This window comes from Arthrobacter sp. C152, from assembly GCF_054890965.1.
In genome coordinates this window covers 1-57,671 of sequence record NZ_JBTZSU010000006.1, presented here as the reverse complement: position 1 = coordinate 57,671, position 57,671 = coordinate 1, and the positions used below count along the sequence as shown (strand labels likewise).

The 57,671-nt window shown below is 63.7% G+C and carries 55 protein-coding genes (1 of these 55 running past the window's edge); 22 read left to right on the top strand and 33 right to left on the bottom strand.

Annotated features, from left to right (window positions below; all coding sequences use genetic code 11):
• Positions 1-690, top strand: partial view of a type I methionyl aminopeptidase gene (gene map, locus ACYSM9_RS06020; protein ID WP_461856094.1) — the 3' portion only. The gene continues 138 nt to the left of window position 1, outside the view; 690 of the gene's 828 nt are visible here — the last part of the coding sequence; the start codon falls outside the window, past its left edge; it ends in the stop codon at positions 688-690.
• Between the two features lie 64 nt (positions 691-754).
• Here map and ACYSM9_RS06015 read toward each other — a convergent pair whose 3' ends face one another.
• The 3 genes from ACYSM9_RS06015 to ACYSM9_RS06005 are packed head-to-tail and all read right to left on the bottom strand — an operon-like array spanning position 755 to position 4,036.
• Positions 755-2,104, bottom strand: coding sequence for an ABC transporter substrate-binding protein (locus ACYSM9_RS06015; protein ID WP_461856093.1), 1,350 nt, complete (start codon positions 2,102-2,104; stop codon positions 755-757).
• Between the two features lie 55 nt (positions 2,105-2,159).
• The gene (locus tag ACYSM9_RS06010; protein ID WP_461856092.1) at positions 2,160-3,080 is read right to left on the bottom strand and encodes a carbohydrate ABC transporter permease; all 921 of its coding nucleotides are present in this window, start codon (positions 3,078-3,080) and stop codon (positions 2,160-2,162) included.
• Positions 3,077-4,036, bottom strand: coding sequence for a carbohydrate ABC transporter permease (locus tag ACYSM9_RS06005; RefSeq protein ID WP_461856091.1), 960 nt, complete (start codon positions 4,034-4,036; stop codon positions 3,077-3,079). Before ACYSM9_RS06005 ends, ACYSM9_RS06010 begins: the two co-directional genes overlap by 4 nt.
• Before the next feature lie 216 nt (positions 4,037-4,252).
• On the opposite strand from ACYSM9_RS06005, the gene ACYSM9_RS06000 reads away from it, so the two are divergent.
• From ACYSM9_RS06000 to ACYSM9_RS05965, 8 genes are all read left to right on the top strand, one after another.
• Positions 4,253-5,257 carry a P1 family peptidase gene (locus ACYSM9_RS06000; protein WP_461856090.1) on the top strand — a complete coding sequence of 335 codons (1,005 nt, stop codon included), beginning with the start codon at positions 4,253-4,255 and terminating at the stop codon, positions 5,255-5,257.
• 169 nt (positions 5,258-5,426) lie between these two features.
• Complete coding sequence (gene infA, locus ACYSM9_RS05995; RefSeq protein ID WP_009358723.1) at positions 5,427-5,648, top strand: translation initiation factor IF-1; 222 nt, start codon at positions 5,427-5,429, stop codon at positions 5,646-5,648.
• A gap of 70 nt (positions 5,649-5,718) precedes the next feature.
• Entirely contained in the window at positions 5,719-5,832 is a 114-nt protein-coding gene (gene rpmJ, locus ACYSM9_RS05990; protein WP_009358722.1) for a 50S ribosomal protein L36, read from the top strand.
• Between the two features lie 185 nt (positions 5,833-6,017).
• Positions 6,018-6,392 (top strand): 30S ribosomal protein S13, encoded by a 375-nt coding sequence (rpsM, locus tag ACYSM9_RS05985; protein ID WP_003803743.1) that lies wholly within the window; start codon positions 6,018-6,020, stop codon positions 6,390-6,392.
• 54 nt (positions 6,393-6,446) lie between these two features.
• On the top strand, positions 6,447-6,848 hold the full coding sequence (gene rpsK, locus ACYSM9_RS05980; RefSeq protein WP_009358720.1) for a 30S ribosomal protein S11: 402 nt from the start codon (positions 6,447-6,449) through the stop codon (positions 6,846-6,848).
• Positions 6,849-6,978: 130 nt separating this feature from the next.
• A complete protein-coding gene (locus ACYSM9_RS05975) occupies positions 6,979-7,989 on the top strand; it encodes a DNA-directed RNA polymerase subunit alpha (protein ID WP_009358719.1) in 1,011 nt (336 codons plus the stop codon).
• A 68-nt stretch (positions 7,990-8,057) separates the two neighbouring features.
• Positions 8,058-8,642, top strand: a complete 585-nt coding sequence (rplQ, locus tag ACYSM9_RS05970; RefSeq protein WP_461856089.1) for a 50S ribosomal protein L17 — start codon at positions 8,058-8,060, stop codon at positions 8,640-8,642.
• Between the two features lie 32 nt (positions 8,643-8,674).
• Complete coding sequence (locus ACYSM9_RS05965) at positions 8,675-9,568, top strand: tRNA pseudouridine synthase A (protein WP_461856088.1); 894 nt, start codon at positions 8,675-8,677, stop codon at positions 9,566-9,568.
• 67 nt (positions 9,569-9,635) lie between these two features.
• Here ACYSM9_RS05965 and ACYSM9_RS05960 read toward each other — a convergent pair whose 3' ends face one another.
• A complete protein-coding gene (locus ACYSM9_RS05960; protein ID WP_461856087.1) occupies positions 9,636-11,303 on the bottom strand; it encodes a sensor histidine kinase in 1,668 nt (555 codons plus the stop codon).
• A gap of 250 nt (positions 11,304-11,553) precedes the next feature.
• Between ACYSM9_RS05960 and ACYSM9_RS05955 the strand changes: the two genes are divergently transcribed.
• Positions 11,554-12,339, top strand: coding sequence for a response regulator transcription factor (locus ACYSM9_RS05955; RefSeq protein WP_461856086.1), 786 nt, complete (start codon positions 11,554-11,556; stop codon positions 12,337-12,339).
• A gap of 7 nt (positions 12,340-12,346) precedes the next feature.
• On the opposite strand, the gene ACYSM9_RS05950 is transcribed toward ACYSM9_RS05955, so the two are convergent.
• The 20 genes from ACYSM9_RS05950 to ACYSM9_RS05855 form a co-directional block, all read right to left on the bottom strand.
• Positions 12,347-12,700 carry an Hpt domain-containing protein gene (locus ACYSM9_RS05950; RefSeq protein WP_461856085.1) on the bottom strand — a complete coding sequence of 118 codons (354 nt, stop codon included), beginning with the start codon at positions 12,698-12,700 and terminating at the stop codon, positions 12,347-12,349.
• 222 nt (positions 12,701-12,922) lie between these two features.
• Positions 12,923-13,807 carry a type II secretion system F family protein gene (locus ACYSM9_RS05945; protein ID WP_461856084.1) on the bottom strand — a complete coding sequence of 295 codons (885 nt, stop codon included), beginning with the start codon at positions 13,805-13,807 and terminating at the stop codon, positions 12,923-12,925.
• 7 nt (positions 13,808-13,814) lie between these two features.
• Positions 13,815-14,747, bottom strand: coding sequence for a type II secretion system F family protein (locus tag ACYSM9_RS05940; RefSeq protein WP_461856083.1), 933 nt, complete (start codon positions 14,745-14,747; stop codon positions 13,815-13,817).
• A 10-nt stretch (positions 14,748-14,757) separates the two neighbouring features.
• Complete coding sequence (locus ACYSM9_RS05935) at positions 14,758-16,242, bottom strand: CpaF family protein (protein ID WP_461856082.1); 1,485 nt, start codon at positions 16,240-16,242, stop codon at positions 14,758-14,760.
• The gene (locus ACYSM9_RS05930; RefSeq protein WP_461856081.1) at positions 16,242-17,438 is read right to left on the bottom strand and encodes an AAA family ATPase; all 1,197 of its coding nucleotides are present in this window, start codon (positions 17,436-17,438) and stop codon (positions 16,242-16,244) included. The genes ACYSM9_RS05935 and ACYSM9_RS05930 overlap by 1 nt, the downstream gene beginning before the upstream one ends.
• Positions 17,435-18,196, bottom strand: coding sequence for a Flp pilus assembly protein CpaB (gene cpaB / locus ACYSM9_RS05925; RefSeq protein WP_461856080.1), 762 nt, complete (start codon positions 18,194-18,196; stop codon positions 17,435-17,437). The genes ACYSM9_RS05930 and cpaB (ACYSM9_RS05925) overlap by 4 nt, the downstream gene beginning before the upstream one ends.
• Positions 18,197-18,234: 38 nt before the next feature.
• On the bottom strand, positions 18,235-19,260 hold the full coding sequence (locus ACYSM9_RS05920) for a pilus assembly protein TadG-related protein (RefSeq protein WP_461856079.1): 1,026 nt from the start codon (positions 19,258-19,260) through the stop codon (positions 18,235-18,237).
• On the bottom strand, positions 19,248-19,637 hold the full coding sequence (locus tag ACYSM9_RS05915; RefSeq protein WP_461856078.1) for a TadE/TadG family type IV pilus assembly protein: 390 nt from the start codon (positions 19,635-19,637) through the stop codon (positions 19,248-19,250). Before ACYSM9_RS05915 ends, ACYSM9_RS05920 begins: the two co-directional genes overlap by 13 nt.
• Before the next feature lie 90 nt (positions 19,638-19,727).
• Entirely contained in the window at positions 19,728-19,970 is a 243-nt protein-coding gene (locus tag ACYSM9_RS05910) for a Flp family type IVb pilin (protein WP_461856077.1), read from the bottom strand.
• A gap of 263 nt (positions 19,971-20,233) precedes the next feature.
• A complete protein-coding gene (locus ACYSM9_RS05905) occupies positions 20,234-20,449 on the bottom strand; it encodes a Flp family type IVb pilin (RefSeq protein ID WP_461856076.1) in 216 nt (71 codons plus the stop codon).
• An 8-nt stretch (positions 20,450-20,457) separates the two neighbouring features.
• Complete coding sequence (locus ACYSM9_RS05900) at positions 20,458-21,333, bottom strand: type II secretion system F family protein (RefSeq protein ID WP_461856075.1); 876 nt, start codon at positions 21,331-21,333, stop codon at positions 20,458-20,460.
• Positions 21,334-21,341: 8 nt separating this feature from the next.
• Positions 21,342-22,292, bottom strand: coding sequence for a type II secretion system F family protein (locus tag ACYSM9_RS05895; protein WP_461856220.1), 951 nt, complete (start codon positions 22,290-22,292; stop codon positions 21,342-21,344).
• Between the two features lie 2 nt (positions 22,293-22,294).
• The gene (locus ACYSM9_RS05890; RefSeq protein WP_461856074.1) at positions 22,295-23,776 is read right to left on the bottom strand and encodes a CpaF family protein; all 1,482 of its coding nucleotides are present in this window, start codon (positions 23,774-23,776) and stop codon (positions 22,295-22,297) included.
• Entirely contained in the window at positions 23,773-24,978 is a 1,206-nt protein-coding gene (locus ACYSM9_RS05885; RefSeq protein ID WP_461856073.1) for an AAA family ATPase, read from the bottom strand. The genes ACYSM9_RS05890 and ACYSM9_RS05885 overlap by 4 nt, the downstream gene beginning before the upstream one ends.
• Complete coding sequence (gene cpaB / locus ACYSM9_RS05880; RefSeq protein WP_461856072.1) at positions 24,975-25,760, bottom strand: Flp pilus assembly protein CpaB; 786 nt, start codon at positions 25,758-25,760, stop codon at positions 24,975-24,977. Before cpaB (ACYSM9_RS05880) ends, ACYSM9_RS05885 begins: the two co-directional genes overlap by 4 nt.
• 20 nt (positions 25,761-25,780) lie before the next feature.
• Positions 25,781-26,788, bottom strand: coding sequence for a pilus assembly protein TadG-related protein (locus tag ACYSM9_RS05875; protein WP_461856071.1), 1,008 nt, complete (start codon positions 26,786-26,788; stop codon positions 25,781-25,783).
• On the bottom strand, positions 26,773-27,168 hold the full coding sequence (locus tag ACYSM9_RS05870; protein ID WP_461856070.1) for a TadE/TadG family type IV pilus assembly protein: 396 nt from the start codon (positions 27,166-27,168) through the stop codon (positions 26,773-26,775). Before ACYSM9_RS05870 ends, ACYSM9_RS05875 begins: the two co-directional genes overlap by 16 nt.
• Positions 27,169-27,243: 75 nt before the next feature.
• The gene (locus ACYSM9_RS05865) at positions 27,244-27,444 is read right to left on the bottom strand and encodes a Flp family type IVb pilin (protein WP_461856069.1); all 201 of its coding nucleotides are present in this window, start codon (positions 27,442-27,444) and stop codon (positions 27,244-27,246) included.
• Between the two features lie 155 nt (positions 27,445-27,599).
• Entirely contained in the window at positions 27,600-27,800 is a 201-nt protein-coding gene (locus ACYSM9_RS05860) for a Flp family type IVb pilin (RefSeq protein WP_461856068.1), read from the bottom strand.
• A 278-nt stretch (positions 27,801-28,078) separates the two neighbouring features.
• Positions 28,079-28,699, bottom strand: a complete 621-nt coding sequence (locus ACYSM9_RS05855) for a prepilin peptidase (RefSeq protein WP_461856067.1) — start codon at positions 28,697-28,699, stop codon at positions 28,079-28,081.
• A gap of 340 nt (positions 28,700-29,039) precedes the next feature.
• Here ACYSM9_RS05855 and rplM point away from each other — a divergent pair, with 340 nt between their 5' ends.
• The 3 genes from rplM (at position 29,040) to ltrA (ending at position 31,951) form a co-directional block, all read left to right on the top strand.
• Positions 29,040-29,483: a 50S ribosomal protein L13 gene (gene rplM / locus ACYSM9_RS05850; protein WP_009358699.1), complete on the top strand. Its 444-nt coding sequence runs from the start codon at positions 29,040-29,042 to the stop codon at positions 29,481-29,483.
• A 39-nt stretch (positions 29,484-29,522) separates the two neighbouring features.
• Entirely contained in the window at positions 29,523-30,029 is a 507-nt protein-coding gene (rpsI, locus tag ACYSM9_RS05845; RefSeq protein WP_141942595.1) for a 30S ribosomal protein S9, read from the top strand.
• Positions 30,030-30,574: 545 nt separating this feature from the next.
• Positions 30,575-31,951: a group II intron reverse transcriptase/maturase gene (gene ltrA / locus ACYSM9_RS05840; protein WP_461856066.1), complete on the top strand. Its 1,377-nt coding sequence runs from the start codon at positions 30,575-30,577 to the stop codon at positions 31,949-31,951.
• Between the two features lie 65 nt (positions 31,952-32,016).
• Here the strand turns inward: ltrA and ACYSM9_RS05835 are convergent, their stop codons facing one another.
• The 4 genes from ACYSM9_RS05835 to ACYSM9_RS05820 all read right to left on the bottom strand — a co-directional run bounded on the left by ACYSM9_RS05835 (position 32,017) and on the right by ACYSM9_RS05820 (position 38,191).
• Positions 32,017-33,819 (bottom strand): ArnT family glycosyltransferase, encoded by a 1,803-nt coding sequence (locus tag ACYSM9_RS05835; RefSeq protein WP_461856065.1) that lies wholly within the window; start codon positions 33,817-33,819, stop codon positions 32,017-32,019.
• A 64-nt stretch (positions 33,820-33,883) separates the two neighbouring features.
• Entirely contained in the window at positions 33,884-35,764 is a 1,881-nt protein-coding gene (locus ACYSM9_RS05830; protein WP_461856064.1) for an ArnT family glycosyltransferase, read from the bottom strand.
• On the bottom strand, positions 35,761-37,002 hold the full coding sequence (locus ACYSM9_RS05825; protein WP_461856063.1) for a bifunctional glycosyltransferase family 2/GtrA family protein: 1,242 nt from the start codon (positions 37,000-37,002) through the stop codon (positions 35,761-35,763). The genes ACYSM9_RS05830 and ACYSM9_RS05825 overlap by 4 nt, the downstream gene beginning before the upstream one ends.
• A 112-nt stretch (positions 37,003-37,114) precedes the next feature.
• Positions 37,115-38,191, bottom strand: a complete 1,077-nt coding sequence (locus tag ACYSM9_RS05820) for an acyltransferase family protein (RefSeq protein WP_461856062.1) — start codon at positions 38,189-38,191, stop codon at positions 37,115-37,117.
• Positions 38,192-38,353: 162 nt separating this feature from the next.
• On the opposite strand from ACYSM9_RS05820, the gene glmM reads away from it, so the two are divergent.
• Positions 38,354-39,715, top strand: a complete 1,362-nt coding sequence (gene glmM, locus ACYSM9_RS05815; RefSeq protein ID WP_461856061.1) for a phosphoglucosamine mutase — start codon at positions 38,354-38,356, stop codon at positions 39,713-39,715.
• Positions 39,716-39,774: 59 nt separating this feature from the next.
• Here glmM and mscL read toward each other — a convergent pair whose 3' ends face one another.
• The 4 genes from mscL to coaA form a co-directional block, all read right to left on the bottom strand.
• Complete coding sequence (mscL, locus tag ACYSM9_RS05810) at positions 39,775-40,179, bottom strand: large conductance mechanosensitive channel protein MscL (RefSeq protein ID WP_461856060.1); 405 nt, start codon at positions 40,177-40,179, stop codon at positions 39,775-39,777.
• 5 nt (positions 40,180-40,184) lie between these two features.
• On the bottom strand, positions 40,185-41,606 hold the full coding sequence (locus tag ACYSM9_RS05805) for a glycosyltransferase family 87 protein (RefSeq protein WP_461856219.1): 1,422 nt from the start codon (positions 41,604-41,606) through the stop codon (positions 40,185-40,187).
• Between the two features lie 109 nt (positions 41,607-41,715).
• On the bottom strand, positions 41,716-42,579 hold the full coding sequence (locus ACYSM9_RS05800; RefSeq protein WP_461856059.1) for a M15 family metallopeptidase: 864 nt from the start codon (positions 42,577-42,579) through the stop codon (positions 41,716-41,718).
• Between the two features lie 5 nt (positions 42,580-42,584).
• Positions 42,585-43,580, bottom strand: a complete 996-nt coding sequence (gene coaA, locus ACYSM9_RS05795) for a type I pantothenate kinase (RefSeq protein ID WP_461856218.1) — start codon at positions 43,578-43,580, stop codon at positions 42,585-42,587.
• Between the two features lie 128 nt (positions 43,581-43,708).
• On the opposite strand from coaA, the gene glmS reads away from it, so the two are divergent.
• The 8 genes from glmS to ACYSM9_RS05755 all read left to right on the top strand — a co-directional run bounded on the left by glmS (position 43,709) and on the right by ACYSM9_RS05755 (position 56,426).
• On the top strand, positions 43,709-45,601 hold the full coding sequence (glmS, locus tag ACYSM9_RS05790; RefSeq protein WP_461856217.1) for a glutamine--fructose-6-phosphate transaminase (isomerizing): 1,893 nt from the start codon (positions 43,709-43,711) through the stop codon (positions 45,599-45,601).
• Positions 45,602-45,741: 140 nt separating this feature from the next.
• On the top strand, positions 45,742-46,089 hold the full coding sequence (locus ACYSM9_RS05785; RefSeq protein WP_018760400.1) for a holo-ACP synthase: 348 nt from the start codon (positions 45,742-45,744) through the stop codon (positions 46,087-46,089).
• Between the two features lie 16 nt (positions 46,090-46,105).
• On the top strand, positions 46,106-47,689 hold the full coding sequence (locus ACYSM9_RS05780) for an NAD(P)H-hydrate dehydratase (RefSeq protein WP_461856058.1): 1,584 nt from the start codon (positions 46,106-46,108) through the stop codon (positions 47,687-47,689).
• Positions 47,690-47,757: 68 nt separating this feature from the next.
• A complete protein-coding gene (glgX, locus tag ACYSM9_RS05775) occupies positions 47,758-50,022 on the top strand; it encodes a glycogen debranching protein GlgX (RefSeq protein WP_461856057.1) in 2,265 nt (754 codons plus the stop codon).
• Positions 50,019-52,346 carry a malto-oligosyltrehalose synthase gene (gene treY / locus ACYSM9_RS05770; RefSeq protein WP_461856056.1) on the top strand — a complete coding sequence of 776 codons (2,328 nt, stop codon included), beginning with the start codon at positions 50,019-50,021 and terminating at the stop codon, positions 52,344-52,346. The genes glgX and treY overlap by 4 nt, the downstream gene beginning before the upstream one ends.
• Positions 52,343-54,124, top strand: coding sequence for a malto-oligosyltrehalose trehalohydrolase (gene treZ, locus ACYSM9_RS05765; protein WP_461856055.1), 1,782 nt, complete (start codon positions 52,343-52,345; stop codon positions 54,122-54,124). Before treY ends, treZ begins: the two co-directional genes overlap by 4 nt.
• A gap of 4 nt (positions 54,125-54,128) precedes the next feature.
• Entirely contained in the window at positions 54,129-55,169 is a 1,041-nt protein-coding gene (mgrA, locus tag ACYSM9_RS05760) for an L-glyceraldehyde 3-phosphate reductase (RefSeq protein WP_461856054.1), read from the top strand.
• Positions 55,170-55,340: 171 nt separating this feature from the next.
• A complete protein-coding gene (locus ACYSM9_RS05755; protein WP_461856053.1) occupies positions 55,341-56,426 on the top strand; it encodes an inositol-3-phosphate synthase in 1,086 nt (361 codons plus the stop codon).
• Between the two features lie 198 nt (positions 56,427-56,624).
• Here ACYSM9_RS05755 and ACYSM9_RS05750 read toward each other — a convergent pair whose 3' ends face one another.
• The gene (locus ACYSM9_RS05750) at positions 56,625-57,158 is read right to left on the bottom strand and encodes an endonuclease domain-containing protein (RefSeq protein ID WP_461856052.1); all 534 of its coding nucleotides are present in this window, start codon (positions 57,156-57,158) and stop codon (positions 56,625-56,627) included.
• Between the last annotated feature and the right edge of the window lie 513 nt (positions 57,159-57,671).

The window sequence follows — 57,671 nt, the reverse complement described above, 5'->3', positions numbered from 1 at the left end:
GACGACGTCTTCGCCGCAGTCCTGAACGAGGCCGGGGCCAAGTCCAACTTCCTCGGCTACCACGGTTTCCCGGCCACCATCTGCACCTCCGTCAACGAGGAGGTGGTCCACGGCATCCCCGGCAGCCGCGTGCTGCAGGACGGCGACATCATTTCCATCGACGGCGGGGCCATCGTCAACGGCTGGCACTCCGACTCCGCCCGCACCGTGATCGTGGGAACGGCGGACCCAGAGGACCAGCGGCTCTCCGACGTCACCCAGGCTGCCATGTGGCGCGGGATCGCTGCGCTGGCCAAGGGCAGCCACGTTGGTGACATCGGCGCCGCCATCGACGACTACGTCTCCTCGGTTCCCGGGAAGCCGCTGGGCATCCTGGAGGACTATGTCGGACACGGCATCGGCTCCGAGATGCACATGGCACCGGACGTGCTGAACTACCGCACCAACCACCGGGGACCGAAGATCAAGCCGGGCCTCTGCCTGGCCATCGAGCCCATGCTGGTCCGCGGCGGCATCGACACCGCCGTCCTCGAGGATGACTGGACCGTGGTGACCACGGACGGCAAGCGCTCCTGCCAGTGGGAGCACTCCGTAGCGGTCCACGAGAAAGGCATCTGGGTGCTGTCAGCGCCCGACGGCGGAGCGGAGCACCTTGTGCCGCTCGGCGTCACCCCTGTGCCGATTCCCTAGTCCTTGGTGATTGAGCCTGCCGAAATCCACCTCGGGGTTTCGACAGGCTCAACCACCGGAGGCACTATGCCTTCAGCTTCGGCTTCACGTCCCGGTCGTAGATGCCCTGCAGGGTGCTCTTCAGGTCCGTCATGGTGGACTTGACGTCGCCCTGCTGGGTGAGGATCTTGGCGGCCGCCTTGGCCATTTCCTGGTCGGCCCCGGGAAGGAACACGCGGGCGTTGTCCTGGACCTTGGTGACCGCGAGCTGGTCCATGGCAGTCTTGATCTGGGGCGTCTTGGCCAGCACCGCCGTCATGTCCGCCGACTTGCGGGTGGGCATGTAGCCTGTGGCGGCAGAGAACTCTGCGGTGCTCTCGGGCTGCGTGACGAAGTCCAGGAACATCCCGGCGGCCATCTGCTCCTCCTTGGTGATGCCGCTGGGAATGCCGAGCCCTGCGCCGCCGGTGGGGCAGACGTTGGTGGCCGCCTTCGGGCCGCCCGGCAGGAACCCGACTCCCACATTGAACTTGGCGGACTTCAGGATTCCCAGCAGGGAGCCGGTGGACGAGATGGTGGTAGAGGTCAGGCCGGCCGAGAAGTCGTCCGCTGCTTCCTTGGACGACACGCCGGCCCAGCCATTCTTATAGATGGAGTCCTGCGCCCACTGCAGTGCCGCGACGGATTCGGCGGAGTCGCAGGTGATGTCCCAGTCCTTGGACCAGCCGCCGCCCCAGCCCCACAGCATGTTCTGCAGCGTCCAGCCAGCGTATCCGGCAAGCGCGGGGTAGATGTAGGCGTACTGTGCGCCGGAGGCCGCCTTGAGCTTGGGCGCCCACGCAGCGAATTCGTCCCAGGTCTTGGGAGCGCGGTCCGGCAGCCCTGCCGCGGCGAAGTGGTCCTTGTTGTAGTAGAACAGCGGCGTGGACCGGCCATAGGGCAGCGCCCACTGCTTGCCGTCGTACTTGTAGTCGTTGACCAGTGACTGCTGGAAGTCGTCCATCTTCGTGTCCAGCTGCTTTGTCAGGCCGTCGACGGGAATGATGCTGCCGTTGGTGTAGTAACGGAACCACCACACGTCGGAGAGGACAACAACGCCGGGGAGGCCGGACTTGGCCGCCTGCGCCGTCTGGAACTTCTGGGCGATCTCCTCGTAGTTGGCCCCGGCAGTTACCAGGTTGACGGTGATGCCCGGGTTCTTGGCCTGGAACTTCTCGATCAGGCTCTTCTCCACCTCCTGGGACTGGCCGGGGTGGCTGGACCAGAAGTCGATCTTGGCTGCGGGTTTCACGCCGCTGAAGTCGATGTCTGTCGCCTGGGACGTGGACTGCCCGCCGCCGGTGGTTGACGGGCCGCCGCAGGCGGCGAGGGCTGCTGCGGAGGCGGTGGCCCCTGCCAGGCCCAGGAAGTGCCGCCGGTCCAGATGAAGTGCCATGAGAGTTCCTTTCGGTTGTTGCCTTGGAATGGAAAGTACGACGGCGGCCGGCGGCTTAGCCGGTCACGCTGCCTTGGGTGAGTCCTGCCACGATGTAGCGCTGCAGGGCGGCGAAAATGATGAGGATCGGGACGATGACCAGGACCGCCCCGGCCATGAGGATGCCCCAGCCGGCAGCGTTGCCCTCGTTGTTCTGCAGCAGGGTCAGGCCGACCGGCAGGGTCATGGTCTCGGGCCGGTCGGTGATGATCAACGGCCAGATGTAGTCGTTCCATTCAGTCACGATGGTCACCAGCGCCACGGTGGCGATGGATGGGACGGAGACCGGAACCACAATCTGCCACAGCCGCCGCCAATGCCCGGCCCCATCCACTTCGGCGGACTCCAGGATCGAGGTGGGCAGTGTCCGGAAATGCTGGCGCAGCAGGAACGTGCCGAAGGCGGTGCCCAGGCCGGGAAGGATGATGCCCCACAAGGTGTTCTTTCCGCCGATCCCGGCAATCAGGATGAAGTTCGGCAGGATGGATACCTGCGGCGGAACCATCAGGGCCACCAGGATCAGGAGGAAGATGACGTTCCGGAACGGGAAACGGACGAAGACCAGGGCATACGCGGTGAGGATCGCGAGCAGTACCTTGATGGTGGCCCCTACCAGGGTGACGATGGTGCTGTTCAGGAAGAACTGCCCGAACGGCACCGTTGTCATGGCGGTCCGGTAATTCTCCAGGTTGAGGCCCTCCGGCAGGATTTTCAGGTCCGTGGTGACGATTTCGCCCGCCTGCTTGAAGGAGCTCAGCACCATCCACAGCAGGGGCAGGAACACCACCAGCGTGGCAACGGCCAGGGGCAGGTAGCCGCCCACGACCGTCTGGATGAGGTTGCGGCGCGAGAACGGGCGGTCGCGGTGCAGGCCCGGCTCCGGGGCGTCGAGAACGGGCGCCGCGGGGTCGGGGCTGACCGGGGACAGGCTGGTCATGAGTAGTGCACCTTTCGTTCCACGAACCGCAGCTGCAGCACGGTGATGACCAGGAGGATGGCGAAGAGCACCACGGAGATGGCGGCGGAATAGCCGGCCCGGTTGTAGGCGCCGAAGGCCTGGAGATAGGCCTCGTAGATCAGCGTGCTGGTGCCGGTGCCCAGCGGGGTCATGATCCGGATCAGGTCAAAGGCCTGCAGCGAGCTGAGCATCGTGGTGATCAGGAGGAAGAACGTGGTGGGGGACAGCAGCGGCAGCGAGATGCTGAGGAACCGCCGGAACCCGTTGGCCCCGTCCAGGGCGGCCGCTTCCATGACGTCCTGCGGGAGGGACTGCAGCCCGGCCAGGTACACCACGGCGCAGTAGCCAAGGTTCTTCCAGACGTAGACGATGATCACCATCACCAGCGACAGCTGGGGGTCGTTGATCCACTGCGGGCTTTGCTGCCCGATGCCGCGCAGCAGCCAGGCAAGGACGCCGTACCCGGGGTCGAAGATGAACAGCCACACCAGGCCGACGCCGACTCCGGACAGCACGTAGGGGGCGAACACGGCGGAGCGCGCGAAGGTGGTTCCACGGACCTTTGCGTTGAGGGCGAGCGCGATCAGCAGGCCCAGCAGCATGGACCCGCCCACCGTGACCAGGGTGAACATGGCTGTGGTGCCCAGCACCTTCGGGGCGTCGTTGCTGCTGAAGAAGGTGGCGTAGTTGGCGATGCCCACCACGGTGGCGGTGGGGGAGCCGAGGGTCCAGTCGAGCGTTGAGTAGTAGATGTTGCTGAAGAGCGGGCGGTAGGTGAAGACGGCGATCAGCACCAGGTTGGGCAGTGCCATGGCCAGGAAGACGAAGAAGTCCCGTCGGCTCCGTGCCGTCCACCGCCGCCTTGGAACAGCCGCCGTCCGTCCTGGCGGCCTGTTGGGCCGGGTGGATGGGGGCTGGGCGAGTTGACGGGTCATGCGTGTCTCTCCGGGTTGGGCGGCCTGCTTGTGGCTGGCCGGAGGTCGGATCCAGGGACTACTACACCAGACCGTCAGAGGGCTGAAACCCGCATATCCCCTTGTCAGGAGACTGTTATCCAAGGCTTCGTCGCCCGTTAACGCTGTGTTGCATGCAGTCTTGCATAAAGTTTGCGCAGACGGCAGGGGCACGCGGCGAAGGGGGAGAATAGGGGGATGGGAGCGATCACCGATGTCCCGGGTATCCGGGTGGGCCATGTTCACAGGGACGGCGACGGCTGGCTGACGGGCGTGACGGCGGTCCTTCCGCCGCCGGGGACGGTGGGTTCGGTGGACGTCCAGGGCGGCGGACCGGCAACGCACGAGACGGATGCGCTCGACCCCACGACACTGGTCAGTACCGTGGACGCCGTGGTGCTTACCGGGGGCAGCGCTTACGGGCTCGTTTCCGCGGCGGGGGCACAGCGGTGGTGCGAGGAGCAGGGCCGGGGCTTCGCGGTGCCCGGCGGCGTAGTGCCAATCGTCCCGGCCGCCGCGATCTTCGACCTGGGCAGGGGCGGCGACTTTTCGGCACGCCCGACGCCGGACATGGGCTACGCGGCAATTTCCGCCGCCGCAGCGCAGGGGGAAGGGCACGGCGTCGAACGCGGCAACGTCGGTGCCGGCACCGGGGCGCTCGTCGGCAGGGGGCAATATAAAGGGGGAGTAGGCGCGGCCTCCCTCACGCTGGATAACGGGGTCGTCGTCGGAGCACTCGCCATAGTCAACGCACTCGGGCTCCCGTTTGGCACGACGGCCCAGCTGGCGGAGCCCGGCAGCGTGCGTCTAAGCGAGGAACGAGCGAGCACGCCGAGGGCTTCGGCTGGTGGGCCGGCAGCCAGCCACGGCGCCCCCTTTAACACCACCCTTGTCGTTGTCGCCACCAATGCCGTCCTGGACGTGGCCGAGTGCAAGCGGACCGCCGCGGCGTCCCACGCCGGGATTGCCCGCGCCTTGAACCCGAGCCACACCCTCGCCGATGGGGACACCGTGTTTTGCCTGGCAACCGGTGCCGTGGCACTGGACCGTTCGGATGACCTGGCGCGGCAGGTCAGCCTCGTGACGCTCCAAAGCGCGGCAGCCGACGTCGTACGCCTTGCCATCCTTGACGGGGTGGCCAGCGCCCGGGCCGTCACCACCGCCGCGGGCGAATATGGTGCGTATGGCGGGCAGATGCGCTAGCATGGCTGGATTTAACTTTCGCCGCCAAATGGCGTAGTGTTGTTTGTTGGTTGTCTGGACTGCCGCGCCCTCTTTTGGGCCTGGAGACGGCAATCGATCCAACAAAAACGTTCGTGGCCATTTCCGGTGCAATCCGGCGGGGCTGCGGCAACAACAGTTAGCGGAGGGTATGGCCAAGAAGGACGGGGTCATTGAGATCGAAGGCGTTGTGACCGAGGCGCTGCCTAATGCGATGTTTCGCGTTGAGCTCACCAACAAGCACATCGTCCTGGCACACATCTCTGGAAAGATGCGTCAGCACTACATCAGGATCCTCCCCGAGGACCGCGTAGTGGTGGAGCTGAGCCCGTACGACCTCACCCGTGGTCGTATCGTCTACCGCTACAAGTAAATTGCTGGGCGGCTGCAGCGCAAGCTGGCCGCTGCTCCAGCTGACCAACTGTTACACGCAAAGGAATGCCATGAAGGTCAAGCCGAGCGTCAAGCAGATCTGCGAAAAGTGCAAAGTGATCCGCCGTAACGGCCGGGTCATGGTGATCTGCGAGAACCCGCGCCACAAGCAGCGCCAGGGCTAATTTCCTTCCCTGAAGGAAAACCCTGGGTTGCTAACCCACGCAAGTAAATAAAGGCAGCACAAGCTGATCTGGAACATTGAGCATCAAAGAGTCCGGACAGCTAACCCCCGGTCGGAGGCTGGGGCCGTACGGAACGTGCGGGTGTACTGCCTACGACCTCCGGTTTATCAAGGAGTACTGCCACTATGGCTCGTCTCGCTGGCGTAGACATTCCCCGCGAAAAGCGGCTGGAAATTGCGCTTACTTACATCTACGGCGTGGGCAAGACCCGTGCACACGAAACCCTGGCTGCCACGGGCATCAGCGCTGACGTTCGCGTCAAGGACCTGACTGACGCCCAGCTGGTTGAGCTGCGTGACTACATTGAAGGCAACTACAAGGTTGAGGGTGACCTTCGCCGCGAAGTAGCAGCAGATATCCGCCGCAAGGTTGAAATCGGCAGCTACGAAGGCCTGCGCCACCGCAAGGGCCTGCCCGTACGCGGTCAGCGTACGAAGACCAACGCACGTACCCGCAAGGGCCCGAAGCGTACCGTCGCCGGCAAGAAGAAGGCCCGTTAAAATCCCGGCCGGGATTAACGGAGCTTTCCCCAATAACTTTCTGTAGGAGAAAAAATGCCCCCGAAGACTCGTGGCGCGGTTCGCAAGCCGCGTAAGAAGGACAAGAAGAATATCGCGCTTGGCCAGGCGCACATCAAGAGCACCTTTAACAACACCATCGTTTCCATCACGGACCCGACCGGTGCTGTTATCTCCTGGGCTTCCTCAGGTGAGGTTGGCTTCAAGGGCTCGCGTAAGTCCACCCCGTTCGCTGCCCAGATGGCTGCCGAAGCCGCTGCCAAGCGTGCGCAGGAGCACGGCATGCGCAAGGTAGACGTTTTCGTCAAGGGGCCGGGCTCGGGTCGCGAGACCGCCATCCGTTCGCTGCAGGCCGCCGGCCTCGAGGTTGGCTCCATCCAGGACGTCACCCCCGCAGCACACAACGGCTGCCGCCCGCCGAAGCGCCGCCGCGTCTAATTCTTTTCCGCAGCAGGAGCTTGCCCGGACCAGCAATGGCCCGGGCAAGCCCAGCGCGTTAAGTCTTCAGACCGAATTTCCACCACCTGTGTTGCGTCATATAGCGGATGCTCGCCGAAAGGAAACCTAAGTGCTCATTGCACAGCGCCCCACCCTCTCCGAAGAGGTAGTCTCCGAAAACCGCTCGCGTTTCGTCATCGAACCGCTGGAACCGGGCTTCGGCTACACCCTCGGAAACTCCCTCCGCCGTACCCTGCTCTCGTCCATCCCCGGTGCTGCAGTAACCAGCATCCGGATCGATGGCGTGCTGCACGAGTTCACCACGGTTCCGGGTGTCAAGGAAGATGTCACCGAGATCATCCTGAACATCAAGAACCTGTCGGTTTCCTCCGAGCACGACGAGCCCGTCGTGGCTTACCTGCGCAAGCAGGGCCCCGGAGTCGTCACCGCCGCGGACATCGCTCCGCCGGCCGGCGTCGAATTCCACAACCCGGATCTGCACATCGCCACGCTGAACTCGAAGGGCAAGTTCGAACTCGAACTGACCATCGAGCGCGGCCGCGGCTACGTTTCGGCAGCTCAGAACAAGTCCGGTGACGCAGAGATCGGCCGTATCCCGGTCGACTCCATCTACTCGCCGGTGCTGAAGGTTACTTTCCGCGTGGAAGCAACCCGCGTTGAGCAGCGCACCGACTTCGACAAGCTGATTGTCGACGTCGAGACCAAGCAGGCCATCGCCCCGCGCGATGCCGTGGCTTCCGCAGGCACCACCCTGGTGGAACTGTTCGGTCTGGCCCGTGAGCTGAACACCGCAGCTGAAGGTATCGAGATCGGCCCGTCGCCCACCGACGCTGCCCTGGCAGCCGACATGGCACTGCCGATCGAGGATCTGGACCTCACCGTCCGTTCCTACAACTGCCTCAAGCGTGAGGGCATCCACACCGTGGGTGAACTCGTTGCCCGCTCCGAGGCCGACCTGATGGACATCCGCAACTTCGGTGCCAAGTCCATTGACGAGGTCAAGGCAAAGCTGGTTGAACTGGGCCTGTCCCTCAAGGACTCGCCTCCCGGTTTTGACCTCGCAGCACGCGCCGCAGCAATCGAAGAGGACGACGCCGCGTTCGGCGACGACGAACTCTAAACCAGACCTTGGCCGGCGGGCAGCACCATGGTGTGCGGCCCACGGCTTCCACATGAGGAGAAACAATTATGCCTACCCCCACTAAGGGTCCGCGCCTCGGCGGCGGCCCGGCTCACGAGCGCCTCATGCTCGCGAACCTGGCAGCATCCCTGTTCGAGCACAAGCGGATCACCACCACGGTCACCAAGGCCAAGCGCCTGAAGCCGTACGCAGAGCGCCTGGTCACCTTCGCCAAGCGCGGCGACCTCGCTTCCCGCCGCCGCGTGCTCGGCCTGATCAGCAACAAGGGCATCGTCCACGAGCTGTTCACCGACATTGCACAGGCAGTGGAGAACCGCGACGGCGGCTACACCCGCATCACCAAGATCGGCAACCGCAAGGGCGACAACGCTCCCATGGCTGTCATCGAACTGGTCCTCGAGCCGGTTTCCGCCAAGCAGGCCGTCGTAGCCGAGGCTACCGCGGCTGCCAAGCGCGATGCAGACAAGGCTGCCCCGGCCGCCGAGGAAGCCCCGGTTGCTGAAGAAGCCGCCGCCGCTGAAGAAGCTGCTGCCGAAGAGGCTCCGGCCGCTGAGGAAGCCGCAACCGAAGAGGCTCCGGCAGCCGAGGAAGCCGCTGAGGCTCCCGCCGCCGAGGAGAAGGACGCGAAGTAATTCGCTGACCGGCTTCGCATAGACTTAGGTCTGTGAACCACCAAAAACCCGCGGCCCCCGTTCCAGGGGGCGGCGGGTTTTTGCGTATCCGGCTTGATCTTTCGTACGACGGCGGCCCGTTCAGCGGGTGGGCGGTCCAGCCGGGACTGCGCACCGTCCAGGGCGTCCTGGAAGAAGCCCTGGAACTCCTGATCCGCCGTCCGGTCCGCGTGACCGTTGCCGGGCGGACAGACGCGGGCGTCCACGCCCGCGGCCAGGTGGTGCACCTGGACCTCGCCGAGGCCGAGTGGCTGGGACTGGCGCGGGGGCATGAGGTGGATCCCGCCGTCGCCATGCTGCGCCGGATCCGCGGCGCACTCAGCCGGGTGCTGGGCGACCTGCACGGAGCAGTGGAGGTCCACGCCGCCTCACCGGCGACGCACGGTTTCGACGCACGGTTCTCGGCCCTGTGGCGCCGCTACAGCTACCGGATCGCCGACGGGCCTTCGTTGTGGGATCCGCTGGAACGCTCCTTCACGCTGTGGCACAAGAACGCGCTGGATGTTGCGCTGCTGAACGAAGGTGCTTCCCGTCTGCTGGGGCTGCAGAACTTCCTGTCCTTCTGCAAGCCGCGCGAGGGTTCCACCACCATCCGGGACCTCCAGCGTTTCGAGTTTGCCCGTGCCGAGGACGGCGCCATCGTGGCTACCGTGCAGGCGGACGCGTTCTGCCACAACATGGTCCGGGCGCTGATCGGCTCCGCCCTGTATGTGGGGGAGGGTGCTGTGCCGCCGGGCTGGCTGCACGAGCGGCTGCTGCTGCAAAAGCGGGACGCCAAGTCGGTCCTCGCCGCTCCGCATCCGCTGGTGCTGGAGGAGGTGGCCTACCCGTCAGACGGCGAACTCCTGGCCCGGGCCGAGCAGACCCGCGCCGTCCGCGAACACTAGCCCCCATCCACTGCTCCGTAGATGCCGTTTTGAGGCTCCAAAACGGCTTCTACGGAGCAATGGATGGTCAGAATGCGGGCGGGGGACCTTCGGCCGGCAGCGTGACAGTGAACGTGCTGCCCTGGCCTTCGCCGCTTTCGCAGCTGATGGTGCCGCCGTGCCGCTCCACGATCATCTGGGTGATGGAAAGCCCGAGCCCCGCGCCGGGGATCGCGGCCTGCTGCGCCGCTTCGGACCGGAAGAACCGGTTGAAGACGCGGGCTGCGTCCTCCCGTGACATGCCCATCCCGGTGTCCCGGACGCTCAACCGGACCCACTGCCTGTCCGCCCGGGCGCTGATGCTGACCTTCCCGCCGTCGGGAGAGTACTTAATGGCGTTGGACACCAGGTTGTCCAGCACCTGGCCAATCCGCAGCGGGTCGGCGTAGGCCCACAGGGGCGAGGGCACATCGGCGGAAATCTCCACTTGGGACCGTTTCGCCCACGCCTGCGCCGAACCCATGGTCGTCTCCACCAGGCTGGCCAGGTCCGTCCTCTTGGGGTGCACGTTCAGTGCCGTCGAGGCGGAGGCGGCCAGGTCCGCGACCAGGGACAGCAGCCGTTCGGCGTTGCGCTGGACCACCAGCAGGCGCCGGCTGGCCTGCGGCGGCAGCGGTGCGGGATCCTCGAGAACCAGGTCCACATTGCCGATGATCGAATTCAACGGGCTCTTGAATTCGTGGGAGACGTTGGAGATCAGGTCCTGGTTCGCGGCCAGCGACTCCACCCAGCCGGTGACATCGGTGTACACCACCACCGCTCCGGTCAGATGCCCGTCCTCGCTGACGAGCGGACGCGCCGCGGTGGAGAGGGCGCGCTGCTCCGGGCCCAACCCGGCCCACACGAGGTAGTCGGCGAAGGATTCCCCGGCCATGGCGCGGCTGATGGGCCGGCGGTCCGGGGGAAGCAGCGTGTGGCGGTCCTGGCCGAAGATGAGCTGGTGGCCCTGGCCGGGAACGGCGTCGTCGGCGCCCGTGGCGCGCCTGAAATTGCGCTGCCTGCTGTTGGAGACCAGGAAGTGCCCCGAACGGTCGACGGCGGCAATCCCGACGTCGGTGGCGTCAAGCACCGTTTCCAGCAGCTTTTCACGTTCCCGGCTCGCTGCCAGCAGCTCCCGCAGTTCCCGGTCCTTGTCCGCCAGTTCGCGTTGCTGCAGGCGGAGGTTCACGCTCGCGAACCGGATAGCCAGCGACACGGCCAGCATCATGAGCGGGAAGAGAACGACGGTGGTCAGGTCCGACGCTGTTACGTCGGGAAAGTGGGCCGCCGCCGTCGGGAGCATGATCAGGAACGGGCCCGCAAAGCTGAGCACCAGGCTGCTGCGCGCCAGCATCCCCGAGGCGGAAAGCCAGATCACCGGAAAGACCACCAGGACCGCCAGGCCCGGAAGAAGCGGAGCCGCACCGTTGCGCAGCAGTCCGATCGCCAGGAAGTCCAGCACGGGAATCAGCAGGTACGGGCGGTGGGGCAGGCGCTCCCACGGGATGATGACGCATCCCAGCACCAGGATGAGGTTGAGGATGATGCCGGCAAGGAACAACGGGCTGTGGGTCAGCGAGGGCCATGCCGAGGGTGTCGCGACTGCGAGTATGGCCACGATGAGGGTCAGTGGCAGCTGGCACAGCGCCACCTGTGCGCGCGGCCCCAGCCGGCGGAACATGCGGCCCGGGCCACGACGGAACAACGGCTCAGCCATGACGATGACGTGTACCCCCTACGTATGGAATGCAGCGTCCCCCAAATACCTGCGAATAGCTCCGCTACTTTGGCACTTACCCACCTGGGCGGATAATGCACATGTCTTGTCATACTAATTGACTTTTCAATTTATGGGACTTTTTAGATGTGATCAGTTGGGCTTACTAGTAGCGTATAAATGGTTGGAGCGGGTATGGCATTGGCGCTGGGCCAATGGGGGGCCATTCCCGCCTGGCGCAGGGATAGCAATGGACGATCTTGGTGTAGCTGTGGTCATCGAAGACGACGACGACGTGCGTAACCTCCTGGAGGGTGTACTCACGCAGGCCGGCTTCGAGGTCCATACGGCAGTTGACGGGCGGGCCGGGGTTGAAGTGGTCCGCAGCAAGCAGGCCAGTGTTGTGACGCTGGATATCGGCCTGCCGGATATTGACGGTTTCGAGGTGCTGCGGCGGATCCGCAATTTCAGCAACGCGTACGTGGTGATGTTGACCGGCAGGACCGACGAGCCGGACCTGCTGTCGGCGCTGAACGCCGGGGCCGATGACTACATCGCCAAGCCTTTCCGCCCGCGGGAGCTGCGGGCCCGGGTGGCGGCGATGATGCGCAGGCCCAGGCACGAGGTGGCCGGCCAGCGGCCCGTCACCTCGCAATGGGGACAGGCCCCGGCCCCTGCCCCCCGGCAGGCCGAGCCGGGCGTCCTGCAGCACAACGGGCTCCTCCTGAACCACCGCACACGCACGGTGGAAATCAAAGGTGAGCCGCTGGGCCTGACCCGCAGCGAATTCGATCTGCTCCACCTGCTGCTGAAGGGCGGCGGTGCGGTATGCACCAGGGCCGACCTGGTGCGGGCGGTGCGGGGCGATTTCTATGACGAGGACACGTACATCAGCGAGGCGGACGAGCGCGCCGTCGAGGTCCATGTGGGAAACCTGCGGCGCAAGCTCAAGGAGGACCAACTCTCGCCGCGCTGGCTGCAGACGGTCCGCGGGGTGGGGTACCGGCTGGCGCCCCGGCGGCCCGACGACGCTTAGCTGCGCGTCAGCCGTTTTCCAGGATGTAGGTGGACTGCAGCTCGGACACCGTCCGGGCGCCGTCCTGGGCCACGCCGACCATCAGCGCCTGGCCCTGGACAAAGTCACCTTTGCGGATCAGGGCCTCGAGGAGTTCGGCCAGCCTGGCAAGGCGGATGCCGCCCACCATGGCGGAGCTGATCTTAAGGCTGATGACCGCGTCGAGGGCCGAGTCCTCGTCCTGGCTGTCCACTGCGGCTCCCAGGCGGGAGAGGCGCTGGTTCCACATGGCGGCGTAGTCGCGGGCGAACCGCTGGGCCAGTCCGGAGCCGGCCAGCTCATCCTCGAGTTCCTCCAGTACGGCGGAGTCAATCAAAGGCAAGAGAGCGGCCGCTTCCAGTGAGGGGGCCGCCGTGGCGGCCGTAACGGAGGATGGATGCGCGACGACCCCGGGCAGCGGAAAGTCCGCTGTGGGGCTTTCTCCGCTGGGTTCGGGATCGGGACTGTGCATTGTTCAAGGCTACTTCCTGGAAATTGATTCGGCGTCCTATTTCGTATGTTCTGTGTAAACCTTGAGGCAACTTTGCTGCTGCCCTGAGGTACCCTAATGCCCGCTGAAGGTCACCACGGCGTTGATGACGGCCGGTCCGAGAATTGCGATAAAGAGGACCGGGAAGATGAAGAACAACAGCGGAAACAGGATCATGACCGGCAGCTTCATGGCCTTTTCCTCAGCCCGCTGCCGTCTCTTCACCCGCATCACTTTGGCCTGGACACGCAGCACCCGGCTGATGGCAATCCCGTAGGTATCGGCCTGCACCACGGCCTGCACGAAGCTGCGCAGCTCCGGGATGTTGGTCCGCTCTGCCAGGGCAATGTAGGACTCGCGGCGGCTGCGCCCCACCTGCATGTCCTGCAGGGTGCGGACGAGTTCTTCCGCGAGCGGGCCCTTGCCGTTTTCGCCGGCGCGGGCCATGGCGCCTTCGAAGCCCAGGCCGGCTTCCACGGAGATCAGCATCTGGTCCAGGGTGTTGGCCAGTTCCAGTTGCATCGCTTTCTGCCGCTCCTGGCCTTTGCTGTAGAGGAGCAGGTCGGGGATGAAGTAGCCCAGGACCAGGACGAAGAGGCCGGCCAGTTTCATGATGGGTGAGCTGCCGATGGAGGTCAGATAGAGGCCAACGGCCGCGCCCGCCACGCCGAGACCAAGCTTGGACCCCAGCACCTTGCCCAGCGGCATGGAGGCCGGCCTGCCGGCGAGGGAGAGCAGCCGGTCCAGGAATGCCACATACGCCGGGGGAGTAAGCCGCCTGCCGATCCCTTCGAGCACACCTGGCTTGGAAGCAGCGGCGGCGGCAACGGGCGGGGCGCCCCGGGACAGGAGCTCGGTCGCGGCCAGCCGGCCCTGCTTGTCCACCGTGAGGACGGACCAGGCCAGCGCAGCCAGGGGGACACAGACCAGCAGGACGGAGAGGAGAACAGTCAGGTTCACGGGGTCCTCAGAATTTCAGGTCGATGATCTTGCGCATCCACAGCGCGCCGATGGTCATGAGCACGAACGAGGCACCGATCATCACCCACCCCAGGGGATGGGTGAACATCGCGTTCATGTAACTGGGGCTGACAGCCAGGAGCATGGCAACGATGCCGAACGGCATCGCGATCAGGATGTAGGCGGAGAATTTGCCCTCCGCGGCCAGGGCCTTGATGTGGCCCTTGATTTCGGCGCGCTCGCGGATGGTCTCGTTCACCTGGTCCAGCACCTCGGCCAGGTTGCCGCCCACCTCGCGGTTGATCTGGATGGCCTGCGAGATCCACACGAAGTCCTCGTTCTTCATCCGGTCCGCGGTGTCGTTGAGGGCGGCGAGCAGGTCGCGGCCCAGGCTGGTTTCGGTGATCACCCGCCGCATCTCCTCCGAGGTGGGTTTCTGGGATTCGGTGGCGGCGGCGTCGATGGCGCGCAGGATGCTGTGGCCGGCCCGCAGGCCGCCGGACAGCAGCTGCAGTGTGTCCCCCAGCTGGCCGTCGAACGCGGCGCGGCGCTTGCCGGCGAGGAAACCGAGGACGACTTTGCCCACTAACGGTGCCAGCAGGGCAAGGAGCAGGCCGACCAGGGGGCCTACGGTCACCAGGCCGACGAGCATGCCGACACAGGAGCCGATGCCCACCAGCAGGAAGAACTCGGCCTGGCTGAGGCGCAGGCCGGCGTTTTCCAGTTCGGCCCGGGTGAACAGTTTGACGTTCCGGCCGGCGAGGAGGCGTTCGAAAGACTTGACGCCGGAGAGCGCCAGCCGGGACAGGGAGGACGGCGGCTCGGGTTCGAACGGACGACGGCGGTCCAGCGGCACGGAGGGTGCGCTTGGCAGGAGCACGGCCACGCCGAGGAGGCAGACGGCTGCGAGGAGGATGACGCATCCGATGGCGATGATCATGGCAGCCTTCCTACTTCGCGCCCGGGGACAGCGGCCCGGCGAAGACGCCGGGGGACACGTGGATACCGAGGTCCTCGAACCGGTCGATGAACCGGGGACGGATGCCGGTGGCGACGGGCCTGCCCAGGAACTTGCCCTGGGCGTCCACGCCGGCGGAGTAGTCGAAGACGAAGGCGTCCTGGAGCGTGACGATGTCGCCCTCCATGCCCTGGACCTCGGTGACGTGGGTGATGCGGCGGGAGCCGTCGCGGAGCCGGGAAATCTGGACGATGAGGTTCACGGCGGAGGCGATCTGCTCGCGGATGGCGCGCAGCGGCAGGTCCATGCCGGCCATCAGCACCAGGGTCTCCAGGCGCGCCACGGCGTCACGGGGCGAGTTGGAGTGCACGGTGGAGAGGGAACCATCGTGGCCGGTGTTCATGGCCTGCAGCATGTCCAGCGATTCACCGCCGCGGACCTCGCCCACCACGATCCGGTCAGGACGCATGCGGAGGGAGTTGCGGAGGAGCTCGCGGATGGTCACCTCGCCCTTGCCTTCGGTGTTGGGCGGCCGGCTTTCGAGCCGGACCACGTGTTCCTGCTGGATCTGCAGTTCCACCGCGTCCTCGATGGTGACGATCCGTTCGTCGTGGGGAAGGAACGAGGACAGGACGTTCAGCAACGTGGTCTTGCCGGTACCCGTACCCCCGGAGACGATGATGTTGAGCTTCGCCTTAACGCAGGCGTTGAGAAGTTCGGCCATCTCCGGGGTGAGGGTGCCGAAGTCGATGAGGTTGCGGACCGTCAGGGGGGTCTTGCTGAATTTACGGATGGTCAGCGACGAGCCGCCGACGGCCAAGGGCGGGATGACGGCATTGACGCGGGAGCCGTCCTCGAGGCGGGCGTCCACCAGCGGGGAGGACTCGTCGATGCGGCGGCCCACCTTGGACACGATCCGTTCGATGACCTTGCGCAGGTGTTCCTCGGAGCTGAACCGCGACTCGGTGAGGGTCAGCTTTCCTTTGCGCTCCACGTAGATCTGGTCCATGCGGTTGACCATGATTTCGGTGACGGCGGGATCGTCCAGGAGGCGCTGGAGGGGGCCGTAGCCCAGGACGTCGTCGGCCACGTCGCGGACCAGGCGGGTGCGTTCCTCGGGGGTCAGCGGCACCTGCTCGGCCTCAATGATGCGGGTGAGTTCCTTCTTGGCGGTGCTCCGCAGTTCCTGTTCTGTGACGGCCGCGTCGTTGAACCGCGTGCCCATCTTTTCGAACAGGGCGGTGGCCGCCCTGTCCTTCATGGCTGCGAAGACGTCCACCTTTGGCGCGGTGGGCACCTGCGGGGCGCCGTCGTCGTACGTTGGAAGAACGACGGCGGGACGTTCCGGAAGGTGCCGGCCGGCACTGTCCGCAGGCGAGGGCGACGGCGCGGGCAGCGGCGGTTCGAGCAGCGCTGTTGCCGGCCCCCCGGACTGGGTGCGGGACTGGGCCGCGGTGATGCGGTCGGAGAGTTTCATCAGATGACCACCCTTCGGTGAAGCTTCCGCTGGGCCTGGGCACGCCAGGCGGGGTTGAAGCGCTCCACCAGCTGGCGGAGGCTTTTGACGGCGGGGTCTTTCTTGGATTCCTGGAGGACGGGAATGCCGCGGTTGGTGGACAGTGCCACGGCGCGGGACCGGGGGACGCTGACGTCCACGGGTGCGCCGATGGTTGATTCGACGTCCCGGACGTTCAGGCCGGCCTTGGCGTCTGCCATGTTGAGGACCACGTGGCGGGATTCAGGCATGATGTCCAGCTGGCGGAGGACTTCAAGGCCGGAGCGCAGGCCGCGGAGGCTGGGGACGTCCATGGCGCTGACCCAAACCACGTCCGTGCACTTTTCCATGGCGGCGAGCCCGATTTCCGGCATGCCGGGGGCGGTGTCGATGACCACGTACTGGAATTCCTGGGCCAGCTGGTCGAGCAGGTGGCTGATCTGGTCCGGGGTGATGTGGTCCGCGTCCACGGGGTTGGGCGGGGCGCAGAGGGCGTAGATGCCGGCCGGGTGGACGGTGAGGAAGGCCTTGAGGACCAGGGAGTCCTGGGCGGCGGCGGGGGTGACGGCGTCGGTGACGGTGTGCTCGGGGTTGAGGTAGAGGCCCGAGGCGACATCGCCGAACTGGAGGTCCAGGTCCACAATGACCACGCTCATGGGCGCGACCTGGCCCAGGCCGATGGCGATGTTGGTGGCCAGGGTGGTCTTGCCGACGCCGCCCTTGGGGGAGAAGACGCCGACAACCAGGCCCTTGCCGGTTGCCTCCGCCTGGTGTGCCTCGGGGCTGCGGTGGCGGGTGGCGAAGGATTGGCAGGCGCGCTCCAGCAGGACTCTTATCTCCGCCGCATCGGCGTGGGGGCTGAGGATGTCGCGGATACCTGCGCGCATGGCGTGCAGGAGGAAGTCGGGGTCCACGTCGCTGACCAGGACAAGGCTGAGGCCGGGGAGTTGGACGTCGAAGACTTTGGCGAAGCGCAATGCTTCCTCGTGCGGGACGTCCGGGCCGATGATCAGGACCTCGGGCTGTTCCTGGTTGAGGAGGGCGAACAGTTCGGCCGGGCCTGCGGGGAGGATGTCACTCGCGATGGTCTGGACGTTGCCGCGCAGGCCGTGGGCGACGGCGGCGCGCAGCTTCTGGTCGAAGTCGGCGTTGGGGGAGAGGAGGACGAAGCGGCTCACTTGTACACCGTGTCCTTCCTGGCGATGAAGCCGCCGTTGTCCTGCGCGTCCAGGGGTTCCTTGGTGAGCCAGAGGTCACCGTTGTTGGAGGAGTAGATGATCTTGGTGGCGTCGACGTCGTTCACGGCCACGGTGACCATGAAGGAGCCTTGGGGGAGCGTGGTGTCCTGGGGGTTGGTGCCGTCGGTGGGCTTTGCGCTCGCTGATGGCTGGGGCGCCCGCTGGACGGCGGTGACCAGGACCTTGCGGAGCGTGAGCTGGGTGGTGGGCTCGGCTGCCTTGGACTTGTCCTTATCAGCGCCGGCGGAGAAGCTGAAGCCGATGCCGATGTGGTCGCCGGCTTCGATCCGGCCGCCCACCACACGCTTGGCCTCCAGTTCGAACGTGACTTCCTGCATGCCCGTGGGCACCTTGACGGCGCCGCTGGTCTTGGCATCTGCCGGGTTGACGAGCCGCTCGGAAAGGAGCTGCTCGCCGGGAACGAGGTCCACGGCGGCTACTTTCCCGGCAGAATCGTTCAGGTTTTTCAGTGCAGTTTTGGAAACGGCAGTGGCGGGCACCTGCTGTACGGTGACCGAGGCCTTCACGATATCGACGGAAGCACCAGCCGGCACAGCCTTCGTCACCACCAGTACGCCGGTAGGGTCCATGTCCTTCATGGCGCGCTGGTCGGCGCCATTGGCGTAGGTGACGATGAGGACCGCTCCGATGATGGCCAGCACTACTGCTGATACACCGGCCAACATGCGTGACTTCACTGAATGCTCCTGGGTTTGCTTGCTTTTTGTTTTGGCTTCTAGCCGCCGAAAGCGACAACGGTCGCTCCATCGGGATCAACGGGGCCTAGCGTGTAGCCGCTCGCCAGTGACACATACTGGACGAACGTTCCGATGATGCCGCGGCATGGTTCCTTGCACTCCAGTGATGCGGGTACGTCCGGCGACCGGTTGTGGAAGGTGTAGGGAAGCCCCGTGGGTCCAAACTTCCAACCAGCCACCTTGAAGGCGGCGAAGGTCTTGAGGCCGTAGATCGCGTTTGTTCCGGTACCGGTTACCGCGTTGAAGATGGGCAAGAGGACGATGACGTCTTTGCCGGCTGTCATATCCGCTGCCCACGAATTGAGGAGGGTGCCGCAGTAGGGCGGGGGATTGTTGCCGGTATCGCCGCCCGCCGTGCTCTTCGAGATGTCGATGGTGGCGCCGCAGACGGACGGGTCCTGTTTGAGGCCACCGAACCCGCCTTCGACAAACGCTCCAGAGGGGCCATACATGCAGCTTGGGTTGGCACCAGTCCCGTGCATGCGAAGAAGCTGCATCACGCCGTACTGGCCCCGGACTTGGCAGATAGAGATGGTGAGGGGAAATACTGCTGTGCCCTTGCTTGGGCTGCCCCACTTTACGGTTGCCGGCGCGTTGACCTCGGCGGTGTTAACGCCGAGAGCACGTGCAAAGAAGAGCGATACCTGGTTCGGGGTGTGCCCGGCCTCCTGGGAGGCAACGGTCGCCGTGACGGAGCGGCCCGTCTTGTCCAGTGCGATGGACTTGATATTGCTGAGGTTGTCGTTGGCGCTGGTGTTGGCGAGGCTTGCTGCGAGCGACGAGGTATTGGAGCAGTCCACATCGCTTGAGTTCTTGGCGCACTTCTGGGCGATGGCCAGCGCGGCCGAATCTGCGCCATTGCGCAACTGGGTGCGTTCCGCGTACATCATCGCCACATCCACGGCCATGGCGCCGAATCCGAGCAACACCACCAGCATGAGGGCGACTATGATGCTTACGGCGCCCGTTTCCCGGCCACCTGCCTCGGGCCTCAGCCGCCGCACAGCATCGCTCCCTTACCGGTCATCGTGAAAGGTCCCGCTATTCCGGTCAAAGTGGACAGCGAGTAGGTGATGGTGATGGTGGTCTGAGGGCTGGTGCCGGGGCTCACCGTCGAGGGGCAAGACGCTCCGAAACTTATGTTGGTGTCCTGCAGCCCCGGATTCAACGAAACTGCCGTGGTCTTTGCTGCAGATCGCGCGGTCGTTTGGTTGCCGGTCACCGCCATGACCCGCACGCCCTCGCGGGCGGCTGCTGACAGCTCGGCTTGGGCATTGTAGGCGCGGCTGAATTCCATGATGCCCAGCAGCAACATGACGAGGATGGGAACCACGAGCGCGAACTCGACGGCGGCCGCGCCGCGCTCGGATGCCCTGGACATGATGCGCCTCTCGATCGAACGGGGAATGGGCCGAAAACGGACAGTGGCGGCGGATTCGGCGCCGCCGCCACTGGCACATGGAGTGGCGGGCTACTTGGAGCAGCTACCAACCACGGCAGACGTGGTGCTGGTAGCGGCTGCGCTCGCGGTCCACGTGCCGCCCTTGACGGAGCAGGCAGTGCTATTGAAGAGCTCGGTAAGGTTACCGCCGAGCAGTGAGACAGCCACGATGATGACAACGGCAATGAGGGCTACCATGACGCCGTATTCAACGGCGGTTGCGCCCTTTTCGTTGCGGAAGCGGACCGAGAGGTTGGTGTAGAGAGAAAGCATTTTGTTGACTCCTGAGCGAGACGGATGGCTGGCCCTGCACCAGCACTGAAACGAAGTTAGCAAGCGGTTTTGGCCCAAAAGCTGGATCTTGGAACATCCTGTGTAAAGGCTTTCACTCCCGCCCTTTTCCTGCGCTTTTGCTGGGTCTGTCCTGTGCTTGTACTGGGTTTGCGCACACCGGGCACACAAACGGACCCCCTCGGTTCTGGGTGCCGAGGGGGTCCGGTCTATGGAGCGCCGAGAGCGCATTTATCGGGGTGGGACTACGGGATGCCGAGCGCAGTACTAAGTGTCGTGGCCAGGTTCTGGTAGTGAAGGTTCAGGGCTTGACCGAATGCAGTAACTCCCAAGACCAATGCCATGGCGAGGAACGAGACCAGGATTCCGTACTCCGTCGCCGTAGCTCCCCGCTGGTCGTGGACGAAGGACTTGATTGCACTGGCTAAACAGGACAAGTTGCCCAGGGGGTTCCGGTTCATGATTCCTCCTACGAGAACACGGATATGATTTGAAGTACCGCCGGCCCCAGCAAGATGATGAAGAGCGTGGGCAAAATGAAGAAAATGAGCGGGAAAAGCATCTTGACCGGCATCTTCATGGCGTGCTCTTCGGCAAGTTGCCGCCGTTTGATTCTCATGTCCTTCGCTTGAGCCTTGAGCACGCCGGCGATTGCGATTCCATAGGTGTCAGCCTGCACCACGGCACGGACGAAGCTTCGCACGGCCGGAACATCGACGCGGTCCGACAGAGCTAAATATGCCTCCTTCCGCGACCGCCCTACTTGAATGTCCTGGAGGGTCCGGATTAGTTCGTCGGCTAGCGGTCCCCGGCCGTTTTCGCCGGCGCGTCCCATGGCGGTTTCGAAACCGAGACCGGCCTGAACCGAAATCAGCATCTGGTCGAGAGCGTTGGGCAACTCCAGCCTGATGGCCTCCCTGCGCTTCTGGGCAAAGTTGCGCAGAAGGATGTCGGGAAGGAAATACGCAAGTGCGACAATGACAAGGGCGATGAAGAACCTGCCGGCCGAAGGGGCGCCCATGAAGATCAACAGGCCTAGGAGAGCGCCGCCGAATGCGAGCATGGGCTTCACCATAATGATCCGAGAAAGCGGCCACTGCTTGGGCCGGCCCGCGCCGGACAACTGTTTGTCCAGCCAGGCTTCATAGCCGCGCGGCGTAATCCGCCGGGACAGATCCGAAAGCTGCTGTGTGACGTTGAGTGACTGTGAAGCTTGGCTTGGACGGCCTCCAAGATTGGCCTTGATACGCCGCAGCCCGGCCCGGTCCCCTGTGAAGGACAGCCAGACCATGCCGGAAACAGGCACGACGATGGCGAGTATTGCTGCTAGAGCGATGGGTTGCATGATTCCCCCTAATACTTTGGCTTAACAATGCGGCTGAGCCAAAGGCCGCCGACCGTGAGGAGGGCTGCGGCTGCCCCCAACATGGCAAACCCAACGAATGTTGTGGTGAAGACCCGGGCATACGTCGGATTGAAGATCACCAGCCCGATGAACATTAGGATGGGCAAGGCCATGAGAACCATTGCAGACACTCGACCTTCCGCGCTAAGCGCCCTCACTTGGCCCTTCACTTGGTTTCGGTCGCGGATGGTCTCACCCACGTGGTCCAGGACTTCAGCCAGGTCCCCGCCGACTTCACGGTGGATCTCAATTGCCTGGGCGATCCAGTAGAAGTCTTCGCTTGCAGTCCTCCGGGAGACATCCCCCATTGACTCGCCCAGGTCGCGACCGATCCTTGTCTCGTTCACGATTCGGGTCAGTTCAGCGGCCATGGGCCCGTCATTCTCCTGGGCGGCGGCGTCGATGGCCCTGAGGAGGCTGTGGCCTGCCCGAAGACCGCCCGAAAACATTTGCAGCGTATCGGGAACTTGGCTGTCAAAAGTCCTTCGGCGACGGGCAATCAGGAGGTTGAGTACCAGATAGAGCACGACCGGCGTTGCCAGTAGGGCGAGGACGCTCAGCCCAAGCCCACCCAGGAGGAACGCCGCAACCGACGTTACCAGCGTCACTGTTCCGGCCATGAGGAGGTAATCTCCGGGTTCCTTATTGAGGCCCGCCTGTTCCAGCTTGTCGCGGTTGTAGATCGCCGTTGGACGCTTTCTCAGGGTGCGGTTCAACGCACCCACTGCCTGGTTGGTAAGGCGTGTCAGGCTGGATGAGCCTTGGGCGACGTCAGGCCGGCGCCTTGAAAGAGGAACGCCCTGGCGTCCCTTCCAAACGAACACGAAGACTAGGGCAAGCGCCGCGTAAACGAGGAAGAGTCCCGCCATGAAAAAGGCTACAGGTGCATCGGATGGCATCGTCATCTACCCCTGCCAGTCTCAGCTCCAAAGATGTGGGGTGAAACGTGGATGCCCAGCTCAGCAAAGCGGTCCGTGAACCGCGGCCGCACACCTGTTGGGATTGGTTTTCCAAGGAACCTGCCGCTCGCGTCAACCCCGGCGGAGTAATCGAACACGAAAGCATCCTGGAGGGTGACGATGTCGCCTTCCATCCCCTGCACCTCGGTGATATGCGTCACCCGCCGGGTTCCATCCCGGAGCCTCGAGATGTGGACGATAAGGTTCACCGCGGAAGCGACCTGCTCCCTGACCGCCCGGAGGGGGAGATCCATGCCAGCCATCAGGACCAGGGTTTCGAGACGCGCGATGGCATCTCGCGGCGAATTGGCGTGAACGGTAGACAGTGACCCGTCATGGCCGGTATTCATCGCCTGGAGCATGTCAAGACATTCACCTCCGCGGACTTCGCCAACAACGATTCTGTCAGGGCGCATGCGGAGCGAGTTCCGGACGAGGTCGCGGATGGCAATTTCGCCTTTTCCTTCAATGTTCGCTGGCCGACTTTCAAGCCTGACAACATGGTCCTGCTGAAGCTGGAGTTCCACAGCGTCCTCAATCGTCACGATGCGGTCAGAAGCAGGGATGAACGAGGACAAGGCATTGAGCAGTGTGGTCTTGCCTGTGCCCGTACCGCCAGAGACGATGATGTTCATTCTGGCGAGGACACAAGCCTGGAGCAGTTCAGCCATCTCCGGCGAGAGACTGCCGAATGCAATCAACTTCTGAACGGTGAGTGCATCGCCGCCGAACTTTCGGATAGTCAGGGCGGGCCCATTGACGGCAAGTGGCGGGATGATCGCGTTGACACGGGAACCGTCGGCCAACCGCGCATCCACAAGCGGGGACGATTCGTCGATTCGGCGTCCAACTTTCGACACGATGCGTTCAATGACTCTTCTTAGCGCATCGTCGGAGGCGAACTTGGTGTCCGTCAACGTCAGCTTGCCGGCACGCTCAACGTAGACCTGGTCAAAGCGGTTCACCATTACCTCGGTGATCGATGGGTCGTCGAGGAAACGTTGGATCGGCCCATGGCCAAGAACGTCGTCGATGATTTCACGGATGAGCCTCTGGCGTTCCGAGGATGTTAGTGGGACCTGTTCCTCGTCCACAACGATCTTTAGCTCGTCTTTGACGTATTGGTGCAGTTCGGACTCCTCCAGCGAAGAGTCCGTGATCCGCGCGCCCAACCGCTCGTAGAGGGCCTGGCTTGCCCTTTCCTTCAGGGCGCTAAGGGCACCGCTCGCAACAGCTGCCGTCGGCGACAGCTCAATTACCTCAGCCGCATGGGCCGTTTCCGCCGCCTTGGCTTCGTGAATCCGGCCCAACGTTGCCGGTTCCGCGGTCCCGCTCTGTGGGAGGAATGCGTTTTGATCCTCCTCTGCCAAGGGCACGCTGGCTTCGGTGCCGCGCACCCGTTCGAGTCTGCGTGACAGGTTCACTGGACAACCGCCCTTCGATGCAGTTTCTTGTGTGGTCTTGCTTCCCAATTCGGCTTGAACCGCTCTACCAGCTGTCTCAGGCCTTTTACCGCAGGATCCCGGGCGCCATCCTGGAGAAGAGGAACTCCCTTGTTCGTTGAAAAAGGCAGCGTTCGTGAACGGGGAAGAACGACGTCCACTGGCGCGCCAATGGTTGCTTCGACGTCCTGGAGGGTCAGCCCGCTGCGCCGATCGGCCATGTTAAGTACGACGTGGCGGGCCTCCGGGAGGAGGTTTAGTTCAGAGAGGATCTGGTTGCCCGTCCGCAGGCCGCGGATGCTGGGAACATCCATGCCGCAAATCCACACGGCGTCGGAGGCCAGCTCCAGGGTCGCCAGCACATGTTCGCCGAGGCCGGGTGCAGTATCGACCACGACGTATTGGAACTCCTGGCGAAGCTGTGAAAGCAGGTGGCTTACGTTGTCGCCACTGATCCGGTCCATCTCGACCGGATTCTTCGGTGCGCAAAGCGAGTAGATGCCTGCCGGATGAACGGTGAGATACGTCTTGAGGACCATGGAGTCTTGGCTGGCCGCACCAACGACAGCGTCAGTAATCGTATGATCGGGCTCCAACATAAGCCCGCTGGCAACGTCGCCGAACTGAAGGTCCAAATCTACGATGACAACTCCCATCGGCGCGATCTTTCCCAGTCCCACTGCCAGATTGGTGGCAACGGTGGTCTTACCAACGCCTCCCTTAGGGGAAATCACGGCGATGATGCGACCGCCGGCTGCATGTTCATGGTGCTCCGAACTGCTCGGGGAGAGACCTCGCCGCCGGCCGGCCGAGGCGAGACTGGCGCGTTCAACAATGACCCGAATGTGGTCGACTTCGGCTGCCGGATCCAGCAGGTCGCGGATACCTGCCCGCATTGCTTGTATTGCTACATCCGAAGACTCATCGGTCACCAGTATCATGCTAACTTCGGGATACTGCAGATCCATCACTGCGGCGAACTTCAGCGTCTCGTCTGGGGGGAGTTCCGGGCCCAGGATAAAGACTTCCGGCGGTTCCCCGAGGAGTTGAGTCAAGACTTCCTCGGGACCCTGGGGTAGGTAGTTAGCCTGGAAGAACTGCAGGGAGCCAGGCATCGCCGCGGTTGCCATCCGGACCCGGCGTTCAAAGTCCGTATTCGGAGTAATGAGGACGAAGCGGCTCATTGGAATACCTTGCTCTTGTCCACGACCCCGACGGTGCCTTCGGTGGCTCCTGTAGGCTCTTTGGAAAGATAGATCTTGCCGAACTCCGCGGCGTATACAAGCCGTGCGGCGTCAGCGGAATTCCGTGCAACGGTGATCAAGTAAGTGCCATCGCTTTGCGTGCTGCTGCTTGAGCTCAGGGCTCCATCCGCCTGGCCCTTTTGAGATGAATCCTGTTGAGCAGGGCTACCGTTGCTGAACTGGGTGGCCGTGACCAGCACTTTGTGGAATGTGAGCTGGGTGCCCGCCGACTGAGTGGCGGCTTGGCCGGCACCGTTGGTGGAGGACTCTGTCAGGGAGATGAAGATGCCCACCGTGTCGCCGGCCGAGATCTTTCCACCTACAACGCGCTCAATCGGAAGCTTGAGGGAGATCTCCTGCATGCCGTCGGGGACGGCAACGCGGGAAGGTCCGAGGAATGATTCCTTTTCGACGAGTCGGCTTGAGAGGAGCTGCTCTCCCGGGACCAGCGCAACGGCCGTCACTTTGCCACCGAGGGAATTCAGATCCGTTACGCTGTCCGCGCTAAGTGCTGATTTGGGAAGTGGCTTTTTAACGACCGACCCTCCCAAATCGCTGGCCGCCGTTCCTGCCGGGACAGCTGCCTGAACCACAAATACTTCCGAAGTCTCGGTTCCGGCCATCGCACGGGCATCCGCGCTCTGTACATAGGTAATAAGAAGGACGGTGCCGGTTATCGCAATGACTAGCGCGGCGATGCCTCCCAGTAGGCGTGCTTTCACTTTCTTCCCCTTTGGTGTTTCTACTTGATCAGCGTTGGGACGATGACGGTGCCGTTAGGCGTCGTCGTGTACTCAGAGAAAATGCTTGGATCGGCGGCATAACCGACAAAGGTGCCGTACAGGCCCTTTTCACTGCCCGTAAAAACGTTGGTCGGGTCGTACTTCGCCTGGCCGCTGAGGTTCCATGCCTGCAGCTTGAAGCCGGCCCACTTCTCGATGTAGTACTGCACCGAACTGCCGTTACAGGTCCCGAACTGAGCCGCGGGCATACCGGCGCAGGTGTACTTGTAGACGGGCAGTGCGACAGTTGAATTCGCTAGCGTCGGATTGACGGATGGGTTGAAAAGGTCGATGCAGCCGTTTGGCACTGCGGCGCCTGCGCTCGTCATGCTCCACTGCCCGACTTCAGCTGTAACGGTGCAACCCGTGCCGCCATCGGGTGCAAGCCAAGCGAAACCGCCCGGGATAATCTGGTTTGAGGGGTTAAGCCCGTTGCAATCCAGGGCCCCGCCCTGGATAAGTATTTTGTGGGGCTGTCCGTCGTCCTTGAACTCACAGGGGGCAAAGGTCAGCGGGAGCGGTGTGGCTCCCTTCTTGGGGTAGAACCACTTTGCAGTTGCCGTCGCTCCCACCTTTGCAGGCGCTGCATTCAGGGCGCTGGCGAACATCTTGGTCAGGAAGCCTGCATTGGTCGTGCCGTCCTTTGTGGACGTCGTTACAGTCACCTGACCCGATACCGACAAGTCCACAGATTCAACGGTGGATTTGCCATCGTTCGAGTTGCTGTTGGCCAGGTTCGCAGCCCACGTGTTCACTTCGGCTTGCGTGCACCCTGTCGGCCTGTAGCAAAGGTTTGCTCCCGCAAGCGCCCCGGCGTCAGCCGCATTCTGCAGCTGGGCCCGCTCGGCGTAGATCTGCCCGGTATCGACGGCCAGTGCACCGGCACCGATGAGAACTACCATCATGACCGCAACCATGACTCCGGCGGCTCCGCGCTCCCGCTCGCGATGCTCTACGTTCCGTTGCATTGCATCGCTCCAACTCCGGTGACGGTTACGGAACTCCCAAACAGTCCGGTCAATGTTGAGGAGGTGTAAGTGATGGTTACCTTCTCCGTGGTGTTGGCCGCGCAGGCTGCAGGGCTGAAGGTATACGCGAAAGCTGCCGAGTTGACTCCGGGTGCACCGGCAACTGCAGCAGCTTTCGCGTCGGTCTGGCTGTTCTTGACCGCCATGGTCCGGGCAGCCTCGCGGGCGGCCTGAGTGACGGAGATTTGAGCGTTGTAAGCGTTGGCGAACTCGACGATGCCTACTACCAGGGCCAGAAGCACTGGGGCCACCAATGCGAACTCGACGGCAACGGCGCCACGGTTTTTGTTGTCGGTGCCTTCATTTCGGATCTTCTTCATCGGATCCCCCGAGATTGGTTGGGACTGGTGGAGGTGCCGTCCGTGTGGGGGCGGCACCTCCAGACAGTGGCTTGGCTACCAGGTGGCGACTGTCGAACCCAGGTTGGAGAACCAGTTGTTCAGGGCCGTACCAAAAAGGCCAACGCCGACGATGATGAGAAGCGCGATGAATGCCACGAGCAGCGAATACTCGGTTGCTGTGGCTCCCTTTTCGGATGAGAGGCGTTCCTTGATGCCCGCTACCAGAGCGAGCACGGAGACCATGAGAGGTGTCATTTCTGTTCCTTGTTCTTTTTACGGGGCCGGCGCTAACGCGGCAGCCGATCCCCCCAGACAATCCATAGGTCGCAACGTGAACGCGTGTTCCGCTGCTACTGGGGTGCGCCCCGCCCGCAGCCTTGGCAAGGACGCGGCGCACCGAGAGGCGGCGGCTACCAGGTGCCGACGCGGGATCCCAGCGTTGAGAACCAGTTGTTCAGTGCGGTGCCGAAGAGGCCGACCCCGACGATGATCAGAAGTGCGATGAATGCCACGAGCAGCGAATATTCAGTCGCGGTTGCGCCCTTTTCGGAAGAGAAGCGATCCTTGACGCCGGCGACGAAGGCCATCATCGAGACCATGAGAGAAGTCATTGTATTTTCCTTAATTCGGTGAAATTGAACTGGTTATTATTTCAACGAATTTCCAGCTGCCCCCATAAATCCTTAGCGGCTGGACTTCGCTAAGAAGAGGTTGTCATTTGGGGGTGCGGGCAACAATGCGTAGTGGTACTCGTCTTTAATAGGACTTGCCAAACGTACGTACTCGAAAAGTCGGGTCAGTACTCAGACGGCTCGGCAGGGACCCGGCTGACTACTTGGAGCGACGTCACTGCGATCTTGGAACGCTTGCCGGTCGCTGGCTGCCGGAGCTACGGAAAGAAGAGGGCGACAGCGGCCAGGGCGCCGAGCATGGAGGGTCCGTGTGCCACTTCTGCTGCGTTTTTCCGGCCCTTTCGACTCACGATGACCACGGTGAGTAGCCCGTTCAGGATGAACCCGAGAAGGCCGCCATAGAAGAGTTGTGCCCAGCCTAGGTACCCGAGGTAGAGGCCCACCGGCGCGGCAAGCTTGACGTCACCCATGCCGATGCCGCCGGGGGAAATCAGACCCAAAACCAGGTAGCATGCGAACAAAATTACCGCCCCCAACAGTGCGCGCAGGAAAGTATCCAAATGCTCATCAAGGAGCCAGGGAAGGATAAATAATAGTCCGCCACCAGTAAGGAGCGACAATACGAGTGGATTGGGCAGTAAATGCAACGCGATATCGATCCTCGCGAGCTGAATGCCCAGGATGGCGAGAAATAGGAAAGCCGGCAGCGGGGGAGTAATTCCGAGGCGCAATGTAAAGGCCGCACACGCCGCTCCGGTGAGCGCCGCCGTCGTCATTTGTATAGGCCGGGCAGGCTGCGCACCCAGCCGGGGGAGCCGTTTGGCTATGAGTGCCTCTGCAAGAGGGGAAAGAGCTGCGCCCAGCACGGCGACGCCCACGACCAGGAGCCACCCGTTAGAACCGTCACTGCCAACCGAAAACACCGAGACCCCCTGCGTCAGTCAGGCCGGCGGGCGCTGAGGCGCTGTCCGGCTACCCCATTTTGACCCTGAACCGCCTAACGCGCTAATCTTGGTAGTCGTTGTGCGTGTCCTATTCCGATGGTGCGTGCCCGCTTGAGAATCCGGTTGCAGGATAGCTACTCAACGTGCACATTCGGAACTTCAGGATGACTGGTTACATGGAGCCCTCACCTCTGTTCCGGTAGCGCGCAGACAGTAGGTGCACGAGCTAGTGACACCTAAACAAGAACGCCAGAACAAGAACGAGGCAAACACCGTGCGTACGTACACCCCGAAGCCCGGCGATATCAACCGCCAGTGGCACGTCATTGACGCCACCGACGTTGTCCTTGGCCGTCTTGCAAGCCAGACCGCAATCCTGCTGCGCGGCAAGCACAAGGCCACCTATGCATCCCACATGGACATGGGCGACTTCGTCATCATCATCAACGCTGAAAAGGTAGCCCTGACCGGCGCCAAGCTGGAGCAGAAGCGCGCATACCGCCACTCCGGCTACCCGGGCGGCCTGACCTCCGTCAACTACGCGGAACTGCTGGAATCCAACCCGGTCCGCGCCGTTGAGAAGGCCATCAAGGGCATGCTCCCCAAGAACTCGCTCGCTGCACAGCAGCTGGGCAAGCTGAAGGTGTACCGCGGTGCCGAGCACCCGCACGCCGCCCAGCAGCCCAAGACTTTCGAAATCACCCAGGTCGCCCAGTAGTCCTGGCCACCAAACAACTTACTTAATACAAGGAGAATCGTGGCTCAGAACGAAGAACTGACCACCGAGGCCCCCGAGGCCGAGGAAAACCTGACCAGCTACACCTCTGAGAGCTCCGCTGCTGAAGCTGCTCCCAAGAAGGAACGCCCGGCCCTGACCGTTGCCGGCGCAGCTGTTGGCCGCCGCAAGGAAGCCGTTGCCCGCGTCCGCGTCGTGCCCGGCACCGGCAAGTGGACCATCAACGGCCGCGAGCTGGCGAACTACTTCCCGAACAAGCTGCACCAGCAGGACGTCAACGAGCCCTTCAAGATCCTCGATCTCGAAGGCGCCTACGACGTCATCGCACGCATCCACGGTGGCGGCATCTCCGGCCAGGCCGGCGCCCTGCGCCTCGGCATCGCCCGTTCCCTGAACGAGATCGACGTCGAGAACAACCGCCCGACCCTGAAGAAGGCCGGTTACCTGTCCCGCGACGCCCGTGTCATCGAGCGTAAGAAGGCCGGTCTCAAGAAGGCCCGCAAGGCACAGCAGTACTCCAAGCGCTAAAACCGCTTGCACGGAAAGCCCGTCCCGCCGTTTGGTGGGGCGGGCTTTCCTGTTGTACGCCCAGCATGGGCATTCGCTTGGAGGTGTAAGTCCTCTGAAGGAGAAGGTGGTTTAACTTCTAGCTAATGGCAACTGCGCCATCGTGAGGTGGGGTGGGAAGGAAGCCGGAGGCAAATCCCTGCACCGAGGGACACGAACCGCATAGAAGGCATGTTGGTCGGGGTGAGCCAGCAACGGATGGTGAAGCCCGTTCCACCGAAACGGCCAGTGTGTAAATGCGGCGGCGGCAGGGGGAAAGTGGATGTTCTTATCTGGGGAGGTCTGTCCCGGTGCGTCACCTGTTTGTTGGGTGGAGCGGTGCGGCCTTAAGGGCCGTTGCTGATGGGGCAGAAGTCAGCCGAGGGCATAGTACCGGCGGAATCGTATGGTTGCCGGGAAGGGCTGAACGCTGGGAATTGATGGTTTGAAGCAGTGCTTCTCGTGTGTTCCACAGGAATCGCAGCCAACCCACGGGAGTGGTGGGACAGAGAGTGAAGGAGCGAACGGTGAATCCGGGAGAACTGCTGTCTTTGCGTAGTGAGGACCCGGCGGGTATCGGGGAGAACATCAGGGATGGTCAGGGTCTGTGGGAGTCAGTGTTTTCCCGGCAGAATCTGATGATCGCGTTGAAACGTGTTGAGCGTAACCGGGGTGCTGCCGGTGCTGATGGGCTGGGCACGGAGGATCTCCGTGCGTGGTGCCTGGAGCACTGGGTGGCTACCCGGGATGCGTTGGACGCGGGTACTTATGCTCCGTTGCCGGTGCGTCAGGTGATGATTCCCAAACCTGACGGCGGGGAACGGAAGCTGGGAGTACCGTCCGTGCTGGATCGGTTGATCCAGCAGGCAGTCGCGCAAGTCCTGTCCCCGGTCTTTGATCCGGGGTTCGTGCCGGTCTCGTATGGGTTCCGGCCGGGCAAGAGCGCCCATGATGCGGTGAAGGTCGCCCGAACGGTGATCGGTCAAGGGTGTCGGTGGGTGGTCGAGGTTGATCTGGATGCGTTCTTTGACCGGGTGAACCACGACGTGCTGATGGCCAGGGTTGCGCGGAAAGTGAAAGACAAGCGGCTCTTGAAGCTGATTCGGCGCTATCTTGAAGCAGGGATCATGGCTGATGGGGTGCGGCAGCCAACGGTGGAGGGAACCCCGCAGGGGTCGCCTTTGTCGCCGTTGCTGTCCAACATCATGCTGGACGATTTTGATCAGGAGTTCTGGGGTCGGGGGCACCGTTTCGTGCGGTATGCCGATGACATCAGGGTCTTTGTGAAGTCCAGGAGGGCCGCAGAACGGGTGCTGGATCGGGCCACGAAAGTGCTTGAGAAGGGCCTGAAATTGAGGGTCAACCGGGAGAAATCCGTAATCAACCCAGCAAGTGTAGCTACGTTGCTGGGTTTCGGGTTTTACTTCACCAAAGCCGGGGTGAGGATCCGGATCGCGCCGAAGGCGTTCAAACGCATGAAGGACCGCATCCGGGAACTGACCTCGCGCAAATGGAGTGTCTCCATGGACTACCGCATCCAACAACTGAACCGCTATGTTCGCGGATGGATGGGCTACTTCCGGCTGTCACAGACGCCGCGGAAGTTCTCCGACCTTGATGAGTGGTTCAGGCGAAGGATGCGTCAAATCCGGTGGAAGGAATGGAAGAAACCGCGAACACGGGTGGCAAAGCTGCGCAAGCTCGGGATCAGGCCCGATTTGGCCTACCAATGGGGCATGACCAGCCGCGCTTACTGGCGGACCGCGGGCTCGCCCATTCTCCAACGCGCCCTCCCCAACCAACACTGGGTGGAGGAAGGCCTCCTACTCTTTCACACTGCTTGGGACCGTTTTCAACGACCTGGCGAACCGCCGTATGCGAGGCCCGCACGTACGGTGGTGTGAGAGGAGGGCCGGGAAACCCGGCCCTCCTACTCGATTCCTGTGCGTTCTGCGACAGGCGCCGTATTCTACGGAACTAGCCGGTAAACGGTTGTACCGCCTACGTCAATTGGACTGAAGTTCGTCTGGACCCATTCATGGATAGCCAATAGCTCAGGGCTGTTTCCGGGAATCTTGAGCTGCTCTGGCTGGATGACCAGATTGCATACCTTCCCCGCACCCACCCAATCCTGAAACTGGCGCAGAGTCGGAGCGGGGTCAGTGGCAGCGAAACCACCCAGCGGCATGACGGGACGGTGGAGCTCAAGTTGGAAGCGCGCGGCCGTTTGCCCCGGGTATGTGGCTGCGGGCCATGTGCAAGCGGGGCCGGCACCGCCCAGATAGGCCGAAAGCTGCGGGCTGGGTCCGTTCCCTATAGCGAGTCCCTTCCCCCAAGCAGGATTGTCGTTCTTAATTCCGTCCATGAAGCGGCTGAGGGTGTACTGGCTTTTCGCGAGGCCGCCCGACAAGGGGTTGGATCCCTGTTGCGGAGTAGTAACGCTAAGACCGTTGCAGAAGAGAGGCCCGACGGCCAAGAGGGCGGCCGACGTCCAAATAGCGGCCGGCTTAATCCAGGATAGTGGCTGGGGTACGACCAGAAAGGCAATGCAAATTATTCCGGCGAGAAAGAGCCCGGACCCAAGGAGCTCCGGATATGCATCGCTCAACTGCCACATTGCCCGGTAAAAAATGAAGCTGGCCAAGAGCGCTGCAGCTGTTCCCCAACGGTTCACGGCCGTCGGAATGCTGGTCAGAACCAGCTCGGCCCCCTGCGCCAAGCAGAGCGCAAGAGGCGCGGCAAGGGACGCAGTGTAGTAGGAATGGAAGCTGTTGCCCATAAAACTCAGAACAAAGAATGTAGTTAGCATCCAAACGACGGAGGCTAGGGCCAGGGTTGCCCGATTTCGGGTGTATTTCCGACGGAATAGCTGGAGGACGATTGCAGCACATGAAATTAGTGCTGGTACAAGCAGCCATCCTATTTCTTGCCCATAGTTTGAGTTGAACAAGCGAAAAAATCCTGCGTCCGAATCCACGTTCCGCATCGCTTCGGGAAGGAGGGTGCTCCATGGATCAGCTTGCTGTTTCAGGACGCGATCCAGTCCGTTGTAGCCCACCGTCAATTCCAACATGCTGTTGGTCAAGGAGCCCCCAACGTAGGGCCGATCGGCAGAAGGTGTTAAATCCACCAAGAGCGGCCATGCAAGTGCGCCGCCAGCCAGAACTGATGCGGAGGCGGTGAGTGACAATAGCTTTGATTTCCACGTTCCACTGGAATAGAACACAAATATCGTGACGATCGCGGGCAGTACCAAAAATGCCTGCAGTTGTTTTGCCCAGAAGCCGAGTGCAAGAATACTTGCGGCCAACAACAAATATCTGAGGCCGCCGGATTCCGTAGCCGAGATCCCGGCGCACAAGGCTGCGAGCATGAGCACGACCATTAGTGGATCAGGATTGTTGTACCGGGCCAGGAGGACGGTGATCGGCGTCGTTGCGAAAGCTGCACTGGCGAGTAGGGCAGTGCGCGCAGGACAACAGCGTTTCACCAATTTATAGATGAGCAGCACGCTGCCTAACGTCATGATCACCTGAGGCAGCAACAACGCCCATGGGTTCAGTCCGAAGATTCGGCACGAGAGACCGATGACCCAGAGGCTGAGCGGCGGTTTGTCCACAGTTATGGAGTTTCCCCAATCGGCCGACGCGAAGAAGAAGGCCGTTGGGTCGTGCAGCCCGGACTGGACAGCTGCAGTGTAGTAGGCGTTGGCCCACCCATTCGATGCAAGAGCCCAGGTGTACAAGATGCCGGCCCCAATCAGGATCCCCAAAAGCCCTGCTCCTGCCGGCGTAGGTAGGCTCCATCCATTTGCGGTTCTTGCCCGCGCGCAGCCCCTAGCTCCTGAGATCGTAGAGCGTGACTCCATCGACGGTTTCCCCCCTGAAATTGGATCGCACCCAATCCGTAATAGACACAGCCTCCTCGCCTAGAGGCACTTCGTCCACTATGGTTTGCTGCCAGATGAAGTAGGCAACATTGTCGTCCCGCACCATTGCCTTGAATTGCGTGAGTGTGGGCGCAGGATCGTTGCCCAGCCATCCGCCGAGAGGAATGACTGGCCGGCCGGAGGCAAGGGCGTACAAGGCTGCGTCCTGGGCAGTGTAGGTAGCTGCCGCCCATCGCGATGAAGTCGAATCCTGAAGCAGGGCGGTCACTTCGACAGACGGCTTCAGACCGAACCCCAAGTGTCTAGCCAGAGGCGGATCTCCCACATAGGCGGCTTGCAAATGAGCCGACAAGGAGTTCGGGTTGTTGCCAACGGGACCCGACAAGGGATTTGTGCCTTCATGCGAATTGCTGAGGGTAATGACGTCGGTAGCCAACGGTGCCAGAACCAGTGCTATCGGCACTAAGGCTAATGTCAGGGAGGTCATGAGCCGGCGTCTGGCACCTAGCCAACCGGCCACGGTCAGCCCAATAACGAAGACATCGAACAGGGGGACAAGTCCCCACTCGTTGCTGTACTGGAAGATGCGCCAAGCAACGTACCCGGTACCGGCAACAAGTACGGCACCAATCAACCTCGGTGCAATGCGCTGCCGTTGAATCCATAGAAAGTGGATGCCCAAGGGAACCACAACTGCGGACGGCGCAGCAAGCGAAAAGGTGTAATAGGTATGGGTCATGGTACCCATGAAGCTCAACAGACAGTATGACGTGACAAGCCAAACGACGCCGGTCGCGACGAGGGCCTTCGTGGAACGTCGGGATCCCAGTTGCTTCCAGAGCACGATCAAGGCGACGGAACTCATCAGGGCGGTCAGCAGGAGCCAGGCCCCTTCGGGTGCAAAGTTTGCGTTGAAGAGGCGGCCGAATCCGCCGTCATACGAGTCCGGTCCCTGGGCCGGGACCGGACGTCCGGTTTCCGAGCCTTCCGTGAACCGCAAAAAGCGAGCCAATCCGTTGTAGTCGAGTGTGAGTTCGAGGATGCTGTTGGTTGCTGATCCGCCGATGTAGGGTCGGTTGGCTGCTGGTGTGAGTTCGACGATTGCCATCCACCAGCCGCCGCTGATGACTAGGGCGCCGAGTGCCCCGAGGAGGCGGAGGAGCCGTGAGGCGATGGTTCCGGCGCCGAAGAGCAGGACGGCGAGCACCAGGGCCGGGATGGGAAGGAAGGCTTGGATTTGTTTGGCCATGAAGCCCAGGCCGAGCGACGTTCCGGCGAGCAGGTACCAGGTCCAGCGGTTGTCCTCGATGCCGCGGATGATGAAGTAGGCTGCGGTCACAGTGAGCAGCCCCATCAGCGGTTCAGGATTGTTGTATCGGGACATCAGCACGACGACGGGGGTGGTGGCGTAGATCAGGCCACCGAGCAGGGCCAGTGCGGCGGGGTGGCTGCGACGGATGATTTTGTAGATCAGCCAGGTGGTGGCAACTCCCATGAGGGCTTGGGGGACGAGCAGTGCCCATGAGTTCAGTCCGAAGAGCCGGACGGAGAGTGACATAATCCAGATGCTCAGCGGCGGTTTGTCGACGGTGATGAGGTTGCCGGCGTCGAGGGAACCGTAGAAGAAAGCTTTCCAGTTTTGGGATCCTGCTTGTGCCGCCGCAGAGTAGTAGGGGTTGGCCCAGCCATTTCGGTCCAGTCCCCATAGGAACGCCGTTGCGGTCCCGAGGAGAAGGGCGGCAAGGCCGATCTTCTCCCAAGGCCAGGAACCGCTCGGGGCTAGACCTGGACGAAGGGCCGTTGTCCGGCTCCTGGTTGCAATCGTCATCGGAGCGATTCCCCGGCAGCGCGAAGTCGTCCGGTTACGGTTGAGCGCGCGTCATGACGCTGTACTCGGAAGACCCAGAGACGCAAAAGCACAAAGCGCATCAGCGTTGCCAAGACATTGGCCGCGGTAAGTGTCAGAAGCTCCGTGTTGGGGGCGGCATCGGGGTGCACCAAGTGGAGAAGCAACAACGAAGAAGATGTGATGCACCAAGCGAGCAGAAACACCAGAAAGCCTTGGAATTGCTGTGTGAAGAGCTTCTCCGGCCCACTGATGCCGAAAGTGAAACGACGGTTGGCGGTTGTGTTTCCTATGGCAGTAAGCAATAGAGCCAGAAAATTGGCTTCCTGTGCGCTAAAGGGGCCTTGGAGTATCAGATACAACAGAGCGAAAGCCAGCGTTGAAGCGACGCCAACGAGCCCGAACCGGAGTACTTGGCCGAAGAAGCTCGGCCGCCCTATCGGCGCTATCGGTCCCCGGCCAAGCTCAGCATAGATTGCCTGAATCGGGATAAGGCCCTTGATCAGGGAAGTACCCACCCGTGCCATTCCCCGGAGGTCAGCAAGTGCTGTCTGCTTGATGTCAACGCGGCTGTCTGGGTCGTCAACCCAGTCAACCGGGATTTCGTGAATTCGAAGTCCCGAACGCTCAGCGATGATCAGCAATTCAGTGTCAAAGAACCAGCCGTTGTCTTCCACATGCGGCAGTAAACGATGGGCGACGTCCGCTCGGATCGCCTTGAAACCGCACTGCGCGTCTGAGAACCTCACCTGCATGGTCCGCCGCAGGAGGAAATTGTAGGACCTGGAAATAAACTCCCGCTTGGGCCCACGGATAACGCGAGAACTCTGGCCGAGCCTCGTGCCGATCGAGATGTCGGAGTGGCCCGACAAAAGAGGTGCCACCAATGGCGGCAGTGCCGCGAGATCCGTGGAAAGATCCACATCCAGGTACGCGAGCACCTTCGCGTCGGAAGCGCCCCATGCATCCCTTAGGGCATGGCCGCGTCCCTTGACCTCAAGGCGCCGATACTCGACGTTCGGCATCTTCCCGCTGAGGCGGGAGGCAATCACCGGGGTCCGGTCGGTGCTTGCATTATCGGCGATGGTGATCTTCCACGTCGACGGCATTTCTTGCGTCAAGTAGTCGGCGAGCCTTGTGATGCTGCTTTCGAGTACCGCTTCCTCGTTGAAGACCGGTACAACAATTTCGAGCGCCAAGCCCCCATAGCTAGGTGTCATGAATGGATCGTAGGAGCGGTCGTATGGCGCGGGCGAGGCTTTTCGGTAAAGACAGGTACTTATAGCTGAAAACCAAGTAGTCGCTCCCCCAATTTGCTTCAGGCCGTAGTCACTACTCGTTTCCGCGAGTGGAGTACCTGCTGGAGCCCCCGACTGACGCGGCCCAAGCCCGCAACCGCCGTTCAAACGGCTTCTCTACTAACTCATGAAGTACGCCGGCAGTTGCAACCGCTACGACGACGACAAGGCCTGACAAGCCCAACACCTCCAATCCCGATCGAGCCTCGGTCCAAGGTCGGAACACACGTAGGACTAATTCGTGAATTAAGTACAGGGCAAACGACCATTGTCCGAGCTTGACCACTAGGGGGGAGGCAAACGTGCTGGCCTTACCCGCAATGTCTTCGTTGGCGAACGCCGCTATGACAGCTAGAAACCCAGGGGCCATGACCACATTGGCGAGTGTTACTGGAACGGACATTCCGCTTAGGACCAATGATGCCGCGAGCAGGCCAACAGTTAGCATCGCTAGCAAACCCAGGGCTGCCGTACCCGAGAACTTTGGTCGCCAGCCGGCCTTCATCAGACTCGCGAGACACATCCCGAGAATAAACTCTCCAAGCCGAAACAACGGCATGGTGCCGAGAAGGTAGTCAGCTGTGGGCATCGACGTGATTGCCGCCAGAACCATCAGCAGTATCACCGAGCCCACAGGCACACATATGAAGAGTCGGTAGTGGCCGGGCAGGTGACCAAGCTTTCTGAACAGCAATGGAAACATCAGGTAGAAGAACGCTTCGCAGGAGAGCGACCAAGATACGCCGTTGAATGAGTTCAGGAACGGGCTCGCCGGGATCCAGGCTTGGGTAAGCGTGGCGACAAAAGGTGCGCTTGTCCACGATGCACGCACTGACGTCGGCAATGCGGGCGCCCAGATGGCCAACACCATCGTCAACAGATGTAGTGGCCAGATCCGCGCAATCCGGTGAAGGTAGAACCTTCGTGTCAGCACTTCCTTCTTTTGGGACCAGGACAAAACGAAACCGGAGAGAATGAAAAAGAAACTGACGGCCGTGAAACCGTAGCCGAACACCGCCAGGCTATCCCCGATTGGGGTGAAGTAAATTCTCAAGTGATACAGGAGCACGGCAAGGGCAGCAAAGAAACGAAGACCTGTCAGACTAGTCAACTGTCGATCCGAAGCCGGCATCGTCCTACCCCCAATATGCGCCGTTAAGCTTGCTGGCGTGAGCATATCCAAGAAGCCGCAATTCCAGGCTCAAGATTGGCGCAGCAGACTTCCGAGGGCCTGCGCGGAGGGCCAGCCCCTCTCATCCTCTACACTTGACCGGTGTCTAGATTATTTGGAACTGATGGTGTCCGGGGGCTCGCGAACGGTCTGCTGACTGCGGAGCTGGCCATGCAGCTGGCCCAGGCGGCCGCCGTCGTGCTCGGCCACGACCGCAACTCCAACGGCTCACGGCCCCGCGCCGTGGTGGCACGCGACCCGCGCGCCAGCGGCGAATTCATCGCCGCAGCGGTGGAGGCCGGGCTCTCCAGCTCCGGCATCGACGTCTATGACGCCGGCGTCCTTCCCACCCCTGCGGCGGCCTACCTGGTGGCTGACCTGGACGCGGACTTCGGCGTCATGATCTCCGCCTCCCACAACCCCGCACCGGACAACGGCATCAAGTTCTTCGCCCGCGGCGGCCAGAAGCTCCCCGACGATGTGGAAGACGCCATCGAGGCCCAGATGTCCAAGGAAGCCGCCCGCCCCACCGGCGCCGACGTCGGGCGCATCCAGCGCTTCTCCGACGCCGAGGACCGCTACATCGTCCACCTCCTGCGCACCCTCCCGCACAACCTTGAAGGCCTGAAGGTTGTCCTCGACTGCGCCCACGGCGCCGCCAGCGGCTGCTCCCCTCAGGTCTTCAAGGACGCCGGCGCGGACGTCGTCGTCATCGGCGCGGAGCCGGACGGCCTCAACATCAACGAGGGCGTCGGCTCCACCCACCTTGGCCCGCTCAAGGAAGCCGTGGTCAAGTACCAGGCGGACCTGGGCATCGCCCACGACGGCGACGCCGACCGGTGCCTGGCAGTGGACCACGAGGGCAACGAAGTGGACGGCGACCAGATCATGGCCATCCTCGCCATCGCGCTCCAGAAGTCAGGCAAGCTCAGGGACGACGTCCTGGTCGCCACCGTCATGAGCAACCTCGGCCTCAAGATCGCCCTCCGCCAGGCTGGCATCAGCATCCGCGAAACCGCGGTGGGGGACCGGTACGTCCTCGAGGAAATGCGCGACGGCGGCTACAACCTCGGCGGCGAACAGTCCGGCCACGTGATCTTCTCCGACCACGCCACCACCGGCGACGGCGTGCTCACCGGCCTGCAAATCGCAGCCCAGGTGGCCCTGACGGGCAAGCCGCTCAAGGAACTGGCCACCGTGATGACCAAGCTCCCGCAGGTCCTCATCAACGTCAAGGGCGTGGACCGCACCCGGGTCGGCAGCAACGATGTCCTGGCCCAGGCCGTCGCCGCCGCCGAGGCAGCCCTCGGGGAGTCGGGACGCGTCTTGCTGCGTCCCTCCGGCACCGAACCCGTGGTGCGCGTCATGGTGGAAGCTGCCGACGAAGAGACCGCACAGTCCATCGCCGAGCACCTCGCCCAGGTGGTCCGAAGCGAACTCGCCCTGGAACTCGCCTCAAGCTAGGCAGCAACAAAAGTGGCCCGCCTCCCGAAAGGGATGCGGGCCACGCGTCTGTGCAAAAACTACGGCGTGCGTTCCTTCAGCGCATCCCGGATCTCGGTCAGCAGCGCAACTTGCGGATCCTCCGCCGCCTCCTTCTTCACGTCCTTGTTGATCCCCAGCCGGCGGTTGCGGCGCTCGATCATTAGGTTCATCGGCATCACCACCACAAAGTAGATGGCTGCCGCGATGAGCAGGAAGTTCACCAGCGCCGTCAGCAGGACGCCGAACTCGATGGCGTTGCCATTCAGCTCCACCCTGGCGAAGCTGTCGAAGTTGGGCGCGCCCACCAGGCCTGAGATGAACGGCATGAGCACCTTGTTCACCATCGCTGTGACCACGGCCCCGAACGCAGTACCCATGACGACTGCGACGGCAAGGTCAACAACGTTGCCCTTCATAATGAAGTTCTTGAATCCTGTCAGCATGGGACCTACGCTAGCCCACCTTCAGTAACTGTCCTTGAAGGCGCCGTCGTTTTCCGTCGTCGTTCGAGGAGCCGTTTCCCCGTCTGTCCTGTTGAATCAGCAGCCGTGACGGAATTTTGCGGATATGGCGGGTGAGTCTGATTGAGGCGTTTGATGGAGAGCCACCATATGACCGCTAATGGCACGGCCGCCCATGGTGCCCCGAAAATGGTAAGAGGCCAGGTCAGGCTAGCTGCAGCCAAATGCAGAGGCGGAGTTAGGTAGATCAAGCCAAAAGCGAACGTGGTCGAGACCCGCAAGAACGCGGATCCCTGTCGCTCCAGGAGGTACATAATGACTGGGACGAAAAGGATTGCGTCGTAAGTCGCGAGATGGGGTGAAAATGTCACCGTTGTGGCCAAAGTGGCTACCCAGACGTCGCGCACCGCAAGAGTGGAGCTCCATTTGACAATGTGGACGATAAGGATGGTGGCGCCGAGGGGAAGCGGCAGGAACGTTAGCAGAGGAGTTGCCCACGTACCCCATGTAGGTGGCAAGAACGCCTGGACGAGGGAGGGTAGTCCCACCATTTTCCAGGCCTGTCCCTGTTGCACCTCGTCCGTGTACAGGGGACTTGAAAGAGCGGCGAGCCATTGTTGCACGCCTTGCGATCCCACGAGCGCAAAAGAGAGGCCCAGGAGGAGGGAGCATGTGGTGGCGAAGGAGGCAAGTGCACGATAACTCCGCGTGGCCAGGAGTATTAGTGGAACAATCACGACCAGCTGTGGCTTAGCAAAGCCAAGTCCGAATACCGCGCCGGACCAAACCGGGTGGTTGCTTGTGATTAGCCGTATACCGATAAGCCAGACAGCGAGAATAAATGCCGAGTCCTGGCCGCCGCCGAGAAGTTCGAACACAACAGGCGAAGCAAGGACCGAGAGAATGACCGCGCCCTTCTTTCGTGCCAGGAGTCCAGGAGCGAGAGTCCTGAGGCTCAGCAGGCACCCGATTAGCAGGCTGGTGCTTATAGCGAGCCACAGGAGCCCGCTCACGTTGTAGGGGAGCAAAGCAAGCGGGGCATAAAACAGCGCAACAACCGGCGGCGAAACGAACCAGGAAAGCGGTACTTCGGTACCAACGCTTTCAGTTTGGAAAGCGCTTTGACGTTCCGGGTCGTACAGGTTGCCTGAAGCCGGTTCCAGCAGGAGACTACCGCCGGTCCAATGAGCAAGGTAGTCCGGCAGGAATGGGCCCTGGGCTCCGGGGTTCGAAATGCGCACAGCGGTCGATAACGCGATTCCGACTGCGGAAGCCACGGCAAAAAAGAGCGGATAAAGTCGGAGCCGTTCCGGCGTGATGAAGCGGTCAACTCGCTGAACCACACGGTGCAGATGGGCGCGAGCCCGGGGCAACGGACGAGATATGCGGTTAGGGGACCTCTGCGCCATGGAACGTGAGGCTACCCGACGAAGGCTCTTCGTCATCGCTGATTGGGGACAAGATTCCCGCAGGAATGACGAAAGACCGGCTTCGGCCAACCAACCTAGCGCACCGGCATTACAGGTACGCGGGCGCCGCCTCCACGCCGAAGTATTCCTCCAGCGTCGAAATCCCGCGGGCGGACATATCCGTGGCCGCCTCTACACCCACGAACCGCAGGTGCCACGGCTCGTAGTAGTAGCCCGTAATGGGATGCAGCATCCACGGATACCGCACCACGAACCCGAACCGGTAGGCGTTCGCCTTCGCCCACACGGCCGCGGGCTGGTCCGCGAAGCACGGCTGGAAGCTGCACGCGCCGCCGCCGTCGGCAATATCAAACGCCCAGCCCGTCTGGTGTTCCGAGTGGCCCGGCCGCGCGCTGGCCGTGTCTGCGTCGGCCTGCCCCCGCGCCGCTACATACCCGTTGTACGTAGTCACCTGCGTGCCGTACGACCGGTAGCCGCTCGCCAGGACCATCGCGACACCGTCCCGCGCGGCTGCCGCGAACATCGCCTCCGCCGCGGCAGCCGTCGTGCTGTTCAGCAGCGCCGCCTCACCCGAAGCGGAGATTGCGACGGCGGGACGCACCAAATCAGCCGGCGCATAGTCCGCGGGCGCCAGCGGACGGTGCTTGTTCACGATGACCCACTGGCTCGCCGGGTCCGTCAGCGAAAACTGCCGGCCCAGGCTGGCTGAGGGCGGCGCCGCCGGGGACGGCACCTCCGGTGACTGGCCCACGGTGGCGGCTTCCGGCGTCGTGCCCGGCGAAGCTGCCAGGGCTGTGGGGGAAACAGCGGCAGGGGAGGAGGCAACGGCGGACGACGACGGCACCGCCACGGGTGCCTCCGGCGTGCAGGCTGACAGGACAGTCAGCCCTGCGCCGGCCGCGAGGAAACGGGCGAAGCTGCGGCGGCTCGGGGAACCGCAGTTGTGGCACACCTGTGCTAAACCTTCCGCAGGAGCATCCGGCGGATCGAGTGGTCCGCCTCCTTGGTGAGCACCAGCTGCGCGCGGCCCCGGGTCGGCAGGACGTTCTCCTCCAGGTTGGGTTCGTTGATCCGCTTCCAGATGTCCCGGGCCGTGCTCTCCGCCTCTTCATCCGACAACGTGGCGTACCGGTGAAAGTAGGACTCCGGCTGCGCGAACGCCGTGCTCCGCAGCTTCCGGAACCGGTCCACATACCACTCCTCGATGTATGAAGTCTTGGCGTCCACGTAAATCGAAAAGTCGAAGAAGTCACTCAACGCCAGGCCCTGGCGGCCGTCATGCCGCGGCCGCGCCGGGGCCAGGACGTTCAGGCCCTCCACAATCAGGACGTCCGGACGGCGGACCACCACTTCCTTGCCGGGGACGATGTCGTACGTGACATGCGAGTACCAGGGCGCCCGGACCTCCTCCGCGCCGCTTTTGATCTCGCTGACGAACCGCAGCAGCGCCCGCCGGTCGTAGGACTCGGGGAAACCCTTCCGGTCCAGCAACTGCCGGCGCTTGAGCTCTGCCAGGGGATAGAGGAACCCGTCCGTGGTGATCAGCTCCACGTTCGGGGTTCCGGGCCAGCGGCGGAGCATCTCCCGCAGCACGCGCGCAATGGTGGACTTTCCGACGGCAACGGATCCGGCAACGCCGATGACGAACGGGGTGCGCTGGGTCTGCTCCCCCAGGAAGGTTGTGGTGGCCGCATGCAATTGCCCCGCGGCTTCGACATAAAGGTGCAGCAGCCGGGACAGCGGGAGGTAGACATCCCGGACCTCGTTGATGTCCAAGGGGTCGCCAAGACCACGAAGGCGCAGCACGTCCTCTTCATTAAGGGGCTGTTCCATCTGGGCTGCGAGCCGGGACCAGGTTTGCCGGTCCAGCTCCACGAACGGCGAGGCACCCTCCCCGTTCGCTTCGTTGCGTTGCGAAGTCACGCTAAAGATTCTGCCCCGCGCCCGCGCCATCACGAAATGGCGGCGACACGTCAGCGCGGCGGCGTGGTCACCTTCACGCCGAAGTCCTGGCGCGAACGCGCGTGGCGCTGACCGGCCCGTTTAGAGCAACCGGGCATGCTCCCGATAGTCTTGTGCCTATGTGTGGAATCGTGGGATACGTAGGCCGTTCGTCTGACGGTGCAATTAAGGGTCACAGTGCTTTGGATGTTGTCCTTGAGGGGCTGCGCCGCCTGGAGTACCGCGGGTACGATTCCGCCGGTGTGGCGGTGGTGTCCGAAGGGACCATCGAGTCGAGGAAGAAGTCGGGCAAGCTGACCAACCTGGTCGCCGAGCTGGAGGCCCGGCCGCTGCCGGCAGCCACCACCGGGATCGGGCACACCCGCTGGGCCACGCACGGCGGCCCCACGGACCGCAACGCGCACCCGCATCTGTCCGACGACGGCAAGCTCGCCGTGATCCACAACGGCATCATCGAAAACTTCGCCGAGCTCAAGCTCGAGCTGCTGGAAAAGGGTGTCACCTTCATCTCGGAGACCGATACCGAGGTCGCCGCAGCCCTGCTGGGCGACATCTTCCGGAACAAGCTCGGTGGTGACACGTCCAACGGTGGCCTGACCCGCGCCATGGAACTGGCCTGCCAGCGCCTCGAGGGCGCTTTCACGCTCCTGGCCGTGCACGCCGACCAGCCCGACGTCGTCGTGGCCGCGCGCCGCAACTCGCCGCTCGTGGTCGGCCTGGGCGAAGGGGAGAACTTCCTCGGCTCGGACGTCTCCGGCTTTATCGACTACACCCGCCGCGCCGTGGAGCTGGGCCAGGACCAGATCGTCACCATCACCGCTGACACGGTGGACATCACCGACTTCTACGGCAACCCGGCCTCCGGCAAGGAATACCACGTGGACTGGGACCCTGCCTCCGCGGAAAAGGGTGGCTTCTCCTCGTTCATGGAGAAGGAAATCCATGACCAGCCCGACGCCGTGGCGCAGACCCTGCTGGGCCGCTCGGACATCAAGGGCAAGCTGACCCTCGATGAGCTGCGGATTGACCCGGAGCTGCTGAAGAAGGTCGACAAGATCATCGTGCTGGCCTGCGGCACCGCCGCGTACGCCGGGACCGTGGCCAAGTACGCCATCGAGAACTGGTGCCGGATCCCCACGGAGGTGGAGCTGGCCCACGAGTTCCGCTACCGCGACCCCATCCTGAACGAGAACACCCTGGTGGTCTCCATCAGCCAGTCCGGTGAGACCATGGATACCCTGATGGCCGTCCGCTACGCCCGCGAGCAGGGCGCCAAGACGATCTCGATCTGCAACACCAACGGCTCCACCATCCCGCGCGAATCCGACGCCGTGCTGTACACGCACGCCGGCCCGGAAATCGCCGTCGCCTCCACCAAGGCGTTCCTGGCCCAGATCACCGCCGCCTACCTGCTGGGCCTTTACCTGGCCCAGCTCCGCGGCAACATCTTCTCCGGGCAGATCAAGGACGTCCTGGCGGACCTGAACAAGATCCCCGCCAAGATCCAGACCATCCTGGACAACGCCGGCCCGCTGCGTGAACTCGCGCGGAGCATGGCCAACGAGAAGTCCGTCCTGTTCCTGGGCCGCCACGTAGGCTACCCGGTGGCGCTCGAGGGCGCGCTGAAGCTCAAGGAAATCGCCTACATCCACGCCGAAGGCTTCGCCGCCGGCGAGCTCAAGCACGGCCCCATCGCCCTGATCGACGAGGGCCAGCCGGTGTTCGTGGTGGTCCCGTCCCCGCGCGGCCGCGACTCGCTGCACTCCAAGGTGGTCTCCAACATCCAGGAAGTCCGCGCCCGCGGTGCCCGCACGCTGGTGATCGCCGAGGAAGGCGACGAAGCGGTCAAGGCCTATGCCGAGCACGTCTTCTACGTCCCGGAGACGCCCACCCTGCTGATGCCGCTCCTGACCACCGTGCCGCTGCAGATCTTTGCCGCCGAACTCGCCGCCGCCAAGGGCTACGACGTGGACCAGCCGCGCAACCTCGCCAAGAGCGTCACCGTCGAATAGCAGAGATGCACGCAGAAGACCCCGGGCCCCACGGCCCGGGGTCTTCCGCGTTAAGGTCCAGCTTTTGCGCTATCGGCGGACAACTGGCTCAACCGGCGCGCGCCGGCTTCCGCCCGGGGGCGCCACCGTAGAATGAGCGCATGATCGTTGGCATTGGCGTAGACGTAGTAGACATCGAGCGGTTTGGCCGCCAGCTTGAACGGACACCGGGCCTGCGGGACCGCCTGTTCGTCCCCGCGGAACGGGAACTGAACACCCGGTCCCTGGCTGCCCGGTTCGCTGCCAAGGAAGCTGTAGCCAAAGTCCTGGGCGCCCCGGCCGGCATGAACTGGCAGGACTGCTGGATCGGCCTGGACCAGAACGGCCCCACCGTCCAGGTCAAGGGAACGGTGCTCGCCGTCGCCGAGGCCAAGGGCGTCAAGCGCTGGCACCTGTCCATCAGCCACGACGGCGGCATCGCCACGGCCACGGTCCTGGCCGAGGGCTGAGCCGGCGGCCCGCCGCATGATCAACGCCTACACCGGCACGCAGGTCCGGGCAGCCGAGCAACCCCTCCTCGACGCCGGGCTCGGCGACGCCCTCATGCAGCGCGCCGCACACGGCCTCGCCAACGCCGTGGTCCGCGAGCTCCAGGCCCGCGGAACACGGCTGTATGGCGCCGGCGTCGTGGTGCTCACCGGAAAGGGCAACAACGGCGGCGACGGCCTGTACGCCGGCGCCTTCCTTGCCGCCAGGGGAATGCGTACGACGGCGGTCCTCACCGGGGATGCCGCCCATCCAGCTGGTTTGGCAGCCTTTGAGCGCGCAGGCGGCCGGGTGCACCGGCTTACCCAGGCGGCACTTCCCGGGCTGGCAGCCGAAGCCGCCAGGGCCGACGTCGTTATCGATGCCATGCTTGGCACCGGCGCGAAGGGCGGCCTGCGGGGGACCGCCGCGGACCTCGTCCGTGCCCTGGGCGGGGACCGCAGGCGCGGCTTCGTGGTGGCGTGCGACCTTCCCAGCGGCATTGATGCCGATACCGGCGAAGCGTCCGCGCCGGTCCTCCCTGCTGACCTGACCGTCACCTTCGGCGGCGCGAAGACCGGCCTCCTGGCCGACCCCGGAGCGGACCATGCCGGCCGGGTCATCGTGGTGCCCATCGGGATCGAGGAGCACCTGCCGGGACCGTCGCTGCGCCGGCTTGGAGACGAAGATTTCGCACGCCTCCTGCCGCATCCGGCCCGGCGCGCCCACAAATACTCCCGGGGCGTGCTCGGCGTGGTGGCCGGTTCCGAGGACTACCCGGGGGCCGCGGTCCTGGCATGCCGGGGCGCGCTGGCCGCGGGCGTGGGCATGGTCCGCTACCTGGGGCCGCCCGCCGTGGCGGAGTTGATCCGCCAGTCCTGTCCCGAAGTGGTCTGCAGCACCGGCAGCGTGGCGGACAACCGGGTGCAGGCGTGGCTGGTGGGCTCGGGCATGGGACCGCAGGACCACGAGCAACTGGCCCGGGCACGGGACGCCATCGAATCGGGCCTTCCGGTCGTGGCCGACGCCGGCGCGCTGGCCGCACTTCCGGACAGGCTCGCACCGCACGTGGTGCTTACCCCGCACGCCGGCGAACTCGCCTCGCTGCTGCACCGCCTGGGCGGCGGGGAGGACCGGGAAGCCGTTGAAGCCGGGACGCTGGCCGCCGTGCGCCGGGCTGCGGACCGCACCGGAGCCACCGTCCTGCTCAAGGGCGCCACGACACTCGTCGCCGCACCCCACGGCGGGACCTTCAGCCAGGCCGACGGCACTCCCTGGCTCGCCACAGCGGGGAGCGGGGACGTGCTGGCCGGCGTCATCGGTGCGCTGCTCGCCCAGGCGGGGCCCGGCGTCGGGCACTTCAAGGCGCTTGGAATCGACGACGGCGACCGCTGGGCTGCGCTGGCCGCGCTGGGGGCCGCGCTGCACGGGCGTGCCGGTCGTGCAGCGTCCGACAAGGCCTCCGGCGGCCCGATCGCCGCCAGCGGAATCGCCGGTACTATACCCGAAACGTGGGGTAAGGTCAGCATGCTTAGTAACCCTGGAGCCAGGAAACGTAAAAGTCACAGCCAACCATTACGGTAGGCATTAGTTCGCACCAGCAGCAGGGGCGTTCCGATGCCCTCTGCTGCTGACCAACAATGAGGAGCACGATGGAAGTCTGGCCTGGAACTGCCTACCCGCTGGGGGCTACCTTTGACGGCACCGGCACGAATTTCGCCCTGTTCAGCGAACAGGCGAAGCGGGTCGAACTCTGCCTCCTGGCCGACGACCTCACCGAGACCCGGATCGAACTCACCGAGGTGGACGGCTATGTCTGGCACTGCTACCTCCCGCACATCCAGCCCGGCCAGAAGTACGGCTACCGGGTCCACGGCCCGTACGACCCCGCGGGCGGCAACCGGTTCAACCCCAACAAGCTGCTGATGGACCCCTACGCCAAGGCCATCCAGGGCCAGATCGACTGGGACCCGGCGCTCTTCTCCTACAACTTCGGCGACCCGGATTCCCGCAATGACGCGGACTCGGCGCCCCACACCATGCACGGTGTCGTGATCAACCCGTTTTTCGAGTGGGACGGCGACCGCCAGCTGCGGATCCCCTACCACGAGTCGGTCATCTACGAGGCCCACGTCAAGGGCCTGACCGAGCTGCACCCCGAAATCCCCGAGGAACAGCGCGGCACGTACGCCGGCGTGGCCCACCCGGCCGTCATCGAGCACCTGAAGAAACTCGGCGTCACGGCGATCGAGCTCATGCCGGTGCACCAGTTCGTCAACGACGGCACTCTCCAGGAGAAGGGTCTGAGCAACTACTGGGGCTACAACACGATCGGGTTCTTCGCCCCGCAAAACACCTACAGCTCCACCGGCGACGTGGGGCACCAGGTCCAGGAATTCAAAGCCATGGTCCGCGACCTGCACCGTGCCGGCATCGAGGTGATCCTCGACGTCGTCTACAACCACACCGCCGAAGGCAACCACCTCGGCCCCACGCTGTCCTTCAAGGGCATCGACAACCAGGCCTACTACCGCCTGGTGGACAACGACCTCAAGCACTACATGGACTACACCGGCACCGGAAACTCGCTCAACGTCCGGCACCCGCACTCCCTGCAGCTGCTGATGGATTCCCTGCGGTACTGGGTCACCGAGATGCATGTGGACGGTTTCCGCTTCGACCTCGCCTCCACCCTGGCGCGGGAGTTCTACGACGTGGACAAGCTCTCCACCTTCTTCGAACTCATCCAGCAGGACCCGATCGTGTCCCAGGTCAAGCTGATCGCCGAGCCGTGGGACGTCGGCCCCGGCGGCTACCAGGTGGGCAACTTCCCGCCGCAGTGGACCGAGTGGAACGGCAAATACCGGGACACTGTCCGTGACTTCTGGCGCGGCGAGCCCTCCACGCTGGGTGAATTCGCGTCCCGCCTCACCGGCTCCGCCGACCTCTACGAAAGTTCCGCCCGGCGCCCGGTGGCCTCGATCAACTTCGTCACCGCGCACGACGGCTTCACCATGCGGGACCTCGTCTCCTACAACGAGAAGCACAACGAGGCCAACGGCGAAGGCAACAACGACGGCGAATCGCACAACCGTTCCTGGAACTGCGGGGCCGAAGGGGACACCGACGACGAAAAGGTGCTGACCCTGCGCGCCCGCCAGCAGCGGAACTTCATCGCCACGCTGCTGCTTTCGCAGGGTGTGCCGATGGTGCTGCACGGCGACGAGCTGGGCCGTACCCAGCAGGGCAACAACAACACCTACTGCCAGGATTCCGAGCTGAGCTGGGTGCACTGGGAGGCCATGGACCAGCCCCTGGTCGAATTCACCGCGTTCGTCAGCAAACTCCGGCACGACCACCCAACGTTCCGGCGCAGCCGCTTCTTCGACGGCCGGCCGGTGCGCCGCGGCCAGGGCGAAAAGCTGCCGGACATCGTCTGGCTGAAGACCGACGGCACCGAGATGCTGCCCGAGGACTGGGGCAGCGGGTTCGGCCGGACCATCGGCGTCTTCTACAACGGCGACGGCATCCAGGAACAGGATTCGCGTGGCCGCAGGATCACCGATGACAGCTTCATCATGGCCTTCAACGCGCACGACGACGTTGTGGACTTCTGCCTTCCCTCCGACGAGTACTCGCAGTACTGGGAAGTCCTGATCGACACCGCCGCCCAGGCCGACGCCTACGAACCGCTGAAGGCGGGTGCCACGCTGAGGCTGGACGCCAAGTCCATGGTGGTGCTGCGCGCCTACTCCGGCCCTGAGGCTGAAGTGGACGTGTCCGCGGCCGCCTCCCTGGCTTCCATGGTGGAGCAGGAGGAAGCCCAGGAGGAGATGGTGGAAGCGCAGACCAAGGCAGCGGAGGCGAGCGAAGCGAGGGCAACCAAAGCGGGCGGGGCGAAGGCGGCCAAGAAATGAGAACGCCCGCTTCCACTTACCGGCTGCAGATCCGGCGCGGCTTCACCCTGTTCGACGCCGCCCGCCAGGTCCCGTACCTCAAGGACCTCGGCGTCGACTGGGTCTACCTGTCACCCATCCTGACGGCCGAACAGGGTTCGGACCACGGCTACGACGTGACCGATCCTTCCGCGGTGGACCCCGAACGGGGCGGCCCGGAAGGCCTGCTGGCCCTGTCCAAGGCCGCGCGGGAGCACGGCATGGGCGTCCTGGTGGACATCGTGCCCAACCACGTGGGTGTTGCCACGCCGGTCCAGAACCCCTGGTGGTGGTCCCTGCTGAAGGAAGGGCAGGCCTCGCCGTACGCCGAAGCGTTCGACGTCGACTGGGACCTGGGCGGCGGCAAGGTGCGGCTGCCGATGCTGGGCTCGGACGCGGACCTGGACAAGCTGGAGATCAAGGACGGCGAGCTCCGGTACTACGACCACCGGTTCCCGATCGCCGAGGGCACATACGCCGACGGTGATTCACCGCAGGAGGTCCACAGCCGCCAGCACTACCAGCTGATGGACTGGCGCCGCGCCGACGCGGAACTGAACTACCGGCGCTTCTTCGCCGTCACCACCCTGGCCGGCATCCGCGTTGAGGAACCCTCGGTCTTCGACAAGGCCCACGCCGAAGTAGGCCGCTGGTTCAACGACGGGCTCGTGGACGGTCTCCGGGTGGACCATCCGGACGGCCTGGCTGATCCCGCCGGCTACCTCCGGTGGCTCAAGGACCTCAGCGGCGGCGCCTACGTCCTGGTGGAGAAGATCCTGGAACCCGGTGAGGTCCTGCCGCAGGAATTCGCCTGCGAAGGCACCACCGGTTACGACGCCCTGGCGGACGTCGACCGGGTCTTCGTCGACCCGGCCGGGCAGCAGGCGCTGGATGCCCTCGATGCGAAGCTGCGCCCGGCTGCGCTGCCGGCTGACTACGCGGAGATGATCCGCGGCACCAAGCGCATGATCGCCGACGGCATCCTTCGGTCCGAGGTGCTGCGCCTGGCCCGGCTGGTTCCCGAGTCCTACGGGCTTGAGCTGGACCAGGCGGCGGACGCCGTGGCGGAGATCATTGCCTCCTTCCCTGTGTACCGGACGTACCTGCCCGTGGGCGCGGAAATCCTCAAGGAAGCGTGCGAGTCGGCTGCGGCGCACCGGCCCGACCTGGACGTCGCGGTGGGTACACTGCTTCCGCTGCTGCTGGACCCCGCCAACCCGATCGCCATCCGCTTCCAGCAGACCTCCGGCATGGTCATGGCCAAGGGCGTGGAGGACACCGCGTTCTACCGCTATACCCGGCTGGGTACCCTGACCGAAGTGGGCGCCGAACCCACCGAGTTCGCGGTGTCCCCCGAGGAGTTCCACCAGCGGATGCAGCGGCGGCAGCAGGACCTGCCGCTGTCCATGACTACCCTGTCCACCCACGACACCAAGCGCAGCGAGGACGCCAGGGCGCGGATCTCGGTTCTCGCCGAACTTCCCGGGGAGTGGGACGAAACGCTGGAAACGCTGCGCGGTCTGGCCCCGGTCCCGGATGGGCCGTACGAGAACCTGCTGTGGCAGGCCACTGTGGGCGCCTGGCCGGCCAGCCGGGAACGGTTGCAGGGGTACGCATCCAAGGCGGCGCGCGAGGCCGGGAACTCCACCAAGTGGACCGATCCCAACGAGGACTTCGAAGCGAAGGTGAAGGCCGCCGTGGACGCCGTCTTTGACGATCCCAGGGTTGCCACGGTGGTGGACGACTTCGTGGCCCGCATCGACGCTTTCTCCGCCGCCAACTCCGTCTCCGCCAAGCTGGTGCAGCTGACCATGCCCGGCGTCCCGGACGTGTATCAGGGGAGCGAGTTCTGGGAACGCTCGCTCACGGACCCGGACAACCGCCGGCCCGTGGACTTTGGTGCCCGCCAGGCAGAACTGGCAAAGCTCGACGCCGGCACGTTGCCGGCCGCGGGCACAGAGTCCAGCAAGCTCCTGGTCACCTCCCGTGCCCTGCGCCTGCGCCGGGACCGGCCCGAGTTGTTCCAGGGCTACGTTCCGGTGACGGCCACCGGAGCCGCCGCCGGACACCTGCTCGCGTTCTCCCGGGGCGCCGAAACATCCTCGGGCGCCCTGACCCTGGCCACGCGGCTGCCCGCGGGACTGGAAGCCGGCGGCGGGTGGCGGGACACCGCCGTCGAACTTTCCTCCGCCATGCGCGACGAACTCACCGGCGCCACCTACGGTGCCGGGCCCGTTTCCGTGGCGGAGGTCCTGGGTACCTACCCGGTGGCCCTGCTGGTGCCCGTGAATGGAGAAAAGGCATGACCCTGGTCAACGCTGGACCCGAGCGCTTCGACGTGTGGGCGCCGGAGGCTTCATCGGTGGTTTTGTTGGCTGACGGCCGGCACTATCCGATGCAGAAAAAGGACACGGCGCCGGGCTCGGAAGGCTGGTGGACGGCGCCCGACGCCCCGGCAGACGGCGACGTGGACTACGGCTACCTGCTGGACGGGGACACGCATCCGCTGCCCGACCCGCGGTCCCGGCGCGTGCCGAACGGTGTCCACGAACTCTCACGGACGTTCGACCCCGCAGCCCATGCCTGGCAGGACTCGGCCTGGCGGGGGAAGGACCTGCAGGGCTCGGTGATCTACGAGCTGCACGTCGGCACCTTCACGCCCGAAGGCACCCTCGACGCCGCAGCGGAAAAGCTCGGATACCTGGCGGACCTGGGCATCGACTTCGTGGAACTGCTGCCGGTCAACGGCTTCAACGGCACCCACAACTGGGGCTACGACGGCGTCCAGTGGTACGCCGTGCACGAAGGCTACGGCGGCCCGGCGGCCTACCAGCGGTTCGTCGACGCCGCCCACGCTGCCGGGCTCGGCGTCATCCAGGACGTGGTCTACAACCACCTGGGCCCCAGCGGCAACTACCTGCCCAGGTTCGGGCCCTACCTGAAGCAGGGTGACGCCAACACGTGGGGCGACTCCGTCAACCTCGACGGTCCCGGCTCGGACGTGGTGCGCGAATACATCCTGGACAATGCAGCGCTCTGGCTGCGGGACTACCACGTGGACGGGCTCCGCCTCGACGCCGTGCACGCCCTGCGGGACGAGCGCGCCGTGCACATCCTGGAGGATCTGGGCGCGCTGGGTGACGCCGTCGCCGCCGAGACGGGCCTGCCCAAGACCCTCGTCGCGGAATCGGACCTGAACAACCCCCGCCTGATCTACCCGCGGGAGGCCAACGGGTACGGCCTGGCCGGCCAGTGGAGCGATGACTTCCACCACGCCGTCCACGTGGACGTCAGCGGCGAAACGACGGGTTACTACTCGGATTTCGAGTCCCTGGGCGTGCTGGCCAAAGTCCTGCGCGATGGGTTTTTGCATGACGGCAGCTACTCCAGCTTCCGCGGCCGGCACCACGGCCGGCCCATCAATGGCGGCCTGGTACACCCGGCGGCGCTGGTGGTCTGCAACCAGAACCACGACCAGATCGGCAACCGGGCCACGGGGGACCGGCTCTCGCAGTCGCTCTCCTACGGACAGCTCGCCGTGGCCGCGGTCCTCACGCTGACCTCCCCGTTCACGCCCATGCTGTTCATGGGCGAGGAATATGGCGCCTCCACGCCGTGGCAGTTTTTCACATCCCATCCCGAACCGGAGCTCGGGAAGGCCACCGCGGAAGGGCGCATCAAGGAGTTCGAGCGCATGGGGTGGGATCCCGCCGTCGTGCCTGATCCGCAGGACCCGGAAACCTTCCGCCGGTCCAAACTGGACTGGTCCGAGGCCACCACCGGTGACCACGCGCGCCTCCTGGAGCTGTACCGGTCCCTGACGGCGCTGCGCCGCGGTCATCCGGAACTGGGCGGGCTTGGGTTTGGTGGGACGGAGGTTTCGTACGACGACGACGCCGGCTGGCTGCGGTTCCGGCGCGGATCCGTCGAGGTACTGGTGAATTTCTCCGACGCGAAGGCGGAGCTTGACGGCGTTTCGGGCGCGGTGCTCCTGTCGACTGACCAGGAGGCGGCCCTCGACGGCGACACCCTGGCATTCGGCCCCTGGAGCGCTGTGATCCTCGGCACACAACTGGCAGGATAGAAATATGACTTATTCAGCAGCGGAGAACCGCTACGACTCCATGCCCTACCGCCGCGTCGGCCGCAGCGGACTGAAGCTTCCGGCCATTTCCCTGGGCCTCTGGCACAACTTCGGCGACGACAAGCGCTTCGACGAACAGCGCGCCATCCTGCGCCGCGCCTTCGACCTGGGCGTCAACCACTTCGACCTCGCCAACAACTATGGCCCGCCCGACGGGTCCGCCGAAACCAACTTCGGCCGGCACCTGCGGGACGACTTCAAGCCGTACCGTGACGAGCTGGTGATCTCCACCAAGGCCGGCTACTACATGTGGCCCGGCCCCTACGGCGAGTGGGGTTCGCGCAAATACCTGATCTCCAGCCTGGACCAGTCGCTCCAACGGATGGGCCTGGACTACGTGGACATCTTCTACAGCCACCGGCCCGATCCCGAGACCCCGCTGGAAGAAACCATGGGCGCCCTGGACTATGCCGTGCGATCCGGCAAGGCGCTCTATGCCGGCATTTCCTCCTACACCCCGGAGCAGACCCTTGAGGCCGCCCGGATCCTCAAGGAACTGGGCACTCCGCTGCTGATCCACCAGCCCAGCTACTCGATGCTCAACCGCTGGACCGAGGACGGATCGCCGAACCTGTACGAGGTGCTTGACCAGGTGGGTGCCGGATCCATTGCCTTCTCGCCCCTGGCACAGGGCATGCTCACCGACCGCTACCTCAACGGCATCCCGGCCGATTCCCGCGCCGCGAAGGCCCGGTTCCTGTCCGAGGATTCAATCACCGAGGAGAAGCTGGACCGGGTCCGCGGCCTGCAGGGAATCGCGGAGGGCCGCGGGCAGTCGCTCGCCCAGATGGCCATCGCCTGGATCCTGCGGGACCAGCCCAAGGGTTCGCCTGTCACGTCCGCCCTGATCGGCGCCTCCAGCGTCCGGCAGCTGGAGGACAGTCTCGCCGCCATCAACAACCTGGCCTTCACGGACGAGGAACTCAACGCCATCGATGAATTCGCGGTGGAGTCGGACATCAACCTCTGGAAGCAGAAGGCCTGACAACGGCTTTCCTACAGCATGTTTTCTTACGGCGGGACCGGGCGCACGGCGCCCGGTCCCGCCGTGTTGGGTAGTATGAAAAGGCGCCGCGCGGCGCCGTGCCAGCCGGCCGCCGTCGTACTTCCCGCGAAGTCACCCCCGGCCGGCTGACGATCGTTCCAAAGGAGTTCCGTGTCTTCACATCCGATTCGTGTCGCAATCGTTGGCGTGGGTAACTGCGCCGCCTCGCTGGTCCAGGGCGTTGAGTACTATAAGGACGCTGACCCGAAGGCCACCATTCCTGGCCTCATGCATGTTGAGTTCGGCCCGTACCACGTCGGTGATGTGGAGTTCGTGGCGGCGTTCGACGTCGATGGCAAGAAGGTTGGCCATGACCTCGCCCATGCCATCGGCGCCAGTGAGAACAACACCATCAAGATCGCCGATGTCCCGCCGACCGGTGTCACGGTCCAGCGCGGCCACACCCTGGATGGTTTGGGCCGGTACTACCTGGAGACCATCGAGCAGTCCACCGAAGAGCCGGTTGACGTTGTCCAGGCGCTCAAGGACGCCAAGGTTGACGTCATGGTCTGCTACCTGCCGGTCGGTTCGCAGGAGGCCGCCGAGTTCTACGCGCAGTGCGCCATCGACGCCGGCGTGGCGTTCGTGAACGCCCTGCCTGTCTTCATCGCCGGCACGAAGGAATGGGCTGACAAGTTCACCGCCGCCGGTGTCCCGATTGTCGGTGACGACATCAAGAGCCAGATCGGTGCCACCATCACGCACCGCGTCATGGCCAAGCTGTTCGAGGACCGCGGCGTCACCCTGGACCGCACCTACCAGCTCAACGTCGGCGGCAACATGGACTTCAAGAACATGCTGGAGCGTGACCGGCTGGAGTCCAAGAAGATCTCCAAGACGCAGGCCGTCACCTCCAACGTCGAGGCCGAGCTTGCGGCCAAGGACGTCCACATCGGCCCGTCCGACTACGTGCAGTGGCTTGATGACCGCAAGTGGGCGTTCGTGCGCCTGGAGGGCCGGAACTTCGGTGACGCCCCGGTGTCGCTGGAGTACAAGCTGGAGGTCTGGGACTCGCCCAACTCGGCCGGCGTGATCATCGACGCGATCCGTGCGGCCAAGATCGGCCTGGACCGAGGCATCGGCGGCCCACTGCTGTCCGCATCGAGCTACTTCATGAAGTCCCCGCCGGAGCAGTTCAACGACGACCTCGCCCGCGAGAAGGTCGAAGCCTTCATCCGCGGCGACCTCGAACGCTAACCGCTCCTACAGTTCTTGCCGGAAGCGCTCCCTCACCTCCGGGTAGGGGAGCGCTCCCGCTTAACACGCCCGCTCACTTCTGACAGGTCTTCCACTCACCCCTGCTCACCTTTGACGCGTTTACCCGGAACGCCCGCTCACCTTTGGTAGCTTTCGGGCGGACGAGCCCTCACTGGAGTGGGATTTGTCCGGCTCCATCTAATGCCTGTTAGCGAATCCCGAATTGACAGTGGAATCCGCCACGGAACTCCTCAAAGCCCGCTTGATCTTCTTGATGGCGGGGGCGAAATCGTCCTCCTGATCGGCCTTGTCGATGATGACAACGGTCCACCCGGCCGCATCGAAGGACCTGTCCCTCCTCCGATCGCTTATTCGCTGCCGTTCGCGGAGGTGGTGGCCGCCGTCGTACTGGATGGCAATTCTGCGGAGTCGAAAGCCGAGATCGCAGGAGGGCGATCGGGAGTCCTCAGGACGAAGTTTTAGCTGCAACTCCGGCTCGGGGAGGCCCGCATTCAACATGGCTAGTCGAAGGAACGTTTCAGGAGCAGAGTCGGATCCTACGCGCATCAAGTCCAGTGCGTTTCTCGCTCGGACTACCCCTTGCAGGTTCGGATGCCCGTCAATGAGCGACCGGAGTTCCTCAATTGTTGCGTAGGGGCTCTCCCTGCCTTCTTCGAGGTCAGGACGGGGCTGGCGAATCAGTTCGTCTCCCATCGCCACCAAGTCGCCCAAGGGCAACTGTCTTGCCATGTCCAGCCACGTCCGCGCCCGGGTGCTGAACCAAATCCCCTCGACAAACTCAACTTCGCCAGGCCGCACTATGACCCGATGACCATGAATTCCTTTCCTGCGTGCTCCCGGAAGTGCCGTGGGCTTGCTGAGATGCAGTTCGTTGGAGTCGGACAACCAAGGGGGCAAGACAGAACTGCGAAGTCGAGCCGCCGTAACATGTGAAATCCATGCTCCTGGCGTTGCCTCCGACAATGCGCGGGCGGCGTCCTCAAGATGGAAGTTCCACGCGGCGGGGCGATAGAGTCCCCGACTGACGTGTTCAACGTCAACGCGCCGCAAGCGGTTGTGGTTCAGGCCGGCGCTCTTGGATCTTTCGACCGTGAAAGGCCTGCTGGCCAAGTGTGCGGGCAAGGGCAGATGGGGTCGCATACTGCATTCTCATGCAAGTGGCCGACAGCTGCGCGGAGTTATCCACAAGCCCCTGCAGTCCAAGAACGGAACTTTGGCCGACGT

Coding starts and splice junctions, on each gene's coding strand:
- ACYSM9_RS06015 (WP_461856093.1), bottom strand. CDS start 2,104: ATGGCACTTCATCTGGACCGGCGGCACTTCCTGGGCCTGGCAGGGGCC.
- ACYSM9_RS06010 (WP_461856092.1), bottom strand. CDS start 3,080: ATGACCAGCCTGTCCCCGGTCAGCCCCGACCCCGCGGCGCCCGTTCTC.
- ACYSM9_RS06005 (WP_461856091.1), bottom strand. CDS start 4,036: ATGACCCGTCAACTCGCCCAGCCCCCATCCACCCGGCCCAACAGGCCG.
- ACYSM9_RS06000 (WP_461856090.1), top strand. CDS start 4,253: ATGGGAGCGATCACCGATGTCCCGGGTATCCGGGTGGGCCATGTTCAC.
- infA (WP_009358723.1), top strand. CDS start 5,427: ATGGCCAAGAAGGACGGGGTCATTGAGATCGAAGGCGTTGTGACCGAG.
- rpmJ (WP_009358722.1), top strand. CDS start 5,719: ATGAAGGTCAAGCCGAGCGTCAAGCAGATCTGCGAAAAGTGCAAAGTG.
- rpsM (WP_003803743.1), top strand. CDS start 6,018: ATGGCTCGTCTCGCTGGCGTAGACATTCCCCGCGAAAAGCGGCTGGAA.
- rpsK (WP_009358720.1), top strand. CDS start 6,447: ATGCCCCCGAAGACTCGTGGCGCGGTTCGCAAGCCGCGTAAGAAGGAC.
- rplQ (WP_461856089.1), top strand. CDS start 8,058: ATGCCTACCCCCACTAAGGGTCCGCGCCTCGGCGGCGGCCCGGCTCAC.
- ACYSM9_RS05960 (WP_461856087.1), bottom strand. CDS start 11,303: ATGGCTGAGCCGTTGTTCCGTCGTGGCCCGGGCCGCATGTTCCGCCGG.
- ACYSM9_RS05955 (WP_461856086.1), top strand. CDS start 11,554: ATGGACGATCTTGGTGTAGCTGTGGTCATCGAAGACGACGACGACGTG.
- ACYSM9_RS05940 (WP_461856083.1), bottom strand. CDS start 14,747: ATGATCATCGCCATCGGATGCGTCATCCTCCTCGCAGCCGTCTGCCTC.
- ACYSM9_RS05935 (WP_461856082.1), bottom strand. CDS start 16,242: ATGAAACTCTCCGACCGCATCACCGCGGCCCAGTCCCGCACCCAGTCC.
- ACYSM9_RS05915 (WP_461856078.1), bottom strand. CDS start 19,637: ATGTCCAGGGCATCCGAGCGCGGCGCGGCCGCCGTCGAGTTCGCGCTC.
- ACYSM9_RS05910 (WP_461856077.1), bottom strand. CDS start 19,970: ATGCTTTCTCTCTACACCAACCTCTCGGTCCGCTTCCGCAACGAAAAG.
- ACYSM9_RS05905 (WP_461856076.1), bottom strand. CDS start 20,449: ATGAACCGGAACCCCCTGGGCAACTTGTCCTGTTTAGCCAGTGCAATC.
- ACYSM9_RS05900 (WP_461856075.1), bottom strand. CDS start 21,333: ATGCAACCCATCGCTCTAGCAGCAATACTCGCCATCGTCGTGCCTGTT.
- ACYSM9_RS05895 (WP_461856220.1), bottom strand. CDS start 22,292: ATGCCATCCGATGCACCTGTAGCCTTTTTCATGGCGGGACTCTTCCTC.
- ACYSM9_RS05885 (WP_461856073.1), bottom strand. CDS start 24,978: ATGAGCCGCTTCGTCCTCATTACTCCGAATACGGACTTTGAACGCCGG.
- ACYSM9_RS05875 (WP_461856071.1), bottom strand. CDS start 26,788: ATGCAACGGAACGTAGAGCATCGCGAGCGGGAGCGCGGAGCCGCCGGA.
- ACYSM9_RS05870 (WP_461856070.1), bottom strand. CDS start 27,168: ATGAAGAAGATCCGAAATGAAGGCACCGACAACAAAAACCGTGGCGCC.
- ACYSM9_RS05865 (WP_461856069.1), bottom strand. CDS start 27,444: ATGACACCTCTCATGGTCTCCGTGCTCGCTCTGGTAGCGGGCATCAAG.
- ACYSM9_RS05860 (WP_461856068.1), bottom strand. CDS start 27,800: ATGACTTCTCTCATGGTCTCGATGATGGCCTTCGTCGCCGGCGTCAAG.
- ACYSM9_RS05830 (WP_461856064.1), bottom strand. CDS start 35,764: ATGACGATTGCAACCAGGAGCCGGACAACGGCCCTTCGTCCAGGTCTA.
- ACYSM9_RS05825 (WP_461856063.1), bottom strand. CDS start 37,002: ATGACACCTAGCTATGGGGGCTTGGCGCTCGAAATTGTTGTACCGGTC.
- mscL (WP_461856060.1), bottom strand. CDS start 40,179: ATGCTGACAGGATTCAAGAACTTCATTATGAAGGGCAACGTTGTTGAC.
- ACYSM9_RS05805 (WP_461856219.1), bottom strand. CDS start 41,606: ATGGCGCAGAGGTCCCCTAACCGCATATCTCGTCCGTTGCCCCGGGCT.
- coaA (WP_461856218.1), bottom strand. CDS start 43,580: ATGGCGCGGGCGCGGGGCAGAATCTTTAGCGTGACTTCGCAACGCAAC.
- glmS (WP_461856217.1), top strand. CDS start 43,709: ATGTGTGGAATCGTGGGATACGTAGGCCGTTCGTCTGACGGTGCAATT.
- ACYSM9_RS05785 (WP_018760400.1), top strand. CDS start 45,742: ATGATCGTTGGCATTGGCGTAGACGTAGTAGACATCGAGCGGTTTGGC.
- ACYSM9_RS05780 (WP_461856058.1), top strand. CDS start 46,106: ATGATCAACGCCTACACCGGCACGCAGGTCCGGGCAGCCGAGCAACCC.
- glgX (WP_461856057.1), top strand. CDS start 47,758: ATGGAAGTCTGGCCTGGAACTGCCTACCCGCTGGGGGCTACCTTTGAC.
- treY (WP_461856056.1), top strand. CDS start 50,019: ATGAGAACGCCCGCTTCCACTTACCGGCTGCAGATCCGGCGCGGCTTC.
- treZ (WP_461856055.1), top strand. CDS start 52,343: ATGACCCTGGTCAACGCTGGACCCGAGCGCTTCGACGTGTGGGCGCCG.
- mgrA (WP_461856054.1), top strand. CDS start 54,129: ATGACTTATTCAGCAGCGGAGAACCGCTACGACTCCATGCCCTACCGC.